The organism is Sphingomonas bacterium (genome assembly GCF_903642285.1).
In the GTDB taxonomy this organism is placed as follows: domain Bacteria; phylum Pseudomonadota; class Alphaproteobacteria; order Sphingomonadales; family Sphingomonadaceae; genus Sphingomonas.
Genome location: NZ_CAHJWJ010000006.1, coordinates 1 through 57,671, shown reverse-complemented (window position 1 = coordinate 57,671; position 57,671 = coordinate 1). Strand labels below are relative to the sequence as shown.

General features: G+C 67.6%; 40 protein-coding genes, 1 tRNA gene and 2 pseudogenes. 13 read left to right on the top strand and 30 right to left on the bottom strand.

Going from position 1 to position 57,671, the window contains the following annotated elements; all coding sequences use genetic code 11:
• Window positions 1-65: 65 nt before the first annotated feature.
• The 6 genes and pseudogenes from ccmC to HUU99_RS04630 all read right to left on the bottom strand — a co-directional run bounded on the left by ccmC (window position 66) and on the right by HUU99_RS04630 (window position 4,716).
• The gene (gene ccmC, locus HUU99_RS04645; protein WP_174285481.1) at window positions 66-791 is read right to left on the bottom strand and encodes a heme ABC transporter permease CcmC; all 726 of its coding nucleotides are present in this window, start codon (window positions 789-791) and stop codon (window positions 66-68) included.
• 137 nt (window positions 792-928) lie between these two features.
• Window positions 929-3,673, bottom strand: a complete 2,745-nt coding sequence (secA, locus tag HUU99_RS04640) for a preprotein translocase subunit SecA (protein ID WP_174285413.1) — start codon at window positions 3,671-3,673, stop codon at window positions 929-931.
• A gap of 97 nt (window positions 3,674-3,770) precedes the next feature.
• A complete protein-coding gene (locus HUU99_RS04635) occupies window positions 3,771-4,028 on the bottom strand; it encodes a hypothetical protein (protein ID WP_174285412.1) in 258 nt (85 codons plus the stop codon).
• A gap of 40 nt (window positions 4,029-4,068) precedes the next feature.
• Complete coding sequence (locus HUU99_RS15770; protein ID WP_368039917.1) at window positions 4,069-4,230, bottom strand: PIN domain-containing protein; 162 nt, start codon at window positions 4,228-4,230, stop codon at window positions 4,069-4,071.
• Window positions 4,231-4,364: 134 nt separating this feature from the next.
• A pseudogene (locus HUU99_RS15765) lies at window positions 4,365-4,442 on the bottom strand (hypothetical protein); the annotation flags it as partial.
• Window positions 4,426-4,716, bottom strand: a complete 291-nt coding sequence (locus tag HUU99_RS04630; protein WP_174285411.1) for a type II toxin-antitoxin system Phd/YefM family antitoxin — start codon at window positions 4,714-4,716, stop codon at window positions 4,426-4,428. The gene HUU99_RS04630 and the pseudogene HUU99_RS15765, both read right to left, overlap by 17 nt.
• 74 nt (window positions 4,717-4,790) lie before the next feature.
• On the opposite strand from HUU99_RS04630, the gene argJ reads away from it, so the two are divergent.
• Window positions 4,791-6,011: a bifunctional glutamate N-acetyltransferase/amino-acid acetyltransferase ArgJ gene (argJ, locus tag HUU99_RS04625; protein WP_174285410.1), complete on the top strand. Its 1,221-nt coding sequence runs from the start codon at window positions 4,791-4,793 to the stop codon at window positions 6,009-6,011.
• 143 nt (window positions 6,012-6,154) lie between these two features.
• A complete protein-coding gene (locus HUU99_RS04620) occupies window positions 6,155-7,216 on the top strand; it encodes a hypothetical protein (RefSeq protein WP_174285409.1) in 1,062 nt (353 codons plus the stop codon).
• A 55-nt stretch (window positions 7,217-7,271) separates the two neighbouring features.
• On the opposite strand, the gene trxA is transcribed toward HUU99_RS04620, so the two are convergent.
• The 8 genes from trxA to ahcY form a co-directional block, all read right to left on the bottom strand.
• Window positions 7,272-7,595, bottom strand: a complete 324-nt coding sequence (gene trxA / locus HUU99_RS04615; RefSeq protein ID WP_174285408.1) for a thioredoxin TrxA — start codon at window positions 7,593-7,595, stop codon at window positions 7,272-7,274.
• Between the two features lie 50 nt (window positions 7,596-7,645).
• Entirely contained in the window at window positions 7,646-11,089 is a 3,444-nt protein-coding gene (gene addA / locus HUU99_RS04610) for a double-strand break repair helicase AddA (protein WP_174285407.1), read from the bottom strand.
• Entirely contained in the window at window positions 11,079-14,042 is a 2,964-nt protein-coding gene (gene addB / locus HUU99_RS04605) for a double-strand break repair protein AddB (protein ID WP_174285406.1), read from the bottom strand. The genes addA and addB overlap by 11 nt, the downstream gene beginning before the upstream one ends.
• A complete protein-coding gene (locus HUU99_RS04600) occupies window positions 14,035-14,790 on the bottom strand; it encodes a nucleotidyltransferase family protein (RefSeq protein ID WP_174285405.1) in 756 nt (251 codons plus the stop codon). Before HUU99_RS04600 ends, addB begins: the two co-directional genes overlap by 8 nt.
• On the bottom strand, window positions 14,787-15,755 hold the full coding sequence (locus HUU99_RS04595) for an aminoglycoside phosphotransferase family protein (RefSeq protein ID WP_174285404.1): 969 nt from the start codon (window positions 15,753-15,755) through the stop codon (window positions 14,787-14,789). The genes HUU99_RS04600 and HUU99_RS04595 overlap by 4 nt, the downstream gene beginning before the upstream one ends.
• Window positions 15,752-16,192 carry a tRNA (adenosine(37)-N6)-threonylcarbamoyltransferase complex ATPase subunit type 1 TsaE gene (gene tsaE, locus HUU99_RS04590; protein WP_174285403.1) on the bottom strand — a complete coding sequence of 147 codons (441 nt, stop codon included), beginning with the start codon at window positions 16,190-16,192 and terminating at the stop codon, window positions 15,752-15,754. The genes HUU99_RS04595 and tsaE overlap by 4 nt, the downstream gene beginning before the upstream one ends.
• A 103-nt stretch (window positions 16,193-16,295) precedes the next feature.
• Window positions 16,296-18,650: a sensor histidine kinase gene (locus HUU99_RS04585; RefSeq protein ID WP_174285402.1), complete on the bottom strand. Its 2,355-nt coding sequence runs from the start codon at window positions 18,648-18,650 to the stop codon at window positions 16,296-16,298.
• A gap of 371 nt (window positions 18,651-19,021) precedes the next feature.
• Window positions 19,022-20,464 (bottom strand): adenosylhomocysteinase, encoded by a 1,443-nt coding sequence (ahcY, locus tag HUU99_RS04580; RefSeq protein WP_174285401.1) that lies wholly within the window; start codon window positions 20,462-20,464, stop codon window positions 19,022-19,024.
• Between the two features lie 229 nt (window positions 20,465-20,693).
• Between ahcY and HUU99_RS04575 the strand changes: the two genes are divergently transcribed.
• The 6 genes from HUU99_RS04575 to HUU99_RS04550 all read left to right on the top strand — a co-directional run bounded on the left by HUU99_RS04575 (window position 20,694) and on the right by HUU99_RS04550 (window position 27,630).
• A complete protein-coding gene (locus HUU99_RS04575) occupies window positions 20,694-21,629 on the top strand; it encodes a D-2-hydroxyacid dehydrogenase (RefSeq protein WP_174285400.1) in 936 nt (311 codons plus the stop codon).
• Between the two features lie 639 nt (window positions 21,630-22,268).
• Entirely contained in the window at window positions 22,269-23,639 is a 1,371-nt protein-coding gene (locus HUU99_RS04570; RefSeq protein ID WP_174285399.1) for a class II 3-deoxy-7-phosphoheptulonate synthase, read from the top strand.
• Window positions 23,640-23,707: 68 nt separating this feature from the next.
• Window positions 23,708-23,782 (top strand) — tRNA-Glu (locus HUU99_RS04565).
• A gap of 237 nt (window positions 23,783-24,019) precedes the next feature.
• Complete coding sequence (locus HUU99_RS04560) at window positions 24,020-25,000, top strand: sensor histidine kinase (RefSeq protein WP_174285398.1); 981 nt, start codon at window positions 24,020-24,022, stop codon at window positions 24,998-25,000.
• A 98-nt stretch (window positions 25,001-25,098) separates the two neighbouring features.
• A complete protein-coding gene (locus tag HUU99_RS04555) occupies window positions 25,099-25,473 on the top strand; it encodes a response regulator (protein ID WP_254602934.1) in 375 nt (124 codons plus the stop codon).
• Window positions 25,474-25,773: 300 nt separating this feature from the next.
• Window positions 25,774-27,630, top strand: a complete 1,857-nt coding sequence (locus HUU99_RS04550; protein WP_174285396.1) for a potassium transporter Kup — start codon at window positions 25,774-25,776, stop codon at window positions 27,628-27,630.
• 33 nt (window positions 27,631-27,663) lie between these two features.
• Here the strand turns inward: HUU99_RS04550 and cobA are convergent, their stop codons facing one another.
• The 7 genes from cobA to HUU99_RS04515 all read right to left on the bottom strand — a co-directional run bounded on the left by cobA (window position 27,664) and on the right by HUU99_RS04515 (window position 37,590).
• Window positions 27,664-28,500 carry a uroporphyrinogen-III C-methyltransferase gene (gene cobA / locus HUU99_RS04545; protein WP_174285395.1) on the bottom strand — a complete coding sequence of 279 codons (837 nt, stop codon included), beginning with the start codon at window positions 28,498-28,500 and terminating at the stop codon, window positions 27,664-27,666.
• Window positions 28,487-31,090, bottom strand: a complete 2,604-nt coding sequence (locus tag HUU99_RS04540) for a nitrate reductase (protein ID WP_254602920.1) — start codon at window positions 31,088-31,090, stop codon at window positions 28,487-28,489. The genes cobA and HUU99_RS04540 overlap by 14 nt, the downstream gene beginning before the upstream one ends.
• Window position 31,091: 1 nt before the next feature.
• Complete coding sequence (nirD, locus tag HUU99_RS04535; protein ID WP_174285393.1) at window positions 31,092-31,436, bottom strand: nitrite reductase small subunit NirD; 345 nt, start codon at window positions 31,434-31,436, stop codon at window positions 31,092-31,094.
• Window positions 31,433-33,934 carry a nitrite reductase large subunit NirB gene (gene nirB, locus HUU99_RS04530; protein WP_174285392.1) on the bottom strand — a complete coding sequence of 834 codons (2,502 nt, stop codon included), beginning with the start codon at window positions 33,932-33,934 and terminating at the stop codon, window positions 31,433-31,435. The genes nirD and nirB overlap by 4 nt, the downstream gene beginning before the upstream one ends.
• 427 nt (window positions 33,935-34,361) lie before the next feature.
• Window positions 34,362-35,603: a nitrate/nitrite transporter gene (locus HUU99_RS04525; RefSeq protein WP_174285391.1), complete on the bottom strand. Its 1,242-nt coding sequence runs from the start codon at window positions 35,601-35,603 to the stop codon at window positions 34,362-34,364.
• Window positions 35,604-35,805: 202 nt separating this feature from the next.
• On the bottom strand, window positions 35,806-37,011 hold the full coding sequence (locus tag HUU99_RS04520; protein WP_174285390.1) for a CmpA/NrtA family ABC transporter substrate-binding protein: 1,206 nt from the start codon (window positions 37,009-37,011) through the stop codon (window positions 35,806-35,808).
• Window positions 37,012-37,590 carry an ANTAR domain-containing response regulator gene (locus HUU99_RS04515; protein ID WP_174285389.1) on the bottom strand — a complete coding sequence of 193 codons (579 nt, stop codon included), beginning with the start codon at window positions 37,588-37,590 and terminating at the stop codon, window positions 37,012-37,014. It abuts the gene before it with no gap.
• Between the two features lie 316 nt (window positions 37,591-37,906).
• On the opposite strand from HUU99_RS04515, the gene HUU99_RS04510 reads away from it, so the two are divergent.
• Window positions 37,907-39,406, top strand: a complete 1,500-nt coding sequence (locus HUU99_RS04510; protein WP_254602919.1) for an aminotransferase class I/II-fold pyridoxal phosphate-dependent enzyme — start codon at window positions 37,907-37,909, stop codon at window positions 39,404-39,406.
• Between the two features lie 135 nt (window positions 39,407-39,541).
• Here HUU99_RS04510 and HUU99_RS04505 read toward each other — a convergent pair whose 3' ends face one another.
• Window positions 39,542-40,885, bottom strand: coding sequence for an APC family permease (locus HUU99_RS04505; RefSeq protein ID WP_174285388.1), 1,344 nt, complete (start codon window positions 40,883-40,885; stop codon window positions 39,542-39,544).
• 11 nt (window positions 40,886-40,896) lie between these two features.
• A complete protein-coding gene (locus HUU99_RS04500) occupies window positions 40,897-42,021 on the bottom strand; it encodes a helix-turn-helix transcriptional regulator (protein ID WP_174285387.1) in 1,125 nt (374 codons plus the stop codon).
• A 223-nt stretch (window positions 42,022-42,244) separates the two neighbouring features.
• On the opposite strand from HUU99_RS04500, the gene HUU99_RS04495 reads away from it, so the two are divergent.
• From HUU99_RS04495 to HUU99_RS04480, 4 genes are all read left to right on the top strand, one after another.
• On the top strand, window positions 42,245-43,948 hold the full coding sequence (locus HUU99_RS04495; protein WP_217430775.1) for a hypothetical protein: 1,704 nt from the start codon (window positions 42,245-42,247) through the stop codon (window positions 43,946-43,948).
• Window positions 43,949-43,998: 50 nt separating this feature from the next.
• Entirely contained in the window at window positions 43,999-45,387 is a 1,389-nt protein-coding gene (locus HUU99_RS04490) for a hypothetical protein (protein ID WP_174285385.1), read from the top strand.
• A 156-nt stretch (window positions 45,388-45,543) separates the two neighbouring features.
• Window positions 45,544-46,629: a DNA polymerase IV gene (gene dinB / locus HUU99_RS04485; RefSeq protein WP_302479969.1), complete on the top strand. Its 1,086-nt coding sequence runs from the start codon at window positions 45,544-45,546 to the stop codon at window positions 46,627-46,629.
• Window positions 46,630-46,705: 76 nt separating this feature from the next.
• On the top strand, window positions 46,706-47,836 hold the full coding sequence (locus HUU99_RS04480) for an SET domain-containing protein (RefSeq protein ID WP_174285384.1): 1,131 nt from the start codon (window positions 46,706-46,708) through the stop codon (window positions 47,834-47,836).
• Between the two features lie 17 nt (window positions 47,837-47,853).
• On the opposite strand, the gene HUU99_RS04475 is transcribed toward HUU99_RS04480, so the two are convergent.
• The 7 genes and pseudogenes from HUU99_RS04475 to HUU99_RS04450 form a co-directional block, all read right to left on the bottom strand.
• The gene (locus tag HUU99_RS04475; protein WP_174285383.1) at window positions 47,854-49,713 is read right to left on the bottom strand and encodes a CHASE4 domain-containing protein; all 1,860 of its coding nucleotides are present in this window, start codon (window positions 49,711-49,713) and stop codon (window positions 47,854-47,856) included.
• A complete protein-coding gene (locus tag HUU99_RS04470) occupies window positions 49,713-51,614 on the bottom strand; it encodes an EAL domain-containing protein (protein WP_174285382.1) in 1,902 nt (633 codons plus the stop codon). Before HUU99_RS04470 ends, HUU99_RS04475 begins: the two co-directional genes overlap by 1 nt.
• Window positions 51,615-51,736: 122 nt before the next feature.
• Window positions 51,737-52,660 carry an ROK family protein gene (locus tag HUU99_RS04465; RefSeq protein WP_174285381.1) on the bottom strand — a complete coding sequence of 308 codons (924 nt, stop codon included), beginning with the start codon at window positions 52,658-52,660 and terminating at the stop codon, window positions 51,737-51,739.
• A gap of 56 nt (window positions 52,661-52,716) precedes the next feature.
• The gene (locus tag HUU99_RS04460; RefSeq protein WP_174285380.1) at window positions 52,717-55,593 is read right to left on the bottom strand and encodes a PAS domain-containing protein; all 2,877 of its coding nucleotides are present in this window, start codon (window positions 55,591-55,593) and stop codon (window positions 52,717-52,719) included.
• A gap of 103 nt (window positions 55,594-55,696) precedes the next feature.
• A complete protein-coding gene (locus tag HUU99_RS04455) occupies window positions 55,697-57,001 on the bottom strand; it encodes a thiamine pyrophosphate-dependent enzyme (protein ID WP_254602918.1) in 1,305 nt (434 codons plus the stop codon).
• 90 nt (window positions 57,002-57,091) lie between these two features.
• Entirely contained in the window at window positions 57,092-57,388 is a 297-nt protein-coding gene (locus HUU99_RS15360; protein WP_217430774.1) for a thiamine pyrophosphate-binding protein, read from the bottom strand.
• Window positions 57,389-57,452: 64 nt separating this feature from the next.
• Window positions 57,453-57,671 (bottom strand): annotated as a pseudogene (locus tag HUU99_RS04450) (methyl-accepting chemotaxis protein); the annotation flags it as partial.

Here is a 57,671-nt window from a genome sequence, read left to right as displayed (position 1 = left end):
GATCAGCAACGCGGCCGCGCCGCCGATCGTCACGGCATAGGCCGCGACCACGAACGACCATTGGTTCATATCCGCGCCATCCGCCGCATCCGCGCCTCGGCCTTCGCGGTCGCCAGCATCGCGCGCATCCGCATCAGGACGATGCCGGCGAACAGGGCCGTGAACCCCGCCAGCATGAACCATAACGGCCACAGGATCGACGGATCGATCGTCGAGCGAGTCAACCCGATGCTTTGCCCCTGGTGCAGCGTGTTCCACCAAACCACCGAATAGCGGATGATGGGGAGCAGGACCGTTCCCGCAATGCCGAAGATCGCCGGTACGCGTCCGTCGCCGCCGCCGTCCGAATCCGCCTTCGCGAGCGCAATATAGGCGAGATAGACGAAGAACAGGAGCAGCATCGACGTCAGCCGCCCGTCCCATTCCCACCATGTGCCCCAAGTCGGCCGCCCCCAGATCGATCCCGACGCAAGGCAGATCGCGGCGAACACCGCCCCCGGCACCGCGATCGCGCGCGCTGCGATGCCAGCAAGCGGGTGCCGCCACACGAGCAATGCGATGCTGGCGACCGCGATCCCGCTCCATCCACCCATACCGAGCCAGGCGGCGGGGACGTGGACATAGAGGATCCGCACCGTCTCGCCCTGCAGATAATCGGGCGGCGTCCGCGTCAGCCCGGCCCAGCAGCCGACCGCGATCAGCACGATCCCGCCCCAGCTCAGCAGCGGCGTCAGCGGCTTGGCGAGCCGCAGGAAACGGGCCGGGTTGGCGAGGGCGTGGAGGGTGGGCATCCGTGGCGGATCAGTAAGGGGATTTGCGCGCGGCGTCACCCACCATCCGCCATCCGCCATCCGCCATCCCTCATTCGTCATGCCGGGCCTGTCCCGGGGTGACGGGGGTTTGTGTGGGGCGGTTAGGTGAGCCGATCCTAAGCCGTCACCGCGCCGTGGCAATGCTTGTACTTGTTCCCCGACCCGCACGGGCACGGCGCATTGCGGCTGACCAGGCCCTGCCATTCCGCAGGATCCTGCCCGAAAGCCGCGGGATCGGGTTGCGGGATCTGCAATGGCGGCAATTGCGTGGTCACCCGACCGAACGTCCCGCCGTCTATATCCGCCGAATCGTCCATCCCCGTGAACGGATCGAAATGCGTCGTGATGAAATCGGGCAACTCGGGCAAAGCCGGCGGCATCTGCGTATGAAATTCCGCGAAGGCGATCGTCTTCGTCACGTCGGTACGGATATTGTCGAGCATCCGCTGGAACAGCGAGAACGCCTCCTGCTTATATTCGTTGATCGGCGTCTTCTGCGCATAGGCGCGCAGGTGGACGACCTGGCGCAGTGCGTCGAGCGTCGACAGATGCTCCTTCCAGTGATGGTCGAGATTCTGCAGCAGGATCGACTTCTCGACCGAGGTCCAGGTCTCTTCCGACAGGTCCGCCGCCTTCTGCTTCACGCTCGCATCCGCCAGTTCGCGGACCCGCTCCTCGACCAGTTCGGGGTCGATCTCCTCCTCCTTCAGCCAGTCATCGATCGGCGGGGTCAGGTTCAGCACCTCGGCTAGACTTGTCTTCATCCCCTCGACGTTCCACTGCTCGGGATAGCTGTTCGGGGGGCATGCATCGCCGACGATCGTGTTGACCGTTTCCGTGCGCATATCCTCGACCATCTCGCCGACGCCGTCCGCGTCCATGATGTCGCTGCGCTGTTCGTAGATGACCTTGCGCTGGTCGTTCATCACGTCGTCATATTCGACGACCTGCTTGCGGATGTCGTAATTGCGTGCCTCGACCTTCTTCTGCGCGGTCTCGATCGCCTTCGACAACCACTTGGAGCCGATCGCCTCGCCGTCCTCGATGTTCGATCGCATCATGCGCGCGAACAGCGTGTCGGGGCCGAAGATCCGCAGCAGATCGTCATCGAGGCTGAGATAGAAGCGCGACAGTCCCGGATCGCCCTGCCGCCCGGACCGGCCGCGTAGCTGATTGTCGATCCGTCGGCTCTCGTGCCGCTCGGTGCCGAGCACGAACAGGCCGCCGGCGTCGAGCACCGCCGCCTTCTCCGCCTTGATCTCGGCGTCGATCGTCGCGGCGCGCGCCTCGTAGTCGGGCGTTCCGGCGACGAGATGGGGGTGTTCGTCCAGCATCCGGAATTCCAGGTTGCCGCCAAGCTGGATGTCGGTCCCGCGGCCCGCCATGTTGGTCGCGATCGTCACGGCTCCCTTGCGACCCGCCTGCGCCACGATGTGCGCCTCCATCTCGTGGAAACGCGCGTTCAGCACCTTGTGCTCGACCTTTTCCTGGCTGAGGAATTCGCTCAGCAATTCGGACTTCTCGATCGACACGGTACCGACCAGCACGGGCTGGCCCTTGTCGGCATGGGCGCGGATCTTCTTGGCGATCGCGCGGAACTTGTCCGCGGTGTCCTTGTAGAACTCGTCTTCCTCGTCCTCGCGCTTGACGGGCACGTTGGTCGGGATGCTGACCACGTTCATCTTGTAGATGTCGTAGAATTCCGCTGCCTCGGTCGCCGCGGTGCCGGTCATGCCGCTGAGTTTGGGATACATGCGGAAATAATTCTGGAAGGTGATCGACGCCATCGTCTGGTTTTCGGGCTCGATCGTGACACCCTCCTTGGCCTCGACCGCCTGGTGGAGTCCGTCGGACCAGCGCCGCCCGTCCATCATGCGGCCGGTGAATTCGTCGATGATGACGACCTTGCCGTCCTTGACGATGTAATCGGTATCGCGCTTGAACATCATGTTCGCGCGCAGCGCCTGGTTCAGATGGTGGACGACCTGCGTGTTCTCGAAATCATACAGGTTCTGCCCTTCGAGCAACCCGGCGGTCTCCAGCATCCGCTCGACCTTCTCGGTCCCGTCCTCGGTCAGGATGATCGACTTCTGCTTTTCATCCTTCTCGTAATCGATCGGTTCGAGCAGCTTCACGACCGCGTTGACCTGCATGTACAGTTCCGACTTGTCGTCGGTCGGACCCGAGATGATGAGCGGCGTGCGCGCCTCGTCGATCAGGACCGAGTCCACCTCGTCGACGATCGCCATCGCGAACGGCCGCTGCACCATCGACGCGCGATCGTACTTCATGTTGTCGCGCAGATAATCGAAACCGAACTCGTTGTTCGTGCCATAGGTGATGTCGGCGTTATACGCGTCGCGACGCTGTTCGTCGCTGAGGTTGGGCACGATGACCCCGACGGTCAGCCCGAGGAACTTGTAGACCTGCCCCATCCACTCCGAATCGCGCGCGGCGAGATAATCGTTGACGGTGATGACATGCACGCCCTTGCCGGGCAGCGCGTTGAGATAGGTGGCGAGCGTCGCGACCAGCGTCTTGCCCTCGCCGGTGCGCATCTCCGCGATCTCGCCGCGGTGCAGGACGATCCCGCCGACCATCTGCACGTCGTAATGCCGCTGCCCGAGCGCGCGTTTCGCCGCCTCGCGCACCGTCGCGAAGGCTTCGGGCAGCAGGTCGTCGAGCTTGGTGCCTTCCGCAAGCCGCTCGCGGAAGAGGACGGTCTGGTGCGCAAGCTGCTCGTCCGACATCGCGCTCAGCGTCGGTTCGAACGTGGCGATCTTCGCGAGGATAGGGTTCAGCGACTTGACGTAGCGGTCGTTGGACGACCCGAAAATGGATTTGGCGAGGCCACCGAACATGGGGATTTCCTGAGATTGCGATGCGCGGCTGTCGGATGGACAGTCGCGTAGGAGAAAAGGGGGAGAAAAGCGGACCGCGGTCCGGATCGACGTCGCGCTATTCGCGCCGACGGTTCGCCCAAAAGTCGATCGAGACGACGCGAACGAATGCGACCGCGGCTTCCATCGCAGCGGACGCGACCAGCTTCGGCAAAGGCACCACCGGCCGCTGCGCGATCAGCGCCGCCGCAGCCCGTGCGGGTTGCACGGCGACAGACCGCGCCGCCACCGCCTGCGCGACCTCGGGCCGACGCACGGCCGACCCGATGCCAGTCAGCGCGGACAGCAGGGCGGATAGGAGGATGAGCAGATTCATCGTTGCATGCCACTTAGGCGAGGGTAAGCGCGGCGTCCACTCACCACAGGCTACGTACGGGATATCGCCGAATCATCGCATCGGCAGTGACGAGCGTCAGGTTGTCATGGATCGCATGCGCGATCAGCATCCGATCGACGGGGTCGCGGTGCAACATCGGCATCGTGGCAAGGAGACGCCAGATGTCCAAAGGAAGCGGCAGAATAGTCGCCTCGATACGCGTCGAGATTTGCTCGATACCCGAGATAGTCCGAAACGCCCACGCTGATGAAGGTCGGAAGATTCGAATGCTACGACGGCGCTGACGAAAATGCGATTTGCGACATCCTCGATTGCTTCACGTGCGCGTGCCGTCAGCCGTCGGTCTTCGGCACCGATCCAAACTAAGACCTGTGTATCAAGCAGCAGGGCCAAATTTACGCTGCCACCGTTCCTCCAGCTCCTCGTCGGTCATCGAAGGCGGAATGTCCAAATCGAAACCCTTCAGTTCTTCCTTCCACATCCCGAATGCCGATTTCCGCAGGGCGCGACGGCGTTCGATCTCGCTATCGGCTTCCCCGTCGATCGGCACGATCCGCGCCTGCCAGCTGCCTATCTGACCCAACACGACGTCCTCGCCACGCACGACGGCGGCGACCAGTTCCGCCAGCCGCTTCTCCGCCTCGCTGATGGTTACGTGGATCGTCATGCCGGCAGGCTAAATGCCGGGTTCGACACGGTCAAGCACTGGCAGCGCGGCGGACCACTGACTATGGCGATACGATGGAACCCTCCCCGCTCGCCATTCCCTTCCCGGACATGCCGCCGATCGCTGGCGTAACGCTCCGCGTCGCGCGTGCCCGCTACAAGCTGTGGGATCGCTGCGACCTGACCTTCGTTACGCTAGCTCCCGACACGACCGTCGCGGGTGTCTTGACCAGCAGCCGATGCCCCTCGCCCGAGGTCGAATGGTGCCGCCGTGCGCTGACCCTCGGACAGGCGCGCGCGCTCGTCGTCAATGCCGGCAATTCCAACGCCTTTACGGGCAATCGCGGCCGCGCCGCGGTGGAGGCGATCGCGGCGCGGACCGCGGGGCATCTGGGTTGCCAGCCATCGGACGTGTTCGTCGCCTCGACCGGGGTGATCGGCGTGCCGCTGCCGGTCGACAAGGCGGAGGCCGGGCTCGACGCCGCGTTCGCAGCCGATACCTGTACCTGGGAAGATGCCGCCGGGACCATCGGGACGACCGATACCTTTACCAAGGGCGCGGTAACGACCGCGGTCATCGGCGACCGGACGGTAACGCTGGCCGGGATCGTCAAGGGGTCGGGCATGATCGCGCCCGACATGGCGACGATGCTCGGCTTCATCTTTACCGACGCCGCAGTCGCGCCCGATTTCCTGCAGCGCGCGCTGACCGCCGCGAATGCACCAAGCTTCTCGTGCATCACGGTCGACGGCGATACGTCGACCAGCGATACCGTGCTCGCCTTCGCGACGGGCGCAGCGGCGAACGCGGTGCTGGCCGACGACGACAGCATCGGCGCGGACGCGTTCCGCGCGGCGCTGGCCGACCTGTGCCACCAACTCGCCATGCTGGTGGTGCGCGACGGCGAGGGCGCGCGGAAGCTTATCGCGATCACGGTCGACGGCGCGGAAAGCGACCGCAGCGCGCACCGGATCGCGATGTCCATCGCCAATTCGCCGCTGGTGAAGACCGCGATCGCGGGAGAGGATGCCAATTGGGGCCGGATCGTCATGGCGGTCGGCAAGGCCGGCGAACCCGCCGAGCGCGACAGACTATCGATCCGCTTCGGCAATACGCAGGTCGCACGCGATGGCGTGGCGGTGGAAGGATATGACGAGGCACCGGTAACTGCCCATCTGCGAGACCGTGAGATCGAGGTCGGTGTCGACCTGGGTCTGGGCGAGGGCCGCGCGACCGTCTGGACCTGCGACCTGACGCACGGCTACATCAGCATCAACGGCGACTACCGGAGTTGAAGTGCGGCCGCTCGCTCACTCGAGTCAGGTCCGGACCGCTTGCAGACAGGAGTGACCCGCCGATGTGGTACGTCGGATCCCATCAGACTGGAAGCCCGCGTAGGAGTGCCCCCTTCCGGAGCGGGTTTCGGCCATCCAAGCCCGTGCGCCGCGCGGCGAGGGCGTCCGCGATCATCCTCGCCTCGATCGGCTCGCCGGCGGCGACCCCGGCGATGCCGCGGGCAACGACCGGCCAAAGGGCCGAGGTGCCGATCCGGGAGGTGGTGCTGGGCGACGGCACGCGCCGTTACGGTGTGTCAATCGTGATCGGGACGACGCGCGTCGAGGCGGGGCTGGACACCGGGTCGACGGGCCTTCGCGTCTTGCCGACCGGGCTTGCACAGGAAGACGTTCGGCCCACACCCGCAACGGACTATATGGAATACGGCGGTGGCGTGCGGCTGGACGGCAACGTTGCCGAGGCGTCCGTCGCGGTCGGTGCGCTGCGCGGAAACGCCACGCTGCAACTGGTCCGGGCCGTGTCGTGCGTCCGCGGCAAGGCAGATTGCACCGCCGCCGCGGTCTCGTTCGCCCGCTACCGCATCATGGGTGGCGACAAGCCGGATGAGGGCTTCGCGGCCATACTCGGCATCAACATGGGTGCCGCTGCGGACGTCGCAAACCCGCTGCGCGGCCTCGGCGCGCATCGCTGGATTATCGACCTGCCGCGCCCGGGCGAACCCGGCCCCGGCCGCCTCGTCCTCAATCCCACCGAAGCCGAGACGGCGGGCTACGCGCCCGTCGAGATCGTCGACAGCTTCGCAGCGGCGCGAGGCTCGCTCCACGATGCCGTGCGCGGCTGCCTCGTAAACGGAACCAGCCGGGAGAAGACTTGCGGCGCGGTGGTGCTCGACATCGGCGATCCGGGGCTGCGGATCGTCAGCGCCAACACACCCGCCGGGCCATGGCCCGGCGGGACGCCGATCACGCTGTTCTTCGCGGACGCGGCCGGGCATGTCCACACCGCAGAGCAGGCGACGATCGGCATGGATCAGACAACGACGCTTGTCTTCGAGAACCGTCCCGGTGCCCACCAGCCGTTCATCCTGACGGGCGTGCTTCCCTACCTGTCCTATTCCGTGCTGTACGACCCGGAACACGGCACGATCGCCTTCAAACCGCGATCGAAGCTTGCGGGAGCGCCATTCGCGTTGCCGACGGATTGAATGGCGCCGGCCCGCTGCGCCGCGGAGCGGTCGGCCCGCAGGCCGCCCGCCTCACCTACGCCAGCTCGCCTTCCAGCCACGCCTTGATCCGCCCCTTGGGCTCCGCGCCGACCTTCGTCGCAGCGGGTGCGCCGTCCTTGAACAGGATCATCGTCGGAATGCCGCGTACGCCGTATTTGCCCGGAGCATCTGGGTTTTCGTCGATGTTCAGCTTCGTGATCGTCACCCGTTCGCCGAGTTCTTCGGAAATTTCCTCCAGGCTCGGCCCGATCATCTTGCACGGCCCGCACCATTCGGCCCAGAAATCGACGAGCACCGGGCCATCGGCCTTCAGGACGTCGGCGTCGAAGCTGGCGTCGGTGATCTGCTTGGTGGCCATGATGAAATTCTCCTTGTCGCCAATCAATCTAGGGGGTGCGACCGCCGCCCTCAAGCGCCATCGGCCAAGCTTTGCTCGGTCGCGCGCAAGGCGGGCTTGTTCGCGGCCAGCAGATCGGGCGGCAACGGGATCGGCATCGGCCCCGCGGTGTAGACCAACGTCGCCTCGACCCGCCGCCCCGGGAAGATCACTTCCAGCGCCGCGACATAGGCCGCCATCTGCCGCACATGGAATTCGGGCACGTCGGCCAGCCCCGCCGGAACCCGCCGCCCGGTCTTGAAATCGACGACGTGCACCAGGTCGGGCGCGACGAGCAGCCGGTCGACCGTCCCCGACACGACGGTTCCATCCGGCAAGGTCGCCGCGATCGGCACCTCGGCAAGCGCATCCGGCGCGAACATCGCGGCGAAGCGTGCGTCCTCGATCACCGACAGCACCCCGTCGACGATCGCTGCGCGCGTGCCGCGATCGGCGACCCCTCCCGCCTCCTGCAGCCAACGATCGGCGGCGGCGCGGCGCGCATCGGGCGCGACCGGAGGCAGGCGTTCGAACAGCGCGTGGACCAGCCGGCCGCGCTCGGCCGCAGCCTGCATCGCGACGGTCGGCGGCGGATCCGACGTCGCGTCCTCCCCGAGCGACGATGGCGTCAGCGGTCGCGAGGGGCGCGGGTCGGCGGGCGGTGCACGCCGGACCCATTCGGGAAGCATCGCGCGCGCATCCGGGGCCGTGGCCCGCCGGTCGTCGATCCGGACCGGCGGTTGCGGCGTCCGGCCGACGAACACCCGCTCCCCCTCGCCCGTCACGCCCAATGCGGTCAGCGCGCGATCCGCGGCGGCGTACCAGCTCGACACCGGCGGTAACCCTCCCGCTCTCGGCCCGAGCGACCCGGCGATGACCAACCGCTCCTCCGCGCGTGTCGACGCGACGTAGAACAGCCGCCAATGCTCCGCGAGGTCGCGCGCTTCGGCTGCCGTCATGGCGTCGTCCAGCGGACCGCCCCGCTCCGACGCGCGCGGCCGGAACACGGGGATCGGGGCGTCCATCCCGTCGGGCGTCCAGCGCAGGACCGATCGCGGCGATTTGGCGGGATCGACGGTCGCGTCCGCCAGGATGACCAACGGTGCCTGCAATCCCTTCGCGCCGTGCGCGGTCATCACCCGCACCGCATCGAGCGGCTGCGACGGATCGCGGACGATGTCGACATCGCCGCGGTCGAACCAGTCGAGGAAGCGTTGCAGCGACGGCGTGGTCGCGACCTCGAAATCGAGCGCGGCGGCCAGCAATTCCTCGATCGGATCGCGCGCCTCCGCGCCAAGCCGGTGAACGAGCTTGCGCCGCCCGTCGAGCGCGCCGGACAGGATATCCTCGAGGAACCGGTACGGCGTGGTCACATCCGCCCGCGCCAGCATCGCCCGCAGCGGCGCGAGCCGGTCGTCGCTCTGCGTATCGCGCAGGTGCCGCCACAGGCTGCCCCCGGCGCGGGGCGCCGCCGCCATCAGTTCCTCCTGCGTCCAGCCGATCAACGGCGATACGAGCAAACTCGCCAGGCTGAGATCGTCCTCCGGCTGAAGCACGAACCGGATCGCGGCGAGCAGATCCTGCACCGCCAGCGGCGCGTTGAGCCGCAACCGGTCGACGCCTGCGACCGGCACGCCTTCCGCATATAACCTTGCGACGACGAGCGAAGCCAGGTCGCCGCGCCGCTTGACGAGAATCATGATATCCTCGGGCCGCAGCCGCCGCCCCTTGCTTTCCAGCATCAGCCCGTCGTCAAGCCATCGCTTGATCGCGCGGGCGATATCGATCGCAAGCTTGCGCACCGCGTCGTCGATCCAGTCCTCCTCGTCGCCGTCACTTCCGCCGACCACGACGGGAGGCCAGAGCGTCACCGTCCCCGGGCCAGGCACTTCGCTGGCATGCGCGTCGATGACGGCGATCTCGCCCAATCCCGGCGCGGGGATCGCATCGATCGCGGCATCGACGAATTCGAGGACCGCGCGGGTGGAGCGAAACGAATGCGTAAGGACGAGCTGCTGGAACGGCAGCCCGCGATCCTCGGGCGGCGTGTCGTCATCGCCGAGCGCAAGCGCCGCCTGCCCGGCGAAACGCCGCTCCGCCCAGGCGAAATTGATCGGGTCCGTCCCCTGAAACCCGTAGATCGCCTGCTTATAGTCGCCGACCGTGAACAGCGTCCGTGTCGACGGCGCGTAGATGCCGCGGCCGACGAAGAATTCCTCCGACAGCGCCTGCACGATCCGCCACTGGTTGAGGTTCGTATCCTGCGCCTCGTCGATCAGGACATGCTCGGTCGCCTGATCGAGCTTGAAGCGCACCCATTCGCCGATCCCCGGCTGCGCGAGCAACGCGACGGTGGTCGCGATCAGATCGTCGAAATCGACCGTCCCGGATCGGCGCTTCGCCGCGGCATAGGCGCGCGCATAATCGCGCCCGACGATCAGCGCGTCGGCGAGAAGGTCGGCATAAGCGGCACGGATCGCGAGCGACAGCAGTGCCGCGCAATGCCCGTGCATCGCGGTCGCCATGTCGGCATAGTCGATATGGACCGGTGCCTGCCCCTTGGCGAAGGACCGCAGGCCGCCATCGGCCCGCGCCCATACGAGATGCAGGTCGGCAAGCGTCGCCACCCGGTCGGCCGGGCTGCGTGCGAGCCAGGCGGCGACCGTATCGGCCCGGGCGAGCCCATGCTTCGTCCCCCAGTCGCGGTTCAGCCCGGCCACGACGTGCAGCGTCTCGGCATCGATCGAATCGTCGTCGCAGCCCGCCGCCATCGCCTCGTCGATATCGCCCGAGGGCAATTCCAGCGCACCGCGCAGCCATGGCCGGATACCGCTTGGCAAGGCCTCGAGCGCAGGACCGGCCCGCGCGCAGTCGAGCAGGAAACTTTCCGCGCCGCCCTCGCCCAGCCGGACGCTCAGTCGCCCGATCGTCTCGACCGGCCCTGCGCGACCTTCCCGCTCCGCATCCGCCAGCATGCCGGCAAGCGTCTCGCGCGCCAGCAGCGCCTCCTCGCGCGGTTCCAGCGGGCGGAAGCCGGGGACGATCCCCGCCTCGAGCGGAAATGCCGCGAGCATCCCCTGGCAGAAACCGTGGATCGTCTGGATACGTACCCCGCCGCCACGCGCATCGAGGACCTTGGCGAAGAGCGTCCGCGCGCGGGCCTGAAGCTCGGCGGTCGGGCGTTCGCCCAGCGCGTCCAGGTCGCGCGCGAGCATCGGCCCGGGCATCCGCACCCACGCCGCAAGTCGCCCGGCGATCCGCTGGGTCATCTCCGCTGCACCCGCCTTGGTGAAGGTCAGGCACAGGATCGCCGCCGGATCGGTCCCTTTCAGCAGCAGGCGGAACACCCGCGCCGCCAGCACCTGCGTCTTGCCGGTTCCGGCCGAAGCGGACAGCCAGACATGGGTGCCCGGATCGCTGGCCGCGGCCTGCCCCCCCTTCAGCGGCGGCAGCGGGCGATGCGGATCAGCGCTCACGACCGTACCATTCGTCGCGGCGCATCAGCTGGTCATATTCGGCATAGGGCGCATATTCCGGTACCAGCTTGGCGGTGAAGGGCTCGCTGCCGGTCAGCCATTTCCCCACCGCTGCGACGAAATTCGCCGCGGCGATCCCTGCGAAATCCGCGGTCCGGATCTTGTCCCGCGCGCCGGTCGGGTCGACCGGGCTGTCGACATAGCCGAACGCCTCCTTCTTCTTGGCCAGCGACCAATATTCATACGCCGCTGCGGTGCCGGCGATCCCGGGGAACCCGCCGCGCTCCGCGATCAGGCCGAGCAGTCCCAATTGCAGACTGAACCCGGCGCGCACCGCGGTGGCGGAGGGCGGCTTGCCGGTCTTGTAGTCGACGATGCCGATGCCGCCGTCGGCAAGCCGGTCGATCCGGTCGTAACGGCCCGACAAGGTCACCCCGGCGATCTCGATCTTCCCCTTCCCTTCCGCCGACAAGACGCTGCGGCCGTCCTGCGCGTCCTGCGTCAGTCGGGCCGCGATCCAGTCGATCGCCTCCATCAGTCGCGGCTGCCACAGTGCGCGCATCATCGGGTGAGTCCGCTCGTCCGCCAGCATCGCGCGCGCGCGGTCGGCGAGCTTGTCCACCGCGCAGGCATCCTTCGCCCACCATTGCTCGAGAATGTCGTGGACCGCGACGCCCCGCCACGCCGCGCTCGGGTCGGCATCGACCGGGTCGAGCGGCATCAGCCGCAGCACCCGACGCGCGTAGAAGGCATAGGGGTCGGCCTTCAGCCGATCGACCTCGGTCACCGATATGGCGGTCGGGCGCGACGCGGCCGGCGGCACCGGCGCGGGGCGATCCGCCGGCGCGTGCCCGGGTGGATCATCCAGCGTCCGCGTCCAGCCCTCGATCATCGTCGCCCGCTCGAACCGGTCGCCGGCCATCGCCGCCAGCCGCAGCCAGAAGCGCGACGCGATCGCCGGCGACGTCCCGCTCCGCCGCGCGCGCGTGACCATGACCTGCGGTGCCCCCAGCCCTTGCGCGAAATCATGCGCCGCCGCGCCGATCCGCCGCTCCAGCCCCGGCAGGCCGAGCACGTCGCGAATACGCGGCGCGAGCCACGGATCGGGCGCGGGTGCGTTCGGCCAGGTCCCCTCGTTCAGGCCACCAAGCACCACCAGGTCGGCTGCCTGCAACCGCGCCTCGATCAGCCCGTAGATCGCGAGCCGCGGCGGCCCGCCGCGCTGCACACGGACCGCGGTCTCGTCGAGCAGCGTCCGCAGCAGCGGTGCCAATCCTTCCGGTTCGGCCGAGTACGGTCCCGCCGGTGCCTCCGCCTCCAGATCGGCAAGGAATGCCGAAGCCTCGCGCCCGGCGACGCCCGACCAGATCGCATCGCCGCACAAGGCATCCGCGGTTTCGCGAAGGACCGCGATCATCGGCGCGAGCGGTTGCGGGCCGGTTGCCGCCATCGCCTCGACCGGCACGAGCAGCGCGGCAGCGGTGCGCCACCAGTCGCGCAGCGCCTCCGGCGCGCGTGCGTCCTCCAGATGCGCGCTTACGCCCGCGAGTCCCGGCGATGGTCGCGGTCCGCGCAGCGCCCGGTCGAGCCAGCGTACCCCGTCGAGCCACGCCAGCCGCTCACCCCCGCCGGTCACCAGCGGATGCTTGAGCAAGGCGAGCAGCGCGAGCGGCGCGAACCGCTGCGCTGCCGCTTCGGCGATGTCGAGCAGCAGCGTCCCCGGCGGCAGCAATGCGAGCGGCCGCCCGGCGGAATCGTCGATCGCGATGCCCCAGCGGCCCAGATGCGCGGCGACCCGGTTCGCCAATCCGCGATCGGGCGTGACCAGCGCCGCGGTCCGCCCCGGCACCTCCAGCGCCTCGCGAAGCGCCAGCGCGATCCCTTGCGCTTCGTCCGCCGGCGTTGCGAACTCGGCGACCGATACCCCCGCCAACCGCCGATCCTCGGCGCGCAGGTCGGTCCATCTGGCGGTGAATTCGGCCGGTGCCAGCGCATTGGCGATCGCGCGCGCGCGCGCCGGCGGTGCGTCGGGACCGTCCGAGGCGCCGCGCCAGCCCCGCACTTCGGTGCGCGCGACGCCGATCCGGTCGAGCAGCAGCTTGCCCTGATATTGCGGATGCGTCTCGATCGACCGCCGCCGCCGGCCGGTGACCGGGTCGGGCGTATGCGGACCGAGTGCATCCCACTCCGTGTCGGGCATCGCCGTATCCAGCCCGGCGAATACCACCTGCCCCCGCGGCAGTCGCGCGACGCAACGCAGCAGCCGCGCGACCGCGGGCGCGGTGTCGGTGATCGCAGCGGCACACACGAACGTCTGCGGCGGATCGGCACGCCAACGCTCCGCCAGCCGGTCGAGCAAGGCACCCCGCCGCGCGGCCGCGTCTATCCGTCCGAGCGCTGCCAGCTCGGCCGGCCAGCGATCGAGGACCACGCGGAACAGATCGAGCGAACGCTCCCAGTGCACCGCCAGTTCGGGGCCGAGTTCGATATCGCGCAGCCGGGCCGGCGGGACATCCTCGACCAGCAACTGGTCCAGCGTCCGCGCCAATTCGCCCGCCAGCCGCACCGCCTCGCCCGCATCGACGGAACGGCCCGTGCGCGCACGCTCCTCCGCGATCAGCCGCGCCAGGATCATCCGGCGCCTAAACGGCGCGACGGCGGGCAATGGGGGCGACGGTGCATCGACGGGGTCGAGCGCGACCCCGACCGCCTCGCCGAGATCCGGATCGCCAAGCGCCACCAGCCGCGGCAACAGCAGCGCCCCACCGCTTGCGCGCACGAACGCATCGGTCACTGCACGAACGCCGCGATTGTTGGGCAGCAGGATCAGGCCGCGGGCAAGCGCGGTCGGATCGGCGCGATCGATCCCGCGCATCAACCCGGCGACGAGCGCATCCGCGAACGACCGGTGCGCAGGGATCGTATAGATACGCGGCGAGCGCGGCTCAGCCATCGGCGAGCAGCGCCTCGGTCTTCGCGATCGCAGCCGGCGTCCCGACGTCGAACCACAGCCCCTGATGGACCTGCCCATAAGCGAGTCCCGCCGCGACCGCGCGGTCCCAGAACAGGTTGGTCGAAAACGCACCCTCGGGCCAGTCGACGATCAGCCGCGGATGGACGATCTGCACGCCGGTATAGGTGAACGGCGCGACCCGCCCGGGCTCGCGACGCGCGGTGATCCGGCCGTCGGGCGCGAGGTGGAAATCGCCCGAACCGGTGTGATTGTGCGCCCGCGCCAGCGGTACGACGAGCAGCAGCGCATCCATCGTCATATCGTCCCAGCGCGACGCGAGCAGCCGGATCGCGTCGACCGGCCCGTCGAGCCAGAGATTGTCGCTGTTGACGACCAGCAGCGGTTCGTCGGCGAACAGGTCGCGCGCCTTCACCAATCCCCCGCCCGTTTCCAGCAACGCGCCGCGTTCGTCCGATATCACGATCTCCAGCCCGTCGGCGTGCCGCCCGAGATGCGCCTCGAGCGCGTCCGCCAGATAATGCACGTTGACGATCACGCGCTCGACCCCCGCCGTGCGCAACCGATCGAGGACGTGATCGATCAGCGCCTTGCCCGCGACCTCCACCAGCGGCTTGGGCCGGGTCGCGGTCAACGGGCGCATCCGCTTGCCGATCCCGGCCGCCATCACCATCGCGGTTCTGGGCACGGTGCCGCCCGGTGCCGGCCGGATGCTCCGCAGGCGAGTCATGCCGCCAGCATCGCCGGATCGCCGCGCCATTCTGGCGGGATATGCGCATCGAACCAGGCGGCGACGGGGGCGAGCACGGGCTGCGACAGATCGCGCTCCAGATAGGCCCAGACACGCGGGCAGAGCGCCGCGTAGCGCGGCTTGCCGTCGCGCTTCCACAGTCGCGTGAAGATGCCGAGGATCTTCGCGTTCCGCTGCGCGCCGAGCACGTGATACGCGCCCATGAAGTCCTCCCCCGCGGCCGTCGCCATGCGGTAGCGCGCGATCATCGCCGCTTCGATCGACGGATCGACGTCGCGTCGCGCATCCTGCAGCAACGACACGAGATCATAGGCCGGATGCCCCGCCAGCGCGTCCTGGAAATCGAGCAGGCCGATCGCTCGCTCCGCCCCCACGAGCATCAGGTTCTCGGCATGATAGTCGCGCAATACGGTCACGGGGTCGGGTGCCAGCGCGTGAGCGAAGACCTGATCCCAGGCGGCGAGATACGCGTCCGCATCCGCCTCTATTCCGACAGCGGGGCAATACCATTCGACGAACAACGCCGCCTCTCGCGCGAGCACCGCGCGGTCATAGGGGGCGAACGGCCCAGCGGAATGCGATCGGAGCGCGACCAGTATGTCGACCGCCGCGGTATAGAGCGGCATCTGCGCATCGACCGACGCATCCGCGGCTTCGCGCATCCGGTCGTCGCCGAAATCCTCGATCAGGACCAGCCCGCGCTCGACATCCGCGGCCAGGATCGCGGGCGATCGGAAACCGCGTTCCGACAGCCAGGTTCCGACCGAAAGGAACGGCCGCGGATCCTCGTGCGGCGGCGGCGCGTCCATCAGGACCGCCCGGCGCGTGCCGTCGGTCACGCGGAAATACCGCCGGAACGAGGCATCGCCCGCGAGCGGCGCGATGCTCGCCCCTGCCCAGCCGTGCACGGCCAGAAAGGCGGGCGCATCCGCCGGCGGGGTCATGTCGGCCATCTCCGCTGCCATGCCGGGGGTGCCGTGATAGTCAAGATGCGAGCGCCGTCGGGGGCGAAATCGAGACGCAGCGCCAAGGCACCCGGCCATGCGTCCGGACCAGCGCGGTCGGGCCATTCGACGAGGAGCAACGAGTCGTCCAGCGCCTCGTCGAGCCCCAGTTCCTCGAGCTCACCGGGATCCTCGACGCGGTAGAGATCGACGTGAAGCACCGGCAGACGTACCTCGGGCGGGGCATAGGGCTGGACGATCGCGAAGCTCGGACTCGGTGCTTCGCCCGTCAGGCCGAGCGCGGCAAGAAGCCCGCGCGCGATGCTGGTCTTGCCGGCACCGAGCGGGCCTTCGAGGGTGATGACGTCGCCTGCGCGGACGATCGGGGCGAGCGAGGTGCCGAAGGCTTCGGTGGCGGTGGCGTCGGCTAGGTGCACTGTCCTCACCCTTCGCCGCCTTCGGCGTCTTTTCCCTCTCCCGCTCGGAGAGGGAGGGAGGCGCGAAGCGCCGGAAGGGTGAGGACAGGAACCCGACCCGCCATCATCGCCGCGGCAGGTCGACCGTCACCAGCGTTCCCTCCCCCGGTTCGGAGACCAGTCCGATCGTCCCGCCATGCGCTTCGACGAATTGCTTCGCCAGCGGCAGGCCAAGCCCCAACGCTCGACCCCCCGTCGGCTTGATCCCCGGCTCGGCGAAACGGTCGAACGCGGTGGCGGCGCTCGCGGCATCCATTCCCGGCCCGTCATCCGACACGACGACCCGCGCCCGCGTCGCATTGCCGTCGACATGGAGCAGGATCCGGCCGCCCTCGGGCGTCGCCTCGATCGCGTGGCGAAGCAGATGCTCCACAACCTCGCGCAACCGCCGCGCGTCGCCCTGCACGCGCCCGGCCGAGCGCGCGACCTCGATCGCGAAGTCCAGCCGCCGCCGCTCCGCCGCCGGCCGAACCCGGTCCGCGGCACCCTGCGCGACCATGGCCATGTCGACATCGACCCGCGCAATCCCGCCATCGCCCTCCACGCCTTCGGTCAGGTCGAGCACGTCGTCGACCAGCAGCCCGAGCCGCTCCACCGACTCAAGGATCGCCTCGACATAGTCGTCCGCCTGTTTCGTCAATTTGCCCGCATAGCCGCCATGCAGCATGTCCGCGAACCCGCCGATCGACGTCAGCGGCGTGCGCAGTTCGTAGGACATGTTGGCGACGAACTGCGTCTTGACCCGGTCGGTCGCCTCAAGCGCCGCGTTGCGATCGCGCAGCGCCTGCTCCGCACGCCGGCTGTCGGTGATGTCGAGCATCGTGAACAGCGCGTTGCCGTCGGGCAGCGGCACCGCGGCAAATTCGAAATGGCGCCCGTCCGCGAACGCCACGCGACCGCCGCGCTGCTGCCGCTCGGTGGTCGCGGACCGTACGAGCTCGGGGATCAGCTGCGAACGGTTGGGCGTCGCGAGCTTGGCCGCCGCGGCCTCCGCAAAGGCATCGACGCGCGGATGGCTGGCCAGGAACTCCTCCTCGAACCCCCAGATCGCGCGCAGCCGGTTGTTCCACAGCTGCAGCCGCCCGTCCGCCGCAAAGACCCCCAACGCCTCGAACAGATTGTCGAACGTCGCGGTACGAACCCGGAGCAGCGTGTCGCGCGCGCTGGCGAGCTGCACCTGCTCGGTCCGATCCTCGAAGATCAGCAGCAACCCGCCATCGGGCAGCGGCTGCGCGACGACCCGGAGATGCGTGCCGCCGGGCAGATGCCATTGCTCCTCGGTCGCCTCATCGGCAGGCAGGAACCAGTCGCGCCGCTCCGCCTTCCAGCCGGGGAAATCGCGCACTTCGGGCAGACGGTTCGCCTCGCGCATCCGTTCCAGAATGCGTTCGAACGCCGGGCGGTCGGACAGCCATTCGCTTCGCATCGCGAACATGCGGCGGAACGGCTGGTTGCAGAAGACGAGCGCGCGGTCCTCGCCGAATTGCGCGACGCCTGCGGACAGGCGGTCGAGCATCGCCCGTTGCGCCTCTGCGAACCGCTTCGCACCCGACCGCGCCTGTTCCAGTTCCTGGATGTCGACCGCGAAGCCCGCGATCCCGCCGGTCGGCAGCGGCACGTCGAACACATGCAGCGATCGCCTGGCACCGGCGATGGTGACCGGCACGATCTGGTCGTGCGGCCGTCCTTCCTCGCGCGCCGCCGACGCCCCCGCCAGCGGCCCGCCGCGCCCCGATCCCTCGACCAGTTCCAGCTGCCGCGCGACGACATCCGCCGAACCGCGCCCCTCGACCGCCTCGACATAGGCAGAGTTCACCATCGACAGTTTCAGGTCGGGTTCGCGGTACCACATCGGCATCGGTGCCGCCTCGATCAGCCCGGTCAGCGCATCGAACGCGGTCTCCAGCCGGACATTGTCCGCGGACAATCGCGCGATCTCGGTTTCGCTGTCGGTCGCGTCGAACGCCCAGATGACGACGCCCCCCGCGCTGGCCATCGCGCTCGGCGCACGCTGCCCGCGCAAGGTGATCGCGCGCGCCGATCCGATCGGGCGAACCGCGCGGACGAAGCTCTTGCCGGTTCGCTGCGCCGCCGCGACCTCGCCGGCGACCGTGGCGGCGTCTTCCGGCGTAAGCCCGGCATTGCCCTGCGCCAGTTCGCGGAGTGCCACCGGCGCGGCGGCCAGCCCGAGCCAGTCCGCCATCCGCTGCGGCATCTCGACCCGCCCGTCCGCGCGGACGATGGTGGCGAGCGCGGGCGCGGCGCGAAGCATCGCATCGAGCCGGGAATTGTCCGCCGCGACGGCGGCCGCTTCCGCGCGCGCGCGCAGACCGACGAACAGCATGACCCCCGCGCCGACCACCGCAACGAACAGCACCACCCCCGCCCCGATGGCGGCGGCGGTTCCCAGCAGGATCATATCGGCAGGTCCGGGCGGTTCATCGCGGTAGGTCTAGAGCGATATGGTGCGGGTGGGAATTGGGATTGGGCTGATGGTCCACTACCACCCCATTCCATCCCCTCCCCGGCGAAGGCCGGGGCCCACTTCCAGACCGACTCCTGGGAAGGGCAGGAACTCGCCAACTGGACCCCTCGCCGTTGGGCCCCGGCCTTCGCCGGGGAGGGAAAAATGTTGCCTCGTGGGGTAACGAACGAGAAAGGACCCGGCCTTCCGGCCGAGCCCTTAATTTTCCATTTCGTCATCCCGGGCTCGTCCCGGGATCCAGCGCCACGAGCCATATGCCCGCTGCCCTGGATGCCGGGACGAGCCCGGCATGACGAGGTATGCGATCAATAGCGATAATGATCCGGCTTGAACGGCCCCTCGACCGGCACGCCGATATAGCCCGCCTGCTTCGGGGTGAGCTGCGACAGCTTCACGCCAAGTTTTTCCAGATGCAGCGCGGCGACCTTCTCGTCGAGATGCTTGGGCAGGACGTACACCTCGTTCTTGTATTTCTCGCCGGCGGTCCAAAGCTCGATCTGCGCGAGCGTCTGGTTGGTGAAGCTCGCCGACATCACGAACGAGGGATGCCCCGTCGCGCAGCCGAGGTTTACGAGGCGGCCTTTCGCCAGGATGATGATCTGCTTGCCGTCGGGAAACTTGACCAGGTCGGTCCCCGGCTTCACTTCGGTCCAGGCGTAGTTGGACAGCGCCGCGATCTGGATCTCCGAATCGAAGTGTCCGATGTTGCACACGATGCTCATCGGCTTCATCGCCTTCATGTGATCCGCGGTGATGACGTCGGCATTGCCGGTCGCCGTCACGAAGATATCGGCGCGCTGCACCGCCTCTTCCATCGTCACGACCTCGAAGCCTTCCATCGCCGCCTGCAACGCGCAGATCGGATCGACCTCGGTCACCATCACGCGCGCGCCGCCGTTGCGCAGCGACTGCGCGGAGCCCTTGCCGACGTCACCGAAGCCTGCGACGCAGGCCACCTTGCCGGCCAGCATCACGTCGGTGGCGCGACGGATCGCGTCGACCAGTGATTCCTTGCAGCCGTAGAGATTGTCGAACTTCGACTTCGTCACAGAGTCGTTGACGTTGATCGCGGGGAACGGCAGCTCGCCCTTCTTGGCGATCTCGTACAGGCGGTGGACGCCGGTCGTGGTCTCTTCCGACACGCCCTTCAGGTTCTTGACGGTGCGCGTCAGATAGCCCGGATATTTGGCGATATACGCCTTCAGCGCGCGCTGGAACTCGACTTCCTCGTCGTTCTCCGGCTCGCCCAGCGTCGCGCCGGCTTCCAACTTCGCGCCCCACAGCGCGAACATCGTTGCGTCCCCGCCGTCGTCGAGGATGATGTTCGCGGTCTCGCCGTCGGCGTCCGCGCCCCAGTTGAAGATGTCGCCGACATAATCCCAATACTCGGCCAGCGTTTCGCCCTTGATCGCGAACACCGGCACGCCCGTCGCCGCGATCGCGGCGGCGGCATGGTCCTGCGTCGAGAAGATGTTGCACGTCGCCCAGCGGACGTCCGCACCCAGCGCGGTCAGCGTCTCGATCAGCACCGCGGTCTGGATCGTCATGTGGAGCGACCCGGTGATTCGCGCACCTTTAAGCGGCTGCGACGCGCCGAACTCCTCGCGCAGCGCCATTAGGCCCGGCATCTCGGTCTCTGCGATATTGATTTCCGCGCGACCGAAATCGGCGAGGGTGATGTCGGCGACGACGTAATCGGTCTTCGCGCGCTCGAGCGTGGTGGCCACGAGGAAGTCTCCTGAAGGCATGATCGGCAGGCCGCGTGCCCGTGCCGGAAGCCTGCCACATAGGCGTCGGGGTTCGACAGATCAAATATAAAGATGTCTTTATATGTCGTTTCCGGTCCGTCACTCCGGGCTTGTCCGGGGGTCCATGCCACAAGCGCTTCGCTCGCGGCACTGGATGCCGGGACGAGCCCGGCATTACGGAAGGCAATGGAGCCTAGACGCCCCTCCCCGACCGGGTCCACAAGGCGCCATGAAGATCGTCCTCCCCGTTATCGCGCGTTCGCTCCTCGATGCCCACCTCCCCGAAGACATCGACGTCCACTGGGTCGCAAGCCGGGAGGAGGCGGTCGCCGCCATCGCCGATGCGGACATCGCCTGGGTCGACCTGCCGCCGCACGGGCTGACCCGGGAAGCCGTCGCCGCAGGTGCCAAGCTCAAATGGCTGTTCACCGCGATCGCCGGGTTGGAGTCGCTCGATCTCGGCGCACTGGCACGGCGTGGCACGATCGTCACGAACGGCGCTGGGATCAACGCGATCGCGGTCGCCGAATATGCGGTGATGGGCGTGCTGGTCGCGGCGAAGCGGTTCGATCAGGTCGTACGGGCGCAGGATCGCCGCGACTGGCTGGAATATGCACCGGGCCGGATCGAGTTGTTCGAGACGAAGGCGCTCGTCATCGGTTACGGCTCGATCGGCCGGTTGATCGGTGAGAGGCTGGCGGGGTTCGGCGTCGCGGTGACCGGCGTCACGCGTTCGGGCCGCGACGGCACGCTCAAGCCCGACGAATGGCGGGCGAAGCTCGGCGATTACGACTGGGTGATCCTCGCTGCGCCGTCGACCGACGCGACCAAGACGCTGATCGGCGAACCCGAACTGACGGCGATGAAATCCACCGCCTGGCTCGTCAACATCGCGCGTGGCGATATGATCGACGACGACGCGCTGATCGCCGCGCTGACCGCGAAGACGATCGCGGGCGCGGTCCTCGACCCGACCGAACCCGAACCGCTCCCCGCCGATCATCCGTTATGGGATGCGCCGAACGCCATCATCACGATGCACCTGTCGGGCCGCAGCCAGACCAAGATGTTCCACCGCGCCGCCGACCTGTTCCTCAAGAACCTGGCCGCATACCGCGCGGATAAGCCCATGATAAACGTGGTAGATCTTGACGAGGGATACTGACCAGAAGGATAGTTCGGTTTGAAATTAGGAAGTGATGACAGCTTCCGGCCTACCTAATCGCTCCCATTTTTCTTCGTATTCTTCTCGCATGTAGGATTTGGCCTCAAGCCAGTATGATGCCGCCCCGGTTTTGCCTTCATATGCGGCAGCTTTAACCTCTTCCAACGTCATGACGTAACAAGTGGGCGACGGCTCGTTCGCATACAAAGTGATAATCCACCAGGGGGAACGAAGATTATCTAACGAGCCGCCTAGCGGGACTGACGTTTTCTTAGACAGGGCCTTTGACTGAATAGCACGGACATTCTGTTCGTCTTCGCCAACCGCGTATAGGTCCGCACCCCTTGCGTTTCGCACGGTAGGCATGACGTGCCATCCACGGCGAGATAGCTCGCGCGCTACATGATACATGCCAGCGTTGCCGTGAGTTGATGCTTCATGCCTTTTCCTTCACGTTGCTCGCTTCCTTATAAGGCCCGCGCTCCATGCTCCCGCCAAGCATATAGGTGGCGGCGGCCGGATGCCACCGGCTCAGGCCCTAAATTCAAGCTGAGATACTACAGCAAGCAGCGCTTCGTTGCGTGCGAAGCCGTTTTCGCCCAAGGAAACCGCCTTCCTTCTCACGACCGGACGACCGATATGGCCACGACCTGGGCCCCCGATAGCTGGACGAACGCCGACGCGCGCCAGCAGCCCGACTATCCCGACGCCGCCGCGCTGACCGCGGCGACGGACACGCTGTCCACCTTCCCCCCGCTCGTCTTCGCGGGCGAGGCGCGCAGCCTGACGCGTGATCTGGCGGACGTCGCGGCGGGGAAGGCGTTCCTTCTCCAGGGCGGCGACTGCGCGGAGAGTTTCGCCGAGCACAACGCGAACAACATCCGCGACACGTTCCGCGTGATCCTGCAGATGGCGGTCGTCCTGACCTATGCGTCGAAGCTGCCCGTCGTGAAGCTCGGCCGGATGGCGGGCCAGTTCGCCAAGCCGCGCTCCGCCCCGACCGAGGTGATCGACGGCGTCGAACTGCCCAGTTACCGCGGCGACAACGTCAACGACATCGCGTTCACCGGGGCATCGCGTCGCCCCGATCCGCAGCGGATGATCCGCGCCTATTCGCAATCCGCCGCGACGCTGAACCTGCTGCGCGCCTTCGCGCAGGGCGGCTATGCGAACCTTCACCAGGTCCACCGCTGGACGCACGATTTCCTCGGCTCCAGCCCCTGGGCGAAGCGCTACCGCGAGACCGCGGACCGGATCGGCGAGGCGCTGGAGTTCATGGCCGCCTGCGGGATCGATCCCGAGACGGTGCCGCAACTGGCGCAGACCAGTTTCTACACCAGTCACGAGGCGCTGCTGCTGCCGTTCGAACAGGCGCTGACCCGACGCGATTCGCTGACCGGCGACTGGTATGACACGTCGGCACATTTCCTGTGGATCGGCGATCGCACCCGGTTCGAAGGCAGCGCGCATGTCGAGTTCCTGCGCGGCATCGGCAACCCGATCGGCGTGAAATGCGGGCCGAGCCTCGATCCCGACGCGCTGCTGCGGATGCTCGACACGCTCAACCCGAACCGCGCGCCCGGCCGGATGACGCTCATCACCCGCTACGGCTACGACAAGATCGAGGCCGCGCTGCCCCGCCTCGTGCGCGCGGTGACGCGCGAGGGGCATCCGGTGGTGTGGAGCTGCGACCCGATGCACGGCAACACCGTGAAGGCGGTGACCGGCTACAAGACGCGGCCGTTCGACCGCATCCTTGCCGAAGTCCGTGGCTTCTTCGCGGTCCACCGTGCCGAGGGCACGCACGCCGGCGGCATCCATGCGGAGATGACCGGGCAGAACGTCACCGAATGCACCGGCGGCGCGGTCGATGTGACCGAACAGTCGCTCGCAGACCGCTATCATACGCATTGCGACCCGCGCCTCAACGCAAGCCAGAGCCTCGAAATGGCGTTCCTGCTGGCGGAAATGCTCAATGCGGAAATGGCGGAGCGCCGAAAAGCCGCCTGAGTTGACGCGGGGCGGGGGCGAGCCTTGACGCTTTCCCCCGCCCCCCATATGGACGCGCCTCTGCTGACGGCCCCTTCGTCTAGCGGTTAGGACGCGGCCCTTTCACGGCTGAAGCACGGGTTCGATTCCCGTAGGGGTCACCATCGTCAAGCGAGGATCGCGAGTATCCCGCGCTTTCTTACAGCGATGGTATGAATTGAGGCTCTTGCCACCCGGCAGCTTTGCAGGGGAACGACCCGGATGCCGGCGTTGAGGGCCTATATTCGGCACCCAGGTTCCGGTCGCTCGATCACGTTAGCCGATCCCTCCATTAGCAGCCTGGTGCTCGACGTCGTAGACCGGTGAGCATGGGGCGAGTACGCCATGGCAGGATGACCCCCATGCATGACCTCGAAAGCGCCTCGCTTGGCGCGGTGCTCAGGACGGCGCTCGACGGCGTGGTGGTGATGCGCCTCGACGGCACGGTCGCCGGTTGGAACGACGTCGCCGAGCGTACCTTCGGCTGGAGCTTTGCCGATGCGTTCGGGCGGAAGATGAGCGAGCTCATCATTCCGCCCCGCTTCCGCGACGCGCACGAGCGCGGGCTCGCGCACTATCTCGCAACCGGCGAGGGCCCCGTGATGGACCGGCATATCGAGCTCGAGGCGCTGCACCGCGACGGCCACGAGCTGCCGGTCGAGCTGTCGATCACCAAGACGGAGCAGTTCGGCGAGCCCGTCTTCCTCGGCTTCCTGCGCGACATAACCGAGCGACGCGAAGCAGCGCGGCGGCAGGAGCTGATGATCGGCGAGCTCAATCACCGCGTGAAGAACCTGCTCGGCGTCGTCTCGGGCATCGCGCACCAGACGGTGCGGTCGTCCGAGACGCTGGCCGACTTCGGCCCCGCGTTCAACGGCCGCCTGTCATCGCTCGCGCGGGCGCACGAGGTACTGACGGCGGGCGCATGGGACAGATCCTCGCTGGGGGCGCTCGTCGAAAGCCTCGTCGGCGACTATTCGCGTGGCGACGACCCTCCTATCGGCGTCGCCGGCGACGAGGTGCTGTTGCCGCCGCGGCATCTCCTCTCGGTCAGCATGGTGCTGCACGAGTTGTTGACCAATGCGCTCAAATACGGCGCACTCGCCGCCCCGGGCGGGCGTATCGTCATCGTCTGGAGCGCTGGCGAAGATGGTGTGACGCTGGACTGGACCGAGACTGGCCTGGTCGGCTTGACGCCGCCCGAGCGCCGAGGCTTCGGTTCCAAGATGATCGCGATGAGCGTCGCACACGAACTCAAGGGAACCAGCGAGAGCGAATGGCATTCCCATGGGCTCACCTTCCGACTGGCCTTCCCGCTGCCGAACCAGGATACGCCCCGATGATCATGACGACCATTCAGCAACGGTTCGCCGCATCGACACCGCCCGGTCGGTCGCCGCCTCCGGTAGCCGGCCAGGGGTCCTCCCCGGCGTTGGCGCGCGTGCCGGTGCTCGTCATCGAGGACGAGGCGATGATCGCCTGGATGCTGGAGAGCTTACTCGAGGACATGGGCTTCGAGACGATCATGCTTGCTTCGGATGCCAGGGAGGCGACCGTGGCGGCGGCGCGCAGGTCGCCCGAGCTGGTCATCTCCGATATCAATCTCGGCACCGGCGCGGACGGCATCGAGGCAGTCGGCGCGATCTGCGAAACGTGCAGCCCCGCCGTTGTATTCGTCAGCGCCTACATCGACGAGAACGCCAGAAGCCGCATATCCGAACGGGTCGCCGGCGCTCGCATCCTCTCGAAGCCGCTTACCGGCAACGGACTATATGCCGTCATCCGCGATGCAATGGGGCTGAACCGCGCGAACTGACGACTAGGGTGGGAGATGATCCATTCGGAGCCATTCAGCATGGTCGGAACGTTTCCGGAAGCGGCCGCTTGTTCATCCCGGTTCCGCTGAAGGTTTCAGACGCTTCGGGAAAAACGGCGGGGGACGGACAGGTGACCGGCGGATATTCCGTCCTGTGCCTGCACGTGTAATATTGGTCCCGTCGCCATCGTCGAGGAAGCCTCTTCCAAGGCAAGGCGATAGAAATGCGTTCATCCTGGTAGATCATCGCCATGATCCGTATGCCCACCAGTGTCCCAAGTTCCGGAAGGCGAGGCGTCCTTGACCCGCGATAGTGACGAGCCACAGTCGGGGGTCTGGAAGCTGGCGCTCGGCGCGACCGGCATCGTTTTCGGCGATATCGGCACCAGCCCGCTTTACGCCTTCCGCGAAAGCTTTATCGGCCAGCACCGCCTGCCGCTCGATGGGTTCCACGTGCTCGGCGTCCTGTCGATGCTGGTCTGGGCGCTGATCCTGGTCGTCACCGTCAAGTACGTCTTCGTCACGATGCGCGCCGACAATCGCGGCGAGGGCGGCAGCTTCGCGCTTCTCGCCTTCGTCCAGCGGGTGGTGCCGCACGCACGGGCGCTACGCTGGATCGGCGTGGCGGCGCTGGCCGCCACCGCCTTGCTGTACGGCGATGCGGTGATCACGCCGGCGATCTCGATCCTTTCGGCGGTCGAGGGCATGACCCTGCTCGATCCGCGCTTCGGCCACTGGATCCTGCCATCGACGCTCATCCTCGTCGTACTGCTGTTCGCCTTCCAGCGCTACGGCACCGACCGGATCGGCGGGATGTTCGGGCCGGTCATGGTACTCTGGTTCGTGGTGGCTGGCGTGCTCGGCGGCCTGCAGGTGATCGCTCACCCGGCGGTGCTGGCCGCCGCCAGCCCGGTTTACGCCGCGCGCTTCTTCCTGGCCGATCCGGCACGCGCCTTCCTTACGCTCGGCACCGTCGTGCTGGCGATTACCGGTGCCGAGGCGCTCTACGCCGACATGGGGCATTTCGGCCGGCGGGCGATCAGCCGGGCGTGGCTGGGACTGGCGCTGCCGGCGCTGCTGCTCTGCTACGCCGGCCAGTCGGCGCTGGTGCTCGCCGATCCCAAGGCGATCGGTTCTCCCTTCTACCTGATGGCGCCGCCCGCGCTACTGGTGCCGCTGCTGCTGCTCGCGGCGGCCGCCACGGTCATCGCCAGCCAGTCGATCATCTCGGGAGCCTTCTCCGTGACGCAGCAGGCGGTCCAGCTCGGCTACCTGCCGCGGCTCGCCGTCCGCCACACCTCGGCGCAAGAGCGCGGCCAGGTCTACGCGCCGACCATCAACGCGATGCTGTTCGTCGCGGTCATCGCCATCGTGCTCGGCTTCCGCTCGTCGGCCGCGCTCGCTGCCGCGTTTGGGCTCGCTGTCACGGCGACGATGGTGCTGACGACGCTGATGATCGGCTATGTCGTGTTTCGCATCTGGCGCTGGAACCCGCTCTGGGCGGTGCCGCTCTATGCCGTGCTGCTGGCGCTCGACGTCGGCTTGTTCGCCGCCTCGTCGACCAAGTTCGTCGACGGCGGCTGGCTGCCGGTGGCGGTCGCGACCGTGCTGATGGTCATATTTTCGACATGGCGGCGCGGCCGCCGGCTGATCCAGGCGAAGATCGGTGCCGACTCCATGCCGATCGAGCTGTTCCTGCAATCGACCGCCAACGTTCACCGCGTGCCCGCGACCGCAATCTACCTGACGACCGTCCAGGAGGGTGTACCTCCCGCCTTGCTCCATAATCTCAAAGCGAACCAGGTGCGGCATGCGCGCATCCTGTTCGTCACGGTCGAGACCATGCTCACCCCCTATGTCGCGGCTGGTGAACGCTTGAGCGAGGTATCGCTCGGCGATGGCGTCTCGCGCATCGTGATCCGCTACGGCTTCTTCGAAAGTCCTGACATCCCCGCGGCGTTGACGCATATCGAAGGTGCCGAGCAGGCCACCTATTTCCTGAGCCGCCAGACGCTGGTGCCTACGCGCAAGCCGGGAATGGCGCGATGGCGCGAGCATCTGTTCTCGGCCATGGTCCGCAACGCCGAGCAGCCGATGACGTTCTTCTGCCTGCCGATCAATCGCGTGGTCGAGCTCGGCAGCCAGGTCGAAATCTGAATAGCTGATCGTGACGAAAATGCCGGGACCGGGTCAGCCGTCGACTCGAGGCGGGTTGCCGGAGCACCCGAGCAGTGCCGCTTTCGAGGTCTCGTGGCCGACCCCGGCCGAGGTGGGCGGGGCAGCCCTGGGCGTCGTGACCGCTTCGCCGATCAGCAGCAACGTGGGATCGGCGTCGCTGATCGTCTCGACCAGGAACGACAGCGCCGACAGCTTGCCCCGCAACAGTCGCTCGCTCGGCAGCGACACGTTCACCGCGATCAGCACCGGCGTTTCGGGCGCGCGGCCGGCGGCGATCAGCTCGCGCGAGATCTCGCCGGCGGCGGCACGGCCCATGTACACCGCTAGCGTCGCATCGGGTGCGGCGAGCGCGGCCCAGTCGAGATCGAGCCGGTCGCCCGCGCGGGCATGCGCGGTGACGAACGTCAGCGTCCGCGCGAGCCCCCGCAGCGTCAGCGACACGCCGTCGCTCGCCGCGGCCGCGCTCGCCACGGTCACGCCCGGGCAGACATGCACGGCCACGCCCGCGCCAAGCAGATGCGCGATCTCCTCCGCAGAGCGCCCGAACACCGACGGGTCGCCGCCTTTCAGCCGCACCACGCGCCGGCCGGCAAGCGCCGCGTCGAGGAGGAGATCGTTGATCGTCCGCTGATCCTTCGAGTGCCGCCCCGATCGCTTGCCGACACCGACGCGCTCGATGCCCGGCGGGATCAGGTCGAGCACGCCCGGCCCGACCAGCGCGTCGTGGAAGACGATGTCGGCGGCCGCGATCAGCCGTTCCGCCTTGCAGGTCAGGAGGTCGGGATCACCCGGACCCGCGCCGACCAGCCACACGGTGCCGGGCTCGATCGGTTCGTCAGTTCGCGACATGGTCGGCCTCCCTCGATTGCGACAACAGCCTGGCGAGCGCGGGCCGGCACGAGCCGCAGTTGGTGCCCGCGCCCAGCGCCGCGCCGATCGCGGCGACGCTGGCGAGGCGCTGGTCGGCGATCGCGGCGATGATCGAGCGCAATCCGACGTCGAAACACGCGCACACGACCGGCCCGCGATCGACCGCGGCCCCCGGCGCGCGGCCCGCGAGCAACGCCGGGCTGGCCTGCGCCTCCGAGAGTTGCTCGATCAGCCAGTCGCGCGCCGGCAGCTCACCCGCGCGGGTGACGAACAGTGCGGCGGCGAGGCGACCGTCGCGCAACACCGCCACCCGCCGCGAGCCGCGGGCGGGGTCGGTCGCCTCCATCCGCTCGCCGCGCGGCAGCAGCGCGTCTAGGGCCGCCGGGTCACCGTCGCCCGCCAGCTCGAACAAGGCCCCGCCCGGCACCACGATGCGCGTCGACCAGAGGCAATCGGGCCGCGCCGTCGCCGTGCCATGCACCAGCAGGAACCCGCGCCAGTCGGTCGCCACCGCCACGATCGCGGCGGGGGTCAGCTTGAAGCCGGGCTGCCCCGAATGCGGGTCCGCGTGCGGGCGCGGGAGCAGTCCGGTGCGCCCGCCGCTCGCCTGCACGTCGGTCCAGTGGATGGGCGTGAACAGCTCGCCGGGGCGCTGGGCGTCGGTGACACAGACGCAGAACAGGCTTTCGCCGCTCGGCGTCGACACCCGCGCGAGTCCGCCATCGACCAGGTCCAGCGCAGCCGCATCGCGCGGGTGGACCTCCACCAGCGGCTCTTCCCGATGCCGGGCGAGCCTGGGCGACAGGCCGGTGCGCGTCATCGTGTGCCATTGGTCGCGGTAGCGCCCGGTGTTGAGCGTCATCGGCCAGTTCTTCAGTGGCTTGGCGAGCGGTGCCTGGCGGACCGTCACCAGCCGCGCGCACGCGTCCGGCGTGGGAAAGCGCCCATCAGCAAATGGCACGCCGCCCCAGCGGAACGGCGCCATCGCTTCATAGGCGTGATTGCCGATCGCGACCTGGTCGCGGAGGTCGAACAGCCGCTCGCCCGCGTTCTCATAGGCGGACAGGCGGGCGTGCTCGCGCCAGATGTCGGCGGGCGAGCGATAGGCGAACGCGTCGGCCCAGCCCATCCGCCGCGCGATCTCGGCGACGATCCACCAATCCGGCCTGGCCTCGCCCGGCGGCGGCAGAACCGCCCGTTGGCGCGTCACGCAGCGTTCCGAGTTGGTGACGGTGCCGTCCTTCTCGCCCCAGGCGGCGGCGGGCAGGCGGACATGCGCCAGCCGCGCGGTGTCGGTGTCCGCCATCACGTCGGACAGGACCACGAACGGGCAGCCCGCGATCGCCTCGCGCACCCGGCCGGCGTCGGGCATCGACACGGCGGGATTGGTCGCCATGATCCACAGCGCCTTGATCCGTCCCTCGCCGACGCTGCGGAATAGGTCCACCGCTTTCAGGCCCGGCTTGGTCGCCATCGTCGGTGCCGCCCAGAAACGACCGACCCGTGCGACATTCTCGGGCGAGAAATCCATATGCGCGGCGAGCGTGGAGGCGAGCCCGCCGACCTCGCGCCCGCCCATCGCGTTGGGCTGGCCGGTGATCGAGAAGGGGGCCGCGCCGGGCTTGCCGATCCGCCCCGTCGCGAGATGCAGGTTGATGATCGCGTTGACCTGGTCGGTGCCGGTCACCGACTGGTTCACGCCCTGGCTGAACAGCGTGACGGTGCGAGGGTGCGCGGCGAACAGCTCGAACAGCCGCAGCAGGTCGGCGGGCGCGACGTCGCACGCGCGCGCGGTCGACCACAGGTCGCATCCTTCGTCGAGCGCGGCCCAGAACCCGTCCGGCACCGCGACGCTCGCGACGATATACCGCTCATCGACATGCCCCTCTCGCCTGCACCACGCGAGCAGCCCGTTCATCAGCGCGACGTCGCTACCGGGGCGGAGCGCCAAGTGAAGGTCGGCGTCGTCCGCCGTCTCCGTGCGGCGCGGGTCGATCACCACCAGCTTCGTGCCCCGGGTGGCGCGCGCCGCCTGGATGCGCTGGTGGACGACCGGGTGGCACCAGGCGGTATTCGACCCGACGAGGACGACGAGGTCGGCCGCGTCGAGATCGTCATAGGTCGCGGGCACCACGTCCTCGCCGAACGCGCGGCAATGGCCCGCGACCGCGCTCGACATGCACAGCCGCGAATTGGTGTCGATGTTGCCCGAGCCGATGAACCCCTTCATCAGCTTGTTGGCGACGTAATAATCCTCCGTCAGCAACTGGCCCGAGACGTAGAAGGCGACGCTGTCCGGCCCGTGCCGCGCGATCGTGTCCGCGAAACGGTCCGCGACGAGATCGAGCGCCTTGTCCCAGCTCGCCCGTCGGTCGCCGATCATGGGCGCGAGCAGCCGCCCTTCCAGCCCGACCGTCTCGCCCAGATGGGTGCCCTTGGAGCACAGGCGGCCGTGGTTGGCGGGGTGATCGGGGTCGCCCATGATTTCGACCGACCGCTCGCCGGTGCGAGTCGCCAGAATGCCGCAGCCGACGCCGCAATAGGCGCAGGTGGTGCGGATGGCCGTCACCTCACGCCGCCATCGCGGTCGCGCGCACGGCGTCGCGCGAGATAAGGACCCGGCCCGCATCCGCCCGGACCGCGATCGTCGGGGTGCAGCCGCGATCCTCGCCCAGCGCTTCGCCGGTCTCGAGCGAGATGCGCCAATTGTGCAGCGGGCAGGCGACCGCATGGCCGTGGACGATCCCCTGGCTCAGCTGCCCCGCCTTGTGCGGGCAGCGGTTAACCAGCGCGAACACGCGGTCGTCGCCGGTGCGGAACACCGCGATCTCCTCGCCGCCCACGACCTGGACCGTGCGCGCGCCCCGCAGCGGGATGTCCGCCAGCGCGCCGATGTCGATCCAGTCGCCGGTCATTCCGCCGCCTCCAGCACCAGCGGGCGATCGCCCAGATGCGCGTGCTGCTCGCGATCCGCGCCCGCCGCACGCGCCGCCCAGGGATCGTCCTGGCAGAAGCGTTGCGAGAACAGGAAGCGTTCGGCGAGCGCATCGCGGCCGTCCGCATCCTCGACGACGCGTTGCTTGATGTAATCGAGCCCTACCCGCTCCAGCCACGGCGCGGTGCGGTCGAGGTAGCGCGCTTCCTCGCGGTAGAGCTGGATGAACGCGGCGCAGTAATGCATCGCCTCCGCCTCGGTCGTCACCTTGCAGAGCAGGTCGGTGGCGCGGACCTTCATGCCGCCATTGCCGCCGATGTGGAGTTCATACCCTGAGTCGACGCAGACGATCCCGAAATCCTTGATCGTCGCCTCGGCGCAATTGCGCGGGCAGCCCGACACCGCGATCTTGAACTTGTGCGGCATCCACGAACCCCATGTCATCTGCTCGATCTTGACGCCCAGCCCGGTCGAGTCCTGCGTCCCGAACCGGCACCAGTCGGAGCCGACGCAGGTCTTCACGGTCCTGAGCGACTTGCCGTACGCGTGCCCCGACACCATCCCGGCGGCGTTGAGGTCGGCCCACACGGCGGGCAGATCGTCCTTCTTGATGCCGAAGATGTCGAGCCGCTGCCCGCCCGTCACCTTGACCAGCGGCGCGTTGAACTTCTCCACCACATCGGCGATCGCGCGAAGCTCGCGCGGGTTGGTCAGCCCGCCCCACATCCGCGGCACGACCGAATAGGTGCCGTCCTTCTGGATGTTAGCGTGCATCCGCTCGTTGACGAAGCGGCTCTGCTGGTCGTCGACATAGTCGCCCGGCAACGCGCAGAGCAGATAGTAATTGAGCGCGGGCCGACAGGCGGAGCAGCCGTCGGGCGTCGACCAGTGCAGCTTGTGCATCACTTCCGGGATCGCGCGCATCCCCTGCGCGACGATTTCGCGGCGGACGTCGTCATGCCCGAAGCTGGTGCATTTGCATAAGGTTTTGACCGTCCGCTCGCCGCCATAGTCGCTGCCCAGCGTCAGGCTGAGCAGCTGCTCGACCAGCCCGGTGCACGACCCGCAGGACGCGGACGCCTTGCAGGTCGAGCGCACCGCGTCGAGGCTGACGGCGCCGCCGACGATCGCCTCGCACACGCGCGCCTTGGAAACGCCGTTGCAGCCGCAGATCTCGGCACTGTCCGAGAGCGCCGCAACGGCCGCCTTAGGGTCCGCCTGCCCCCCTCCAGAGGCATAGGCCTGGCCGAAGATCAGCATGTCGCGGATCGGGGCGATGTCCTCGCCGCGCCTCAGCAGGTCGAAATACCAGCCGCCGTCGGCGGTGTCGCCGTACAGCACCGCGCCCACCACCCGGTCGCCCCGCACCACCACCCGCTTGTAGACGCCGCGCGAGGCGTCGCGCAGCACGATGTCCTCCGCGCCGTCGCCGCCCGCAAAATCGCCGGCCGAGAACACGTCGATGCCCGACACCTTGAGCTTGGTCGAAGTGACCGAGCCGCGATAGCCCGTGTGCCGGTCGACCAGTCCGTCGGCGAGCGCACGGCACATCTCCCACAGCGGCGCGACGAGGCCATAGACCTGGCCGTCATGCTCGACGCATTCGCCGACCGCGAGCACGTCCGCGTCGGAGGTGACCATATGGTCGTCGACCTGGATGCCGCGCCCGACCGCCAGCCCGGCCTCGCGGGCGAGCGCGACGCTGGGGCGGATGCCGACCGCCATGACGACGAGAGCGGCGGGGATCAGCGTGCCGTCCTTGAGCCGCACGCCCTCTACCTGCACGTCGCCGACGATCTCGGCGGTGTTCGCGCCCGTCAGGATCGTCTGCCCACGCGCCTCCAGCGCCGACCGGAGCAGCCAGGCGGCCGCCTCGTCGAGCTGGCGCTCCATCAGCGTCGGCATCAGATGGATCACCGTCACCTTCATGCCGCGCAGGGTGAGCCCGTGCGCCGCCTCCAGCCCGAGCAGCCCGCCACCGATCACCACCGCGTCTCCGCCCCGGGCCGCCGCGCCCAGCATATGCTCGACATCGCGCATGTCGCGGAAGCTGACCACGCCGGGCAGATCGCGGCCGGGCACCGGGATGATGAACGGGTCGGACCCGGTGGCGAGGATCAGCTTGTCGTAGCCGACATGCGTTCCGCTCCGCGTCACCACCTTTCTGGCTGCACGGTCGATCGCGGTCACGGGGTCGCCGGTGATCAGGCGGATGCCGTTGCCTTCATACCAGGCGTGGTCGTTGATGACGATCTCGTCGAACGTCTTTTCGCCCGCGAGCACCGGTGACAACATGATGCGGTTGTAGTTGACCAGCGATTCGGCACCGATGATCGTAACGTGGTAGCGTCCGGGCTCGCGCGCCAGCAGCTCCTCGATCGCTCGACATCCGGCCATGCCGTTGCCGACGACGACCAGACGCTCTCGAGCGCCGGGGTCTCCGGGTTCGTCGCTGTTTACCTTGACATGCATGTTCATGCGCGGTCCCTCAAAACGAAAAAGGCCGCCATGCGGACGCTGGAATAATCCAGCGCCTGCATGGCGGCCTTGCCATTCACCGTCGCAGAGCGGGTAAGCCCGCGCCGCGCGATGCCCCGCCTTCTCCTGCGTCGGAGCAGGCGGGTTATAGTCGACCGGCCATCCTTGCCCGGTCGCCTTGAACATCGCTCAAATCGGCGCGCTTATCAAGCTGCGAATGTCACCGACCTCGCGTCAAAGGATCCAGTCGAGCTGCATCCATCCCTTGCGGGTGTGCGTGGCGAAACTGTCGGCCCAATAGTCGGGAACTTCAACCGGGTCGCGTCCGGCGTCTGGAACGAGGTGAGCGCGGTCCCGGCCACCGCGCCGCGCGCCGCGCGCCCTTGATCGGCTCTCCCCGTCGCCCGGACGGGGAGAGCCGCTTTGTTCAGATCCGCACGCCCGACAGCGCCGCTCCCCAGGTCGCGCGCCAGCGCCGCTTGACGAATGTCAGCCCCGCGCACGCGATCAGCGCCAGCCCGGCGAAGATCAGGAATCCCCAGCGGAACTCGCCCGTGACCTGCTTGGCGATGCCGAGCGAGGAGGCGAGATAAAAGCCGCCGATGCCGCCCGCCATGCCGACGAGTCCGGTCATGATGCCGATCTCCTTCCCGAACCGCTGCGGCACGAGCTGGAACACCGCCCCGTTCCCCGCGCCCAGCGCGATCATCGCGAGGACGAAGAAGCTGAGCGCGCCCGCCACGGTGGAGGCCGAGCTGACCCCGATCAGCGCGGCGGCGGCGAGCAGGTACACCGCCGTCAGCGTCTTCACGCCGCCGACGCGGTCGGCAAACGCGCCGCCCAGCGGCCGCACCAGCGATCCCGCGAATACACAGGCAGCCGTGCAATAGCCCGCGGTCACCGTCGTCAGCCCGAACTGGACGGTGAAATAGATCGACAGGCTCGCCGCCAACCCGAGGAAACCGCCGAAGCTGACCGCATAGAACGCCATGAACCACCACGCATCCGCCTGCGCCAGCGGCGTGAGATAGGCGGTGAGCGGCTTGGCGGGCGGCGCGTTCGGCGCGTCGCGCGCGAGCAGGAGGAACACCACAAACACGATCGCGAGCGGGATGCAGGCGAGCCCGAGCACGGCGTTCCACCCGAACAGCTTGGCGAGCGTCGGCGCGAACAGCGCGGCGAGCACCGTGCCCGAATTGCCCATGCCTGCGATCCCCATCGCCTTGCCCTGATGCTCGGCGGGATACCAGCGGCTGGCGAGCGGCAGCGCGATCGCGAAACTCGCACCCGCAAAGCCGAGGATGACGCCGAGCACGAGCGTGGCACCGAAGCTGTTGACGCCGAGCAACCAGGCGGACAGCAGCCCGCCGATCACGATCAGCTGGCTGATCGCGCCCGACCGCTTCGGGCCGATCCGGTCGACCAGTAGGCCGTTGACCAGCCGCAGCACCGCGCCCGCCAGCGTCGGCACGGCGACCATCAACCCCTTTTGCGCCGGAGTCAGCGCCAGCGTCCTGGCGATGTCGGGCGCGAGCGGGCCGAGCAGCACCCACACCATGAAGGCGAGGTCGAAATACAGGAACGCGGCGATCAGCGTCGGCCGATGCCCCGACGCCCAGAAGCCGCTGTCCGTCCGCGAGACCGGTTGGTCCCAATATGCCGTCGCCATGAATGCTCTCCCCAAATGCTCAAGACACGAAAAAAGCCGCCCTCCGGCCCGCACGAGGCGGCCGGACAGCGGCTTTGCTGTTCGTCGATGGACTTCGTCCCCGGCAGTGGGGCGCGACGTCCGCTGGGCGCGCGTCATCGCGCGCCTTCCTCAGTAGGCAGCAGTTCCGGTCATTTCGCAAGCGCAAAGTTTGCGAATGGTGTCAGGGCGCGAACCCGGCCAGATACTCGCTGATCGCCGACGGATCGAACACGCGCCCGTCGAAGAACAGGTCCGGCCCCAGCATCAGCCTGCCGTCGCGCGAGCCGACGCCGTGCGGTGCCGCGAGCGAGCCTTCCAGCTTCATACTCGCGCCCGGCATCACCGCCCCGCCCGCGCCCAGCGCGCGGCGATAGAGGTCGGAGCGAAACACGTCCGCCGCAGCGCGCTCGGCTTGCGCGCTCGGCGGGATCATATGCCACCGGACCATCTGGGAATAAATCCACAGGGCCTGGCTGCGCCAGGGAAAATTCGCTGCCTGGCGGTGGAACAGGAGGAAGTCGGGCGCGCTCGTCGATGTCCCGCCGTCCACCAGCGTCATTCGCTCGGACAGCGCTGGCAGGAGATGCTCGACCGGCTGGTCGATGTAATCGGGGCGGGACAGCAGGGTCGCCAGCGCGTCGCGGTTGACCGCATCATCGCACCATGCCGCCGCGCGGTCGAGCGCGCGCAACAGCCGATCGAGCGGATCGGGGTGCGCCTCCGCCCAGTCGGCGCGGCACGCCAGCACCTTTTCGACGCCCCGTGCCCAGATGCCCGCCCCGAGCGCGACGATCTCGCCTACCCCTTGCGCGACCGCGACGCTGTTCCACGGTTCGCCCGCGATAAACCCGTCGATCTCGCCGCCGCGCAGCGCTTCGACCATCAGCGACGGCGACAGCACGCGCAGGTTGACGTCACGGTCCGCGTCGACGCCCGCGAAGCCCAGCCAGTAGCGCAGGATCAGCGCATGGCTGGAAAAGCGATGCACGACGCCGATCACCGGCTTGCGGCGGTGTAGCCCGATCGCGGCGGCGAGGTCGTGCGCGCACGCGACCGGGTCGGCGACGCGCGCCGCCGGATTGGGGTCGAGCGCGGCGGCGAGGTCCGGCGCGAGCGTCAGCGCGTTGCCGTTGACGCTCAGCACGAACGGCGCGACCAGCGCGGCGCGATGCTGGCTCAACCCCAGCGACACCGCCACCGCGAGCGGCGCGAGCATGTGCGCCGCCTGCACCTGCTTGTAGATCAGCCGGTCGCGCACCGATGCCCATGAGCTCTCGCGGACCAGCGACAGGTCGACGCCCTCGTCGCGTGCAAAGCCGAGTTCGCGCGCGGCGATCAACGGTGCGGCGTCGGTGAGCGGCAGGAAGGCGGCCGCGATCGGCGTCATTCACGTGTCTCCCAACAGGCCGCTTGCGGTAATCAATGCGTCGGCCACGTCGATGATCCGGCGGCCCTGGTTCATCGCCGTCTTGCGTAGCAGCGCATAGGCGTCGGGCTCGGCGAGCTGCCGGGTCCGCATCAGGATCTGCTTGGCGCGGTCGATCGTCTTGCGCTCGGCGAGCGCGGTCACCGCCTCGTCGCGTTCGGCCTGCATTCGCGCGAAGGCGTGGAAGCGGCGGATCGCGAGTTCCAGCACCGGCTTGACCCGCTCCTTGCGCAAACCGTCGACGACATAGGCCGACACGCCCGCGTCGATCGCCGCGCCGATCATCGCCTCGTCCGAGCTGTCGACGAACATCGCGATCGGGCGCGCCAGCGCGCGGCTGACCGCGAACATGTCTTCGAGGGTGTCGCGGCTGGGACTCCCGAGGTTCATCAACACCACGTCAGGCGAGATCCGCTCGAGCCTCGCTACAAAGCCGCCACGCGGGACCATCACCTCGATGTCGTCATAACCAGCCTCGCGAAGCCCGTCCTCCAGAACGGTCGCCCGCATCCCGCTGTCATCGACGATCACGATCCGCACAGGGCCGCCCCTTGTTGCGGTGCAACATGTTCCGTAGGCCGCAGAACGTCAACCGTTGTCGATCCGCGCGCGGTCGACGCGGTGCGCTACCGCGGGGTCGACGTGGAAGATGCTCTGGAGCCGGCGGAAAGAACCGAAGTTTGAGATTGGTCGAGTACGGCCGCTGCGTTTGCACCCACCGCAGATCCAGAGGCGGGCGTTCCGTCAGGCTTATGGGCGCTCGAAACCGGACGCTTGTTCATCGGCATCGTCGAGGGGCGGCGTCGATCCGCTTGCCGCAGCGTTTATTTCCGCCGGTTGGGCCGGGAGCCGAGCTATGCGTTGTCGCATCATGGACCAGCATAATGCGCCCGTTCTCGAAGCTCTTGCCGCAATCGAGCGTCGAACTGTGCACGGCTTCGGAGCGCCCGGCCATCACCAGGGCGCGACCGTCCCGCGCGATTTGCGCCGGCTGCTCGGCCGCCAGGTATTCGCTGCCGACGTGATTACGCCCAAGGGGCTCGACGATCGCACCGAGAGCGCGCACGTCCTTCAACGCGCGCATGAACTCGCCGCCGAGGCGTGGCATGCGGACTTCTGCCGGTTCGTGACCGGCGGGTCGACACAAAGCCTCCACACGGCGCTCGCGGCGGTGACGCGGGCCGGCGACACCATTTTGTTGGCCGCCAACGTGCACAAGGCGGAGCGCGCGCACGCGCTGGCGGCGGGGCTCAACGCGGTGATCGTGCCCGTCATCGTCGACGCGGCATGGGACCTGGAACACGGTGTCGGGCAGGCCACCCTGGCCGCGGCTCTCGACGCGAACCCGGAGGCAAAAGCGTTCGTCGTCGTGTCGCCGACCTATTACGGGGTCACCAGCGACATCGCCGCGCTTGCCGAGACCTGCCACGCGCGCGGCATCCCGCTGATTTGCGACGCGGCCTGGGGCGGGGCGTTCGCGTTCTGCGAGGACCTTCCGCACGACGCCCTGACGAAGGGTGCCGATATTGCGGTGTACAGCCTCCACAAGACGATGGGCGCTCTCACCCAGGGTTCCGCCCTGCTTGCGCGCGGGGAGCTGGTCGACCGTCAGCGACTGTGGATGGCCTACGAGTTGTATGAGACGACCAGCCCATCGGTGCCGATCTTGGCGAGCCTTGACGCCGCCCGCCGCGATCATGTTCTCAACGGCGAGGCGCTGTGGCGCAAGACGCTCGCGAGGGCTGCCGATCTGCGCAAGCGCCTGGAGCCAATCGAAGGCGTGCGGATCTTTACGGAAGCCGATCTGCCTCCGGGTACCGAACTCGACGGCTCGAAGGTTCTGATCGATATCTCCGGGCTGGGCGTGTCCGGCTATGCGATCGACGACTGGCTGAACGAGCACCACCGCGTCAGCGTCGGCTTGTCGGACGCGCGTCATCTTTTGGCCATTGTCTCGGTCGGCACGACCGCCGGTAACGTGAGAGCCTTGGCACGGGGCCTTGCGGATTGCGCGCGGCGGCTGCAGTCGGGGGAGCTGTCGCTGCCGGCTATCGGCGACCCGCCGGGCATCGCTTCGCTGACGACGGATATGTCTCTCGATCCTGCAGATGCATTCTTCGGGGCCGTCGAGCAGGTCCCGCTCGCCGACGCTGCGGGCCGTATCGCCGCGGAGACCATTGCCCCCGCCCCGCCGGGCGTACCACGGCTGGTGCCCGGTCAGCGCATAACGCCCGAGCACGTCGCCTGGCTGACGGCAAACCGCGATCTCGGTGCGTTCATGCTCGATCCGATCGACCCGACCGAGCGCAGTGTCCGGGTAGTCGCGATCCGCCACGCGGCCGCGACCAGGAATTGACGATAGTTGCGCAGTGTCGACCCCGTTCCGGACGTTCGGCGCAGCCGCAGCTCTGCCACAAGCGCCGTTCGTTCGCCGACGATCCCGATAGAGTATCTGCATGGCCGGGAACGCGTTGATCCTGACCGCCGCTTTCTATCGCCGGGTTGCCGGGCGGGCAGCAGCGGCGGCGATACCGGCGCATATGACCAGAAGGGCGATGCTGCATCTCGCGGTAGCGTCCAGCAAGTCCGTCGCCACGAACATGGCGAGGATCGCCAGCCCTACCCAGGGCAGAGCGGGATAGAAGGGCGAGCGGAAGCTCCGCTTGCCGGTCTGTCCGCGCCGGCGGCCGACCAGCACCGCGACGACCATCAGCGCCGGGGTAATGAGTTCGCCCGAGATGAGCAGGAGGAGCCCCCGCTCGCCGACCATAGTCAGCAGTATCGCCGCGCCGCCCAGCAAGAGCGCCGCGGTAACGGGCGCGCCTGAGCGTTGGCCGAGCCGGCTAAGTGCCGACGGTCCGTCGGCACCGCCGAGCGAGCGCGCCGCGGCGAACACGAAGCGGCTATAGGCGATCGTCGCGCCGGCGACGTGGTCGAGGATGGCGATCGCCACGATCGCTGCGAACGCCTGGACCGCGACCGGCCCTGCGATCGTTCGCACCGACGCGGCGATCGGTGCCGGGGACGACAGCATCGCGGCAAGGTCGGGCGTGCCCACCGCCACGCCGACGATCGGCAGCGCGACGAGCGCGATCGCCAGGACGCTGCCCCACACGACGACACGGCCCACCACCCGGCGATCGCCCTCGATCTCCTCCGCGAAGTTCAGCGCGAGGTTGGAGCCGGAGCAGGCATAGGCGGCGGCGATGGTCCCGAGGATCAGCGGAATCGTGCCGGTCGGCGCGAGGCCCCCGTGCGGGCCGGCGACGACCGGGTGCAACAGGACGGTTCCGAGGGTGCGCGCCGGGCCGCGCCACTCGAGCACGATCAGTGCCAGCAGCGCCGCCACCTCCGCGGTGACGAGGGTGCCGGTCACCCACATTCCGGTCCGCAGCCGCAACACGCCGATCACGGTGGCGACGCCGATCGCGGCGATCGCGAGCGGCAGGATCGGCAGCGACGGCACCACCTCGCGCGCATAGACGGCAAAGCCCAGCGCCACGAAGGCGATCAGCGCGGGCGCGGTGACGATCCCCAGCACGAGCGCCGCGGCGCGACACCGCGGCCCCAGCACTTCGCCGATCCCGTGATAGACGCCGCCCGCGTGCGGGAATGCCGAGCCCAATTCCGCGTACAGCAGCGCCGAGACCATCACCACCCCGCCGCCACCCAGCATCGCGATCGCCGCACCGGTGCCGGCAAGGTGCAGCACCGCCGCGCCCGTGACGTAGACCGATCCGGCGGGCGACAGGGCGGCGAGCGTCAGTGCGAGCACGCCGGCCGGGCGAAGCGATCGTCGCAGCCGGTCGTCGCCGGCGCGGGGCTCGGTTGCCATGCGCGTCGCCGCTAGTGGTTCGAGGCCGAGGGCAGATCGAGCCCGGCCAGCAGGCGGATCAAATCCTGCTGCCGGCCGCACCCGGTCTTGTGGAAAACCGCCTTCAGCTGGTTGCGCACCGTATGGATCGAGACCGAGCCGGACTCCGAAACGGCGCTCAGGCTTTCCCCCGCCCATAAACGCAGCGCCAGCCGCGATTCCGCCCCGGTCAGGCCGAATGCCTGACGAAGCTTGTCCTGCGGGGTCGATCGCGGCGGCGCGACATCGGCGACGGTGACCAGCACGCAGCGCGCCGAGGCGAAGCCGGCGATCGCCCTCGCGCCCATCCGCGACACCGTCAGGGCGTGACCGGACCGCCGGTCGCGGCCCGGCAGGATGATCGGCGCGCCGGGGATACCGGTCCGGAACGCGCTCGTCAGCGCCGCTTCGAGCGCCCGGTCGGCGACGGCGGAGACGGCGCGCAGCCGGCCGTCGACCAGGCGGAGCGTCGTCCCGCCTTGCATCAGCACCTCGCCAGCCGCGCTGTGCCGAACGACCCGCAGGGACTCGTCGACGAAGAACATCGCCTGCGGCGAGGTTGCCAGCAGGACGTCGAGATGATCGAGCTGCTCCTGCCGCACCGCCAGTTCGCGCCGCAGCCGGGAAGCGCGGATCAGATGCGGCTGGAACGGCGCGATCGCCGCAATGTCCCGGTCCGCGAACGGTCCCTGGCGTCGCGATCGTCCCAGCCCGATCGTCGTTAGCCAAGGCCCTTCGAGCGACAGGAGGATGCTAAGATTATGTGCCGCGCCGATCGGATCGAGGAACTCGTTGAGATAGGCGCTGCGTTCGAAATCCTCGCGGTCGATCCAGTCGCTGTCGCGCGTAATGCGAGGTGCCCATGCCGACGCATAATCGGCGAGGTCGTCGACCAGCAACAGGCAATTGGCCTGCGCCCACTCCGCCCTGTACAGCTGCAGGATATCGGTGGGCGTCCGCGCGCAGATGCCGTCGCCATGACCATCGAGAACGTTCATTTCGAGGAAGTTCGCAGGATGCGCGCCGCTGCGGTCCGCCAGCTCGCCGAGCAACGGACTCCACAGCCGGTCGTCATAGGGCGCGTCGTAGATGAGATCGACGAGCTTCTCGTCCGTCATCGCCCCGGTCCGGCTCGCTCGCATAACGGTGTCGCCCCCAACGTCCGTACGGAAGGTTCCGCCCCGGTTCGTTAAATGACTTTATCGCCACCGCATAGCGCAAACGGGTCATGCGCGCGGCGCGCGAACGGGCGATTGCTCCTGGGACGGTGATGTTCCGGTCGCGGACATATCCAAGCAGGAGGCAGAGCACGTGTCATCGAAATGGCTTGGATGGGCGACCGTGTCGGCGATCGGCATAAATCGAACACGAGGAATCCTGCTGGCCGCAACGATCTGCGGACCAGCTTTAAATGTGCAAGCGCTGGCCCAGTCAGCGCAAAGCTCAACAGTCAGTTTGACTAACTTGGTGAATACCCGTGCCGATAGTTTTCAGAAACTAGAAACAGCCTTACTAAGCGGAGCTTCCGAGGCGGATCAGACCGCGATTAATGATTTGATACAATCAGGCAATGCTGCCTTAATATCACAACTAGAGCAATCGCACCTTTTCAGCGAAGCGCAGATCGCTGGGATTACGGGTCCAGACTCAGCGTCATATCTAGATAATTTAATTGCCACTTCCAATCCAACGCAACATCCAGAATTACTTGCCGTGATAGATGCCAACATTACACGAATTAACGCCCTGATCGACCTGCGAGAGAGTCAAGCGAATGCGAACAACGTCGCCTTAGAGCGCGTTCGTGCCAACCTTTTAGCTCGGCAGCAGGCTTGGCATCTGCTGTTCGCACCGACTAACCCGAACGGGACAGAAAATGTCGTGCCGACCGCGCCGCCGCCAACGCCCGACAATGGCAACGCGCCGACTTTACCCACGCCCGCGCCGAACATGCCGGCTTCACGTAATTCTGCCCCTATTCCGCAAATTGATCCGCCTGCGACTCCGGATACGCCGCCACCCGCTCCGCTTCCGCCCGTGCCAGTACGGCGAGGAACGGTGCCCAACAACACTCCTGATCCGGCTCTGCAAGTCGACGGTCCGCGAACTGTCCCAACTGCGCCGCCGCAGCAGCAGCAGAACGATCCAGCGACAACCGTGCCCAAAACTCCTATTCCGGCCACGTCGGGGCAGCCGTTAACGGGTCAGCAACAGATCGAGGGTGCGTTAAACGCCCCGGTCCACTTTCCCGTAGCGCCTGTCGTTGTCCCTCCCCCAGCCCCGGGAGTTCCTCCCGTGAACGGTCCTTCACAAGGATTGTCTCCTTCGAGTAGCGACCCAGTTTTCACGCCTCAGAATACTAGTCCGGACCTCGGACTTCCCAATGGTCAGCAAAGTACCGGGTCGGCCGACGGCGGCCCCGGCACTGGAACCTCGAACACCGGAACAGCAGTCGCGGATGCCGCGGCCGCCGCAGCCGCGGCGGCAGGCGTGTCGGGAGGCAATGGTTCCGGTACGGCCGGTCCGAGCGGCGACCAATTACCACCCATTGTGCTACCTCCAACGCTCACGCACCCAGGGCGGGTTGGTGTCACAGACACGAACTCAGGCGTCGCCACCATTGTGGATGGCATCGACAGCGGCGCAGGCTCTGTGCAAGCCGGAAGCGGAACGGCCTCCGCCGTTCAGGGTTCTTCGGCCGAACCGAGCAATAACAGCAATGTCACCGGCACATCCTTGGCACCGATCTATCAAGGATACACTGTAGTGCCCGGAGCTAATGGCTCTTCGGTCGTCGCCGTTCCGTCAACCCAAGTACAAAGGCCTTCTTCGGTGATCACCGCACCGTCGACGCAGGTTGCCGTTACGAGCACCCAGATCAACGTGCCCAGCACGCAGGTCAACGTCCCCTCGACGCAGGTGAACACACCCAGCACGCAGGTAAACGTGCCCAGCCTGCAGACAAACGTCCCGTCGACCCAGGTGCAGACGCCCAGCAGCGTGATGACCAGCCCCGATCTCCAGCCCGCGCTGTGCGGCCGATGACGCCGGGCTCCCGCACCCCGTCCACACACAAGCTCGAACGGATTCGATCCATGCGCATAATATCGCTCGGTTGCCTGGCGCTGGCGGCGATGACCCTCTTCGACCGCAGCGCCTCCGCCCAGTCGATCACCTACGTCGTCAAGCAGCAGATCGGCCAAGGATCGGTGGCGGGCCAGATCACGACCGACGGCACCGCCGGGACGTTGGCGGCCACCAACATCACCGCGTGGAACCTGGCGCTCAACGGCGTCGGCGCGACGTACAATATCACCAACACGAACAGCTCGGTGGTCGTCCAGGGCGGTGCCACGTCGGCGACCGCGCAGAACCTGTCCTTCAACTACAGCACCGCAGGCACGAATTATCTGCTGTTTCAGCAGGGACTGTATTCCGGCACCCATTACTGGTGCAATTCCAGCGCGGCCGGCGCGTGCGCGCAGGGTGCCAGCGTGGTGCCGAACAGCGCCTTTGACAGCGCCGCCCAGTTCGAGGCGCGAACCGGATCGCAGGTGCTCGGCATGGCATCGGGGCCGATGTTCGTGACCACCACCGACGCGCTCAACCAGTCGCTGAACAATCTCGCCGCGAGCCAGAAGGCACAGCTCATCACCGCGAACCTGTTCAGCCAGGTGCTGCTCGGCAAGAACGAGCAGGTGAGCTGCGGCGATTGCGGCGGTGCCGGCGCGACCTTCGGCAGCCTCAGCGTATCGGCGCATGGCCGCAAGGCGATCACGAACGAACTCACGGCCCTGTTCGGCATCGCGGTCGGCCGGTACGAGGAGAAGGGTGCCTTCATCACCAACTCCTACACCTTCGCCGGCGGGCTGCGGTACGATCCGTCGACCATGGGTGCCTCGCGCCCGTATTTCGAGCTCGGCGGCGCGGTCGCGCCCGATCAGCACGCCACCTACCAGCGCCCGTACATGACCGGGACCGGCCCCGCGACCGGCATCGGCCAGACGAAGACGACGAACATGTCGGTCTATGCCCGGGCGGGCTGGGTATCGCGCCTGACCAGACGCGACGAGCTGGCCGGCGCCATCAGCTACGGCCATAGCTGGCAGATCCAGCACAGCTATGCGGAGGCACCGGGGCCGGGCAATCCGTTCGACGCGCAATATAGCCGCGGCATCAACGAGGTGAACATGGCGGGCGTGTCCGCGCAATATTCGCATCTGTTCGGCCACCGGCTGGAACTGGGCGTCGACGGCAGCGTCTCCCGGTCGTTCGGCTCGCGCAACAGCATCGTGACGACGATCGACGGGTTCGGACAGAATGCCCTTCCGGCGCACGAGATCACCTATTTCGAGCCGGGCGGGCGGCTGAGCTACCGCGTCTCGCGGCGGCTGAAGATCGACACGTTCATCAACGCGACCATGTCCAACCAGTCGATCGGCATCAGCGAGCATGGCGGTTTCGGCGTCAACCTGAGCTTCTGATCGGCAGTTCGACCCGCGGAATAATCGATTGCAGCGGTATGCAGTTATTGGGAACACCAACCCAACACCCGACGGATTTGGATCGCCTGGCGGGCTTCCTGCTGCATCGACCATCCATCGCTCGAAAAAGACCGCCGATCGCGCTATCCGCGCGACGTGGACGACCCGCCTTCCCGTCAGCGCAAGATCATCCATATCGATATGGACGCATTCTTTGCATCGGTGGAGCAGCGGGACGATCCGGCGCTTCTGGGCAAGCCCGTCGCGGTCGGGGGGTCGCGGGCGCGCGGGGTCGTGGCGGCGGCGTCTTACGAGGCGCGGGCGTTCGGGGTGCGATCCGCAATGCCGTCGTCGACCGCGATCCGGCGGTGCCCCGATCTGGTGTTCGTCCGGCCGCGGTTCGCCGTGTACAGCAGCGTGTCGCGGCAAATCCGGTCGATCTTTGCCGATTATGCGTCGCTGGTCGAACCCCTGTCGCTCGACGAGGCGTATCTGGATGTCACCGACGATATCCGGGGGCTCGGCTCCGCCAGCGCGATCGCGGCGGAGATACGCGCCCGGATCGCGGCCGATACCGGACTGACCGCGTCGGCCGGCGTCAGCTACAACAAGTTCATCGCCAAGCTGGCTTCGGACCAGAACAAGCCCGACGGCATGTGCGTGATCCCGCCCGACCGCGGCGCGGCGTTCGTCGCGAGCCTGCCGGTCAAACGCTTTCACGGTGTGGGCCCGGTCACCGCGGCGAAGATGGCGTCGCTGGGGATCGAGACCGGGGCGGATTTGCGCGATCGGTCGCTGCCATGGCTGGAGACGCATTTCGGGTCCTATGCCGGATATCTGTTCCGGGCGGCGCGCGGCGTGGACGACCGGCCCGTGCGAAGCAACCGCGTCGCCAAGTCCGTGGGTGCGGAGCGGACGTTCGAAACCAACCTGGTCGCGCCAGAGGACCTGCATGCCGGGCTCGACCGGGTGATCGAGGCGGCGTGGGAGCGGATCGCGCGCGCGGGTGTCATGGGGCGGACCATCACGCTGAAACTGCGCCACGCGGATTTCCGCACGATCACGCGCGCGCGCTCGCTTGCCGTTCCAACGGGCGAGCGTGCGGTATTCGGCGATGCGGGACATGTGCTGCTGAGCGCGCAACTGCCGGTGCCGGGCGGGGTGCGGCTGCTCGGCATGACGCTGTCGGGTTTCGGCAGTGCAGCGGAGCCTGTCGAGCGGCAGCCGCGATTGCCGCTCTGACACGCCATCGACACCCCGTGGACGGAGTCGCCACATTCGTTTACCATATCCGAGGGCATCTTTTCGGGCGGGGGACATGACGATCGAACCGTGGTTCATCGGCGCGGTGGCATTGAGCCTGCTGGGTTACGGCGTGTATATCGTCGGTCTGTCGCGCCACCTGGTCGAGCCCAACCGCGCATCCTGGCTGATCTGGAGCGCGGCGACGGGCGTCGAGGCGGCGACCTATGCCGCGGTCAACCCCGGCGCGCCGCAAGCCTGGGTCTTCATCCTCTCGGCCTTGTGCTGCGTCCTCGTTACCGCGGCGATGTGGCGCCGGTCGCGCTGGCGCACGCCGACCCCGGTGGAGGGCGTGTGCATGACCGCCGCGCTCGGGTCGATCGCGTTGTGGCTGGTGTTCCGCGAGGCGTTCTGGGCGCATATGCTGGTCGTCGTCGCGGTGCCGGTCAGCTTCTGGCCGACCTGGCAGAGCGTGTGGCAGGACCGGGCCCGCGAGCGATCGCCGGCCTGGGGGTTATGGACGCTCGCGGATCTCTCGACGTTGCTTGTCGCTACCCGGGTGCAGGGATCGGGCATTGCGGAATATACGTATATTCTCGTCGAACTGCTCTGTCATGCGAGCGTATGGCTGATGGTCGGGCTCGCGACGATCAACCCGGTCCGGTCGCTGGCGTTCGGGCGCGGCGGGCTGCGGGTCCTGGATGCCTATCTACCGGGCAATCCGTTCGCGGTGCGCGAGACGCACCTGGGCAAGGCGGTCTACGCCGCAAAGCGGTTCGCGGAGGGCGAGCAGATCGTCCGTTTCACCGGTCGGCGGGTTCGTGCCGCGCGGCTGCCGCGGTCCTTGCGCGGCGCGGCGGACCGGTTCCTGCAAGTCACCACCGATCAATATATGGGGCCGTCGGGGCGGATCGACGATCTGATCAACCATAGCTGCGCGCCCAATGCGGGGTTGCGTTTTACCGATCATGGCGTGGTGCTGATCGCGTTGCGCGCCATAACGCCGGGCGAGGAGATCGCGTGGGATTACTCGACGACGTTGAAGGACTCGGGCTGGCAGATGGCGTGCCAGTGCCGGCAGCCGGGATGCCGCGGTACGGTCGGCGACTTCGCAACGCTGCCGGCCGAGCGCCAGGCGTGGTTTCGTGAACGGGACATGGTCGCGCCGTATCTGCGCGAAGAGATGGTGCGGGAGCGGGCGGCGTAAGCACGCCGGGCGAAGGCTTACGCCGCGTCCGCCAGCACCACCGGCTCGACCGCTTTCAACGTCAGGATCGCGACCGCGCCCTTGCCCTCGCCCTCGCTTTCCAGCCGCAGTGCCCCATCCATCGCCGTCATCGAATTTGCGCACCAGTGCAGTCCCAATCCGCCCGATTTATGCGCGCGCGTAGAGAAACCGCGTTGGAACAATGTCTTGCCGATATCCGATGAAAAACCCTCGCCGTCATCGCGGATCGCGATAATCACATGGCCGTTCGCATCGGATTCGATCGTGACCGATATCGTCCCACTGCCTGTCCCCGTGGCGGCGATCGCCTCCGCGGCGTTACCGAACAGATTGCCGATCACCTGACTGAGGATCACGCGGCTCGCCAACGCGCGGCACGGATGTGCGGGGAAGCTGAACGCGATCGACGCCTTGTCCGAATAGCGCGCAATGGTGGCGTTGCGTGCGACGATCTCGGCAACGTCGCAATCCTCCAGCGGCGGACGTTCATGCGCGTGCGCTTGCTGCTGGCCGATGATCTCGAGCACATGCGCCATCGCCTCGCGTCCGACCTGCAATTCGGCGCGGGTCGCGGCGCGAGTCGCGACTTCCGCCTCGATCGCCGCGGCGACGAAGGCGGTGAGCTTCACGCGACGCGCCGCCGGGACGTCATCCTTCGCAAGTTCGCCGAGGGCACGGTCCAGCATCGTGCGATCGACCGGCGGCCCTTGCGCGACGCCCTGGCTAAGGATCGTCGAAATCGGATTCAGCGCGTTGCGGACATTGTGCATGACTGCGACCGCGCTTTCGCTTCGGCCAAGCGCGAAGGACTGGACCTCGACCTGGCCGCGCAGATCGTTCAATTGGAGCAGCATCGCGTTGAAGCTGCGGCCGAGCGACCCGATCTCGTCGCGCCGGCCATCCTCGTCGAGCGGGCCGAGCGTACCGAGCGCGCGGACTCGCTGCATATGCCGTTCGACGCGGTGCAGCGGTTGCAGCACCTGGCTTGCGATCATCCGGCGAAGCACGATCAGCACGATCAACAGCAGCAGCGTCGATCCGGCGATCGCAAGCAACAGCATCCGTCGGCCGAGGAGCGAAACGTCGCGCGGAACGCTGAACCGCGCGCTCGCGACAGCCCGGCGATCCGCGCCCAGGATCGGCACCGCGATCGCCAGCGTCGATGCGCCGCGGGCCGCCGCGTCGCTCCTGCCGATCGGCGGGGCGATCCGTGCATTGACCTGGAGCAGCGCGGACAGCTGGTGCGGCGTCAGGATACGCGCCATCAGGACGTGCCCGCGTGCGGTTCCGCTGCCATCCGACTTGCGGATTTTCGCCACACCGATGGCGGCGACCGTCGAACCCAGCTTGGCATAATAACGTGCCGAACTGCCGCGACCGACGACATGCGCCAGGTCGGTAAGCGCGATCGATCGCAGGAACGCCGCGCGTAACGCGGGGTTCTCCGTGCCCGTTGCGGCATCGAGCCACCGGGCGATCACGATGCGTCCTTCGGGTGTCACATAGGCCATGCCCTGCACGCCCAGATTGGCCATCGCGAGCTTGGAAAAGCTGTCGCGTTCGAACTTCGCGCCCGGTGCCGCCATATAGTCGTAACTGTCGTTCCAGTCCCCATAGTCGCGCACCGCACCCTCGACCTTGGCACCGTAATCGGACAATGCCGCGCGCGTGCGGTCCACATTGTCCGCGATCACCTTGTCCTCCAGCTTCGCGAAGCTTGGTGTGATGACGATGGCGAGCAGCAGGGTGATACCGAGCGCGCCCGCCAGCCCGACGAATGTCAGGATGACGACCAGCTTGGCCCCAAGCGAGGTCGGCCGGACGAGCGGCTGCAACCGGCCCTTTGCGATCGGCATCAGCCGTTGGTCCCGTCGCCCAGTTCGATCGTGCCGGCACCGTCGTTGGCATCCTCGCCGATGAACCGCCGTTCGGCGAGGCCACACGCGATGTCCTCGGCCACCGGGCGCGAGAAGAAATACCCCTGTAAATGGCTGGCACCGGCGATCCGGAGCAACTGGACTTGCGCCGCGGTCTCGACGCCTTCCGCGATCACCTCCAGCCCCAGCGCATGGCCGAGATGGATGATGGCATGAACGATCGCCGCACTCTCGCGCTCGCGGCCCATCCCGTCGATGAAGCTGCGGTCGATCTTGAGCGAGTCGAGCGCGAATTTGCGAATGTTGTAGAGACTGGAATAGCCCGTCCCGAAATCGTCGAGCGCGATACGGAAGCCCATCTGGCGAAGCTTGTACAGCGTCTCCGCGGCGCGTTCGGCATCGTCGAAGATTGCGGTCTCGGTGATCTCGATCTGCACGCGCGACGGCGAAACGCCCGCACGCTGCACGCTTTCCATCACATGGCCGACGAAGTTCGTCCGGCGGAACTGGCGCGGGCTGAAATTGACCGAGACATATTGCCCCGGCCAGCGCGCCAGCACCTTCAGCGATTCGGTCAGCACCCAATCGCCCAGTTCGTGGATGATGTTCGTCTCCTCCGCGATGGGGATGAAGACGGCGGGGCTGATCGGGCCATATTCCGTCGTGTTCCAGCGCACGAGCGCCTCGAAGCCCACGATCTCGATCGTGTCGCGCTTGACGATCGGCTGGTAGACGAGGCTGAGTTCACCCTTCTCGATCGAACCCGCCAGCCCGCTTTCGATCCGGCGGCGGAAGCGGATGCCTTCGTCCATGCTCTCGTCGAACAGCCGGGTCATGCCCCGCCCCTGCCGCTTGGCGTCGTTGAGCGCGAGGTCGGCGCGGCGCATCACGTCGATCGGATCTGTGCCCTGCGCACCGTCGACCACGACCATGCCGGCGGATGCGCCCGCCTGGACCGCATTGCCGAACACTGTTAGGTTGACCGAGCAGGCCGCGACCATCCGGTCGCATGCCATTTCCGCGGCCGGTTCGCCGGGCGCGTCGAACAGCACGCCGAATTCGTCGCCGCCGAGCCGCGCGACGAGCGCGCCCTCGGGTGCCGAATGCTGCAGGATTTCAGCGATCTGCCGGATCAGCGCGTCGCCCGCCAGATGCCCGAGCGTATCGTTGACCAGCTTGAACCGGTCGAGATCGATCATCGCGGTGGCGAACAGTCCATCGCGCTTGGTCCGTTCGGTCAGCGCGCGCAGGAAGAACAACCGGTTGGGCGCGTCGGTCAGCGAATCGTGCATCGCGATATGGATCGCGCGGCTTTCGTTCGCGGCGAGTTCGAGGCCCTGCTCTTCCAGCTGGACGATCTGCTGCGCCATCAGCGCGCGCGCGCTCGAGAGTTCGCGGTCGACTTCCCAGCGCTTGGCGAGCGCGGTGGCGGTTTGCTGTATCTCGGCGACCTCGAAGGGTTTGGCGATGTAGAAGATCTTGTCCGCCGGGCCGGCGACCTTGCTGATCTCGATCGGCGAGAAATCCGAATAGCCGGTGACGATGACCAGATTGACCTGGCCGTCGAGCGCGCGGATTCGCTTCGCGGTCTCGCGGCCGTCGATGCCGGGGGGCATGCGGATGTCGATAAACGCGACCGAATAGGGATCGCCCGCCGCTAGCGCGGCCTCGACCGCGGCGACCGCGTCCAGGCCCTGGTTGCAATGCGTCAGCGCGAAATCGGGAAGGACATCCGCGGCATCGTCCGCGGCATCGTCGTCGCCGAACAGATCGGCGGCCATCGCATCGAGCGCATCCGCGCCTTCGCCGCGCTGCGACGCGAAGCTGCGGGCGTAGCTGTCGTGCATCGCCGGCTCGTCATCGACGATCAAAATCCGCATCGCGCCACCGTCCGTTCCGCGGCAACCAGCTTGCCACTCGGTCGCCATGAGGTAGCCGGGTACGGTTAAGGCGCGGTTACCGGCTATTGCCGGTCGGGTGTCTCTTCGGGGTCGGCGTCCGCTCAGGACGCGGTGAACGACGTCTCCAGCGTCCGGCCAAGCGCTTGGGTACCAAGCACGATCGCACCGAGCGGCCCCGCCCGCCCACCGAGCACCGGCGGGACGATATAGCTCTCGGTCAGCGCGATCTCGGGCAGCGGGATATAGCCGCCCAGGCTTTTCGTCATGGCGGCGCGAACGCGGGGGAACAGATGCGGCGTACCGACCATCACCCCGCCCCCCATCACGATCCGCCGCGGTACGCCCGTCATGACGAGCGTGTGGCATAGTTGACCAAGCGCGTGCGCGACGCCGTCCCAGGCCTGGTGGTCCGCGGGCAGGTTCTGCGCGGCCACCCCCGTGCGTGCCGCGATCGCCGGCCCCGAAGCCAGCCCTTCCACACAGGCCCCGTGGAAGGTGCAGTTGCCGATCCAGTCGTCGCCGGGCAATTGCACAGGGCGGATATGACCCAGCTCGCCGTGCGTCAGCCCGTCGACGGGGATGCCGCCGGCGATCATCCCGACGCCGATCCCCGTACCCACCGTCACATAAGCCAGGTCGGCCAGACCTTTGCCCGCCCCCCAGCGCGCCTCCGCCAACGCCGCGCCTACGACATCGGTGTGAAACCCGGTCGGCACGCCGCTATGCGCGGCCAACCGGCGCGCGATGTCGGTTCCGGACCAGCCCGGTTTCGTGGTTATGCTGATCTTCCCGTATTGCGGCGAGGCGTGATCGATCACGATCGGCCCGAAGCTCGCGATGCCGAGCGCGGCAAAGCCCCGCCATCCGTCGAGCACGGCCTCGATCGCCGCCAGGGTCTCCGCCGGGCGAGTGGTCGGAATGCGCTGCTCCGCCTCGATCTCGTCGGGTCCGCGCGCCAGAATGCAGATGCATTTGGTGCCGCCAAGCTCGATACCTGCAACCAGCGGTGCGGTCGTCGTCGTCATGCCCGGATAGTCCTTCTCCGACGGTCTTCGCCCGTGGTGCCCGCCGCGAACATCGATCAGCCTGACGCACCTGCGATGAGCGCGCGGATCCGCGTCGCCAGCGCATCCATCGCGAACGGCTTGGTCATGACGTGCATGCCCGGGTCAAGATGCCCGTTCCCGACGACCGCGTTCTCGGCATAGCCGGTGATGAAGAGGATCTTGAGGTCGGGCCGCGACAATCGCGCGGCGTCGGCCATCTGTCGGCCGTTCATTCCCCCCGGTAGTCCGACATCGGTCACCAGCAGGTCGATCCGCTGACCGGATTGCAGGATCGCGAGACCCGACGCCCCGTCCGCCGCCTCGATCGCCATATAGCCCAGTTCGCCCAATATCTCTGCGACCAGCATGCGAACGGTCGGCTCGTCGTCGACGACCAGCACGGTCTCGCCCGCCTCGGCTCTCGGCGGTTCGGCGTTTGCCCCCTCCTGCGCGTCGATCGCCTCGCCGAAGAAGCGCGGCAGGTACAGGCACAAGGTCGCGCCTTCGCCGACCTCGGAATAGATCCGCACCTGCCCGCCCGATTGCCGCGCGAAGCCGTAGATCATCGAAAGCCCGAGCCCGGTCCCTTCGCCGAGCGGCTTCGTAGTGAAGAACGGGTCGAAAGCCTTCGCGATGATGTCCGGCGTCATGCCGGTCCCGGTGTCCGAGACGCAGAGCGAGACATATTGCCCCGGCTCCAGGTCGCGTTCGCGCGCGGTGCGCGCGTCGAGCCAGCGATTGCCCGTTTCGATCGTCAACCGCCCACCGCCCGGCATCGCGTCGCGACCGTTGATCGCGAGGTTCAGCAGCGCGTTCTCCAACTGGTTGGGATCGACGAGCGTCGGCCATAACCCGCCCGCCGTCACGACCTCGACCTCGATCGCCGGCCCGACCGTCCGGCGGACGAGGTCCTCCATGCCGCCCACCAGCCGATTCACGTCGGTCGGTTTGGGATCGAGCGTCTGCCGCCGGGAGAACGCCAGCAGCCGATGCGTCAGCGACGCCGCACGCTTCGCTGCCCCTTGCGCCGCCAGCGCATAGCGTTCGAGATCGGCGTATCGCCCTTGCTGCACGCGGATACCGATCATCTCGAGGCTGCCGCTGATGCCGGTCAGCAGATTGTTGAAATCATGCGCCAGACCACCGGTCAGCTGTCCCACCGCCTCCATCTTCTGGCTTTGGCGGAGCGCCTCCTCCGCGGTCATCAATTCCTGCGTCCGCCTGGCGACCTGCGTCTCGAGCGTTTCGTTCAGCGCGGCCAGTTCGGCGGCCTGGCGACGATTCTCGTCGATGTCGGTATTGGTGCCGACCCAGCGGAGAATGGTGCCGTCTTCGCCCCGCACCGGCTCGGCGCGAACCAGAAACCAGCGATAGACACCGTCCGCGCGCCGGATGCGGAATTCCACCTGGTAAACGTCGCCCGTCGCCAGCGAATGGGCCCACGCAGGTATGGCGACCGCCTGATCGTCGGGGTGGATGACCCGCATCCAGCCCGATACGCCCCGCAATCCTTCCAACGTCTCGTCCCCATAGGCGAAGACCTGTTCGTTGAACCAATAGAGGTTGCCGTCGGGATACGCCGCCCAGACCTGATTGGGCATCGCCTGCGCGAAGACGCGGAACTGCTCCTCGCTTTCGCGGCGTGCCTGTTCCGCCCGCACGCGCTCGGTCGCGCCGCGAACCCGTTCCGCCACTTCACGCATCAGGGCCAGTTCGTCCGGATGCCAACGCCGCGGCCCATCGTGATTGGCAAACAGCAGCGCCACCAGGCCGCCCTGTTCGACGAGCGGCATGTTGACGAACGACCGTGCGCTGATCGCCTCCAGCACCGACGCGTTGCCGCTGGTCCGCGCGTCCAGCCTGACGTCGTCGATCGCCACCGTCGTGCCGGCCTTCAGATCGTCGATGTAAGATCCGTGATCGCGAAATTGCAGGACGCCGGCGATCGACCGGACGCCGGGCGCGTTCCAGTCGCGTTCGACGGTGATCGTCTCGGCGTCCTTGTCGATAACGCCGTAACCGACGCGCGAAACGCCCAGCGCGTGGCCGAGCACCTGCGATCCGACATAGGGGATCGTCGCCGGATCGATCAGGTCGCGGACCCGGTCGGCAAGCTCGAGCAATGCCGCCTGCCCGCGTTCCGCCCGCTTGCGATTGCTGACGTCGAAACTGACGCCTGGAAAACGTTCGGGCGTGCCATCGGCATCGAGGATGCAGCGGCCCTGTGCATGGACCCAGCGGTGATCGCCGTCGGGCTGAACGAGCCGGTATTCGGCGGCGAACGTGCCGCCCGATCGCATCGCCTCCGCTATCGCGGTTTCGACATAGGGGCGATCATCGGGGTGGATGCCGCCGAAGAACGTGTCGATCGACACCCCTGCCCGCGCCATGTCGGGATCGACGCCGTATAGCCGGGCGAAGCGCCCGTCGGCGGTGACCCGGTCGGTCGGGATATGCCAGTCCCATGTCCCGACGCCGCCCCCCGCCGACAGCGCCTGCTGCAAATGTTCTTCGCTGTCGGCCAGCGCCAGGTCGGTCTGCCGGCGCGCGGTGATGTCCGCGAAGATGACGGCGATCCGGCGCGCTTCGGGCTCGCCGACCCGAAACGCATGGACGTCGAACCATCGTCCCGTGTCGTCGGAATGGCTCTCGACATGCAAGGGTTCTCCCGTGATAGCGACGCGGCCATACAGGTCGAGCCAGTGGATATGGCGTTCCGGCATCGTCTCGGATGCCAGTCGACCCCTCGGGTCCGCTAGACCGGCCTGCCGTTCGAACGCCGCATTGGTGTCGATGAACCGGTAATCGACCGGCCATGTTTCATCGAACAATACTTCGACGATGCAAAAGCCCGCGTCGATCGCCTGAAACAGCGATCGATAGACGGTGTCGGCCAGGATAGGCGATGTCACGATCCGACGATCCCCGGTAATCAAATGATGCTGCCGACCTGAACGCCGATCGACCCGGCGCGATCCATGGCCCCGTGAGCATCGCCCTTCCGGCGCCACGCCATCATCCGCGCAACACGGCGAAGGCTTCCTTCACCTTGGCAATCCCGAAACCGATCGCCTGTCCCGGTTCGATATGCGCCATTGCCGGCAACTCGTCGGGATCGACGATGGCGTGCAGGATCGCCGGCCCCGGAGATGCCAGGAATTCGCGGACGGTCGCCGACAGCGTCGCGGGATCGCGCGCGGTGAAACCGGCCGCGCCGCACGCGCGGGCAAACGCCGCGAAGTCCATGTTGGGAAAGCTGCTGCCGCCGGTCGCGGGCAGCCCCGCCCCCTCCATCTCCAGATGGACGAGGCCCCAGCGGCTGTTGTCGTAGACGACGATCTTGACCGGCAGCTTGTGCTCGACCGCCGTCATGAATTCCCCGGCCAGCATCGTGAAACCGCCGTCGCCGATATGCGCCACGACCTGTCGATCGCGGTCGAGCGACTGTGCCCCGATCGCGAGACCGAGCCCGGTGCCGACTGCGGCATTGTTGAACGATCCCGTGATCCGCTGCCGACCGGTCTGGCGCAGCCAATTGGCCGCCCACAAGGTCACCTCGCCCGTATCGGTCACGACGATCGCGTCATCCGCCGCCGCATCGCTGATCGCCCGCGCGACGGCCTGCGGGTGGATGATGCCGGTGCTGCGCGAAGGATCCGCCTTGGCATCGAGCATCGTATCCCAGGTGGTGCGCTTGTCCTGCGTCTCCGCCAGGAACGCGCCGTCGTCCTTTTGCGCCAGCCGGTCGAGCAGCATGCGGAGTGTCGGCTTCACGGACCCGACGATACCGAGCCCGACCCGTGTCCGCCGCCCGATCGCGAGCGCGCGCTCGTCGACCTGGATGACGTTGCCGTGCTTGGGCAGAAAATCGACATAGGGGTAATCGGTGCCGAGCATCAGGAGCAGATCCGCATCCCTGACGGCGTCGACCCCGGCCCGCCCGCCGATCAGCCCGACGCCGCCGATCCAGCTGGGATGCGTGTAGGCCAATAGATCCTGCGCGCGGTACGTATGCATCAGCGGTGCCTTGAGCCGTTCCGACAGCGCGACCAGTTCCGCCTCCGCACCGCGTGCACCGGCACCGCAGAACAGCGCGATCGTGCCCGCCCCCGCGATCAGCGCGGCGGCGGCGGCAATATCCTCGGATGCAGGCGCGACCTCCGGACGGGGGCGCAACGTCGGAATGCTCGGCGTCGCCGTGCCGACCTTTGCAGCAAACACGTCGGGCGGGATATTGATGTGCGCAACCCCGCGCAGCCCATAGGCCGCCGCGATCGCCTGATGAAAGACACCGGGTGCCTGCGCCGCCGCTCCGATCACCTGCGTATAGACCGCGACGTCGCGGAACAGCAGATCCGGCGAATCCTCCTGCAGATAATCCGTACCGCGCAGCGCCGACGGAACCCCGCCCTATATCGCAAGCACCGGAGCATGATCCTTGCGCGCCTCGTACAGACCCGGCACCAGATGATTGCCGCCCGGTCCCGTCGTACCGCAACAGACGCCGAGCCGTCCGGTCAGCTTCGCCTGTCCGGCGGCGGCGAGCGCCGCGCCCTCTTCATGACGGACGCCGATCCATTCGATCGTCGATTGCTGGCGGATCGCGTCGGTGAAAGGATTGAGCGCATCGCCCACGATCCCGAAAACCTGGCGGACGCCGATATCGGCCAGCGTCTTGACGAGCAGTTCGGCGACGGTCGTGGACATGGCGGGCTCCGGCTCGGGAAAGCCTCAATCCGTCGGTGCGTACGATGTTCCGGTCGGAGCCAGGTCAGGCGGCGACGTGCGTGGCGAAATCGCCCGCACTGAGCTTCAACGTGCCGAGTCGCCCGTCGAGCGTGACGAAGCCGCGGCTGACCTCGTCGATTTCTCCTGCGACGGTTTCGGTATCCTTGCGGATGGCGGCGACGGTAGAGGACATCGAGTCGGCGGCCAATGCGGTTTCGTCGACCGCGGCGGTGATCGACGTCACGGTCTGCGCCTGTGCCTC

Coding starts and splice junctions, on each gene's coding strand:
- ccmC (WP_174285481.1), bottom strand. CDS start 791: ATGCCCACCCTCCACGCCCTCGCCAACCCGGCCCGTTTCCTGCGGCTC.
- cobA (WP_174285395.1), bottom strand. CDS start 28,500: ATGTCGCGAACTGACGAACCGATCGAGCCCGGCACCGTGTGGCTGGTC.
- HUU99_RS04525 (WP_174285391.1), bottom strand. CDS start 35,603: ATGGCGACGGCATATTGGGACCAACCGGTCTCGCGGACGGACAGCGGC.
- HUU99_RS04520 (WP_174285390.1), bottom strand. CDS start 37,011: ATGACGCCGATCGCGGCCGCCTTCCTGCCGCTCACCGACGCCGCACCG.
- HUU99_RS04585 (WP_174285402.1), bottom strand. CDS start 18,650: ATGATCCTGCTGGGAACCGCCGCCGCCATCGGGGCGGGGGTGGTGCTG.
- ahcY (WP_174285401.1), bottom strand. CDS start 20,464: ATGCCTTCAGGAGACTTCCTCGTGGCCACCACGCTCGAGCGCGCGAAG.
- HUU99_RS04480 (WP_174285384.1), top strand. CDS start 46,706: ATGACGATCGAACCGTGGTTCATCGGCGCGGTGGCATTGAGCCTGCTG.
- HUU99_RS04635 (WP_174285412.1), bottom strand. CDS start 4,028: ATGAATCTGCTCATCCTCCTATCCGCCCTGCTGTCCGCGCTGACTGGC.
- HUU99_RS04475 (WP_174285383.1), bottom strand. CDS start 49,713: ATGCCGATCGCAAAGGGCCGGTTGCAGCCGCTCGTCCGGCCGACCTCG.
- HUU99_RS04505 (WP_174285388.1), bottom strand. CDS start 40,885: ATGGCAACCGAGCCCCGCGCCGGCGACGACCGGCTGCGACGATCGCTT.
- HUU99_RS04630 (WP_174285411.1), bottom strand. CDS start 4,716: ATGACGATCCACGTAACCATCAGCGAGGCGGAGAAGCGGCTGGCGGAA.
- trxA (WP_174285408.1), bottom strand. CDS start 7,595: ATGGCCACCAAGCAGATCACCGACGCCAGCTTCGACGCCGACGTCCTG.
- nirB (WP_174285392.1), bottom strand. CDS start 33,934: ATGAACATGCATGTCAAGGTAAACAGCGACGAACCCGGAGACCCCGGC.
- HUU99_RS04595 (WP_174285404.1), bottom strand. CDS start 15,755: ATGACCCCGCCGGCGGATGCGCCCGCCTTTCTGGCCGTGCACGGCTGG.
- HUU99_RS04575 (WP_174285400.1), top strand. CDS start 20,694: ATGAAGATCGTCCTCCCCGTTATCGCGCGTTCGCTCCTCGATGCCCAC.
- nirD (WP_174285393.1), bottom strand. CDS start 31,436: ATGACCGGCGACTGGATCGACATCGGCGCGCTGGCGGACATCCCGCTG.
- HUU99_RS04600 (WP_174285405.1), bottom strand. CDS start 14,790: ATGACTCGCCTGCGGAGCATCCGGCCGGCACCGGGCGGCACCGTGCCC.
- HUU99_RS04560 (WP_174285398.1), top strand. CDS start 24,020: ATGCATGACCTCGAAAGCGCCTCGCTTGGCGCGGTGCTCAGGACGGCG.
- HUU99_RS04500 (WP_174285387.1), bottom strand. CDS start 42,021: ATGACGGACGAGAAGCTCGTCGATCTCATCTACGACGCGCCCTATGAC.
- HUU99_RS04570 (WP_174285399.1), top strand. CDS start 22,269: ATGGCCACGACCTGGGCCCCCGATAGCTGGACGAACGCCGACGCGCGC.
- HUU99_RS15360 (WP_217430774.1), bottom strand. CDS start 57,388: ATGTCCACGACCGTCGCCGAACTGCTCGTCAAGACGCTGGCCGATATC.
- addB (WP_174285406.1), bottom strand. CDS start 14,042: ATGGCTGAGCCGCGCTCGCCGCGTATCTATACGATCCCTGCGCACCGG.
- HUU99_RS04490 (WP_174285385.1), top strand. CDS start 43,999: ATGCGCATAATATCGCTCGGTTGCCTGGCGCTGGCGGCGATGACCCTC.
- HUU99_RS04510 (WP_254602919.1), top strand. CDS start 37,907: ATGCGTTGTCGCATCATGGACCAGCATAATGCGCCCGTTCTCGAAGCT.
- secA (WP_174285413.1), bottom strand. CDS start 3,673: ATGTTCGGTGGCCTCGCCAAATCCATTTTCGGGTCGTCCAACGACCGC.
- argJ (WP_174285410.1), top strand. CDS start 4,791: ATGGAACCCTCCCCGCTCGCCATTCCCTTCCCGGACATGCCGCCGATC.
- HUU99_RS04470 (WP_174285382.1), bottom strand. CDS start 51,614: ATGCGGATTTTGATCGTCGATGACGAGCCGGCGATGCACGACAGCTAC.
- HUU99_RS04465 (WP_174285381.1), bottom strand. CDS start 52,660: ATGACGACGACGACCGCACCGCTGGTTGCAGGTATCGAGCTTGGCGGC.